This is a genomic window from Achromobacter sp. (assembly GCF_057314935.1).
In genome coordinates this window covers 35,176-82,073 of sequence record NZ_DBHKZA010000020.1, presented here as the reverse complement: position 1 = coordinate 82,073, position 46,898 = coordinate 35,176, and the positions used below count along the sequence as shown (strand labels likewise).

Sequence of the window (46,898 nt, the reverse complement as noted above, 5' to 3'; positions counted from 1 at the left end):
GCAATAAAGAAACCCCCTCGCGGCTGGCGCCGCGAGGGGGTTTTGCGTTGGGGCAGGGAATGGGAGCGGGTGTTTGCGTTAGTGATCTTCGGGGTTAATCAGCGCAGTCAGGACGTGATCGCACCAGGCCCCATTGATTTGCAGATACGACCGTGCCTCTCCTTCGCGCTGGAACCCCAGACTGGCCAGGACGCGGGCGCTGCGCGTGTTTTCCGGACGGTAATTCGCCATGATCCGGTGCAGCTTCATGTTCTGGAAGACGTGCGCGATTGCGGCAGTCAAACCTTCACGCATCAAGCCTTGGCCCTGCCATCGTTCGGCAATCGAATAGCCCAAATGGCACGCCTGGAATGCGCCGCGGACGATATTGTTGAAGTTGCAGACGCCAATCAGCTCATCGGCGTCCTCGCCGAACAGCAGCAGGTGCAGCGATTCGCCTTTGGCGTTCCGCTGAGCCATCCCTTGCAGCCGTTCGGCGACGGCATATTGTTCAAAGAAGGCAGCATGGCGTAGCGGTTCCCAGGGCTGCAGATAGTCATGGTTGTCCAGCAAATACGTACGCACGCTGGCGGCATGGGATACGGCTGCAGGGACAAGTCGTAGCCTTGGGGTGACGAGCGCTTGGGCGGGGAAAGCGAGTGGACGGGGGATCACGAGGCCTTGTTTGTCGAGGTAAGGGCAAGGGGGATCACGGTGCCCTTTCTGCCGGGGATGGGTTCCCGGTTGAAATGCATGGCGAAAAATGGGCTTGGGCGGGTCAATCCGGGCTGCGCAGGTATTGTTGGCGATCGATGCCGTGGCGTTGGAGCTTGTCGTAGAAGGTCTTGCGGGGAATGCCCAGCGACTCCAGCGTGGCTTTGATATCGCCGTGATGCGCGGAAAGCGCGTCGCGTATGAGCTGCGCTTCGAAGCGCTCGATCCGTTCCGGCAGGCTTTGTGCGGCGTCGTGCGCAGGCTGCGTTTCCAGCGAGGGGCTGTTCAACACGCCCAGGACCACGCGTTCGGCGAAGTGTGCGAGTTCCCGCACATTGCCCGGCCAGTCGTGCGTCATGACATATTGCTTGATCGCCGCGGGCATTTCCGGAATGTCGCGGTGGAAGCGGCGCGATGCGTGGCCGAGGTAGTGTGCGAAGAGCAGCGGGATGTCGTCCCGGCGTTCGCGCAGGGGCGGGATGCGGATGGTGACGACATTCAGCCGGTAGAACAGGTCTTCGCGGAATTTGGCGCGGATGGCGGGGCTGCCCAAGTCTTCCTTGGTGGCGGCAACGACGCGCAGATCCAGATTGCGGACGTCATTGCTGCCGAGCGGGGTGATCTGGCGCGATTCCAGTACGCGCAGCAGCTTGACCTGCACGGCCAAGGGCATGCTTTCGATTTCGTCCAGGAATAGGGTGCCGCCGCTGGCGTGTTCGATACGGCCGATGCGCTTTTTCTGGGCGCCGGTGAAGGCGCCGGGCTCATGTCCGAACAGTTCGCTTTCGATGACGCTTTCGGGCAAGGCGCCGCAATTGATCGCGACCAACGCGTGATGGCGGCGGCGGCTGAGCCGGTGGAGCGCAGTGGCCACCACTTCCTTGCCGGTGCCCGTTTCGCCTTCGACCAGCACGTCGACATCGGCGTCGGCGATATGGCGCAGTGTCTGCTTGATGCGTTGCATGGCAGGCGTGGTGCCGATGAAAGGCACTTCGTCGGCTTCGACCGCAAACGCGGCTTCTCGCAGACGCCGGTTCTCCAGGATCAGGCGCCGTTTTTCAGCGGCGTGCGTGATCGCGGTAAGAAGCCGGTCGGGGGGATACGGCTTGGCCAGGAAGTCGTAGGCCCCGTCGCGCATGCATTGCACGGCGGTGGCGATATCGCCGTGGCCCGTGATGAGGATGACGGGGAGTTCGGGATCGATATCGCGCAGGCGGTGGAACAATTGCAGGCCATCGATATCGGGCATGCGGATGTCGGTTACGACGACCCCGTCGAATTCGCGGTGCAGATGGGGCAGCGCGGCGCGAGCCGAGACGTGCGCTTCCACCGTCATGCCGTGCAGTTTCAGGGTTTGGACATTTGCCCGCCGCAGGTCCTCGTCGTCGTCGATGAAGACGACGTGAGGCTGGGTGGGTTTGCCGAGTGGCTCCCCTGTCGAGGGGGAGGGGGAAGCAAGCGGAGCAGGGGCGCGGGTCATGGCGTAAAGGCCGGAAGGGACGTTCCGGGGGCTGCCTTATGCAGCGTCAGGGTGAACATGGCCCCCTGTTGGGGGCCGTGCGGGGTGGGGAAGCCCGGGTCGCTGGGGTGCGCCGCGCGCAATTCGCCGCCGAATTCGGTGACGATGTCGCGGCAAATCACCAGTCCCAGGCCAAGGCCTTCCGGTTTGCTTGTGTGAAACGGCGTGAACAGGCGTGCTCGGGCGGCCGGCGTCAGGCCGGGGCCGTTGTCACTGACATGGACCTGCACAGTTGCGCCCAGGTCTTCAAGCGCGACGATGACACGGCCGTCCGGCCGGCCTTCAAGCGCTTCGAGCGCGTTTTGCAGCAGGTTGACCAGCACCTGTTCCAACCGTACGCGGTTGGCACGGACTAGGCAGTCTTGTCCATCCAGCGGGCGCTGCAAGGTGACGCCTTGGCGGCGGGCGCGAGGGCCGACCAGCAGCAGGGCGCCATCCAGCGCTTCCTTCAGGCTGGTGGGGCCCACCGAGGCGCCGGCCTTGCGGGAGAACGCGCGCAGTTCACCGGTGATGTGGCCGATGCGTTCGGTCAGCGAGGCGATGGTGCCCAGGTTTTCCTGTGCGGAACCGGCATCCGCGCGCCGGAGGAATTCGGACGCGTTGTCCGCGTAGGCGCGGATGGCTGCGACCGGTTGATTGATCTCGTGCGCGACGCCGGCGGCGACCTGGCCCAGCAAGGCAAGTTTGTTGGCTTGCACGAGTTCATCCTGCATGGTGTGCAGCCGGGCCTCGGTGCGCTGGCGCTCGTCCATCTCGTCCGTCAGTTGTTCATTGACCGCCAACAGCTGGGCGGTACGTTCGTCCACCAACGAGGCCAGCTGCGCCTGGATGGCGGCTTGCTGTTCCGTGCGTTCACGCTGGCGATGGCGCCGGACCAGCACGATGCCGAGGGCGGCAGCCAGCAAGCTCAAGGCCAGCAGGACGCCCAATTGCGCGTTGGCGCTAGCCTGGTTCATTGCCGTTTGCACGGGGGACAAGAGGTGCAAGGTCCAGCCCGGCGATTCCACGATGGGCAGCGTCGTGTGCAACAAGGGCGCGCCCTTGGGCAATGGCGGCAAGGCGTCATCGGCGCGCACCAACTGGCCGGTGCTGACTGGCGCAAGCGGTGGGGACAGCGGTAGGGGGCGGAACTGCGCGTCGCCAAACTGCAGGCTGGTGCGCAAGCTTTGCGCCATGTCAGGCGCAAGCGGAGCCAGGACATCGAAGCGCCAGCCGGGGATGCTGCCCAGCAGCACCACGCCGTGTTCGTCGGTGACGAAGATGGGCGCGCTGGACTGGCGCCAGTCGGATTCCAGGTCGCGGAAATCCACCTTCAGCACGATGACGCCCAGCAGCGCGCCGTTGCTGTCGTCGATGCGCCGGGACAGATACAAGCCGGCTTCGTGGCTGACGGTGCCCAACGCGAAGTGTTCCGCGAAGCCGCGAGTGACGGATCCTTGGAAGTAAGGCCGGAACTGGTAATCCACGCCGACGAAGGTCGCCGGTTCGCGCCAGTTGCTGGCGGCGATGGCCAATCCCTTCTTGTCGAGCAGGTAGATGGCCGACGCGCCCACGCCATGGCTCAGCGTATCGAGTTTTTCGTCCAGCGATTCGATCTGCGCGGCAGAGGCTCCCTGCAGGGCCGCCCGCACGTCCACGTCGCGCGTCAACACGAAGGGCAGCGCCCTGAACTTGTCCAGATTGTTGCGGAGCAAGGCAGCATTGAGCTGGCCGGCGGCGCGCGCTTGCACGGCGGCGGCCTTGACCGCGCCATCGCGCGCCCATTGCGTTGCGACATGCAGCACGCCGAAGACAAGGGCGATTGTGAACAGGGCCATGACCGTGCGCGCGAGCCACGACCCGTTCGCAGACGAGCGTCGCTGCTGCAGTGGCACGGCGGTGTGGTCCCAGCCCGGGCGGGCAGGCGGTGGGGAGGCGGGGCGGGTAGGCATGGTGTGTGCGGTTTTCCGCACATTCTATCCGGTTTTTGTGTGATTTTTCGCCGAATTTGTCTGCCTCTAGGCGATCGGGTAACTGGGAAGTGCCTAGATATCAAGGGCTTGCCCTCAAAGACTTACCCTTTCCCACCCTGGCACGGCTTTTGCGTATATCGAGTCAAGCCTGGGATGACTGCCCGGTGAAATGGGCTTGCGGAGATAACGCAAAGCCACAAAACAGATAACGCTCCGTCGCCCGCCGCGCTCAGCCGCCCGGGGCAAGGGGCATTGGTGGGGACAAACCCAATGATCGACGTGGATCACGACGCGCCTGCGCGCAAGCTCAAGTTCTATCAAATCCTCTATGTCCAGGTGATTTTCGCCATTGTGGTCGGCATTTTGCTGGGCGCGTTCAAGCCTGAACTCGGCCAGCAGATGCAGCCGCTGGGCGACGCCTTCATCAAGCTGGTGAAGATGATCATCGCCCCGGTGATCTTCCTGACTGTGGCGTCCGGCATCGCCGCCATGAGCGACCTGAAGAAGGTCGGCCGCGTGGCGGGCAAGGCCATGCTGTATTTCCTGATCTTCTCGACGCTGGCCCTGATCGTGGGCATGCTGGTCAGCCACCTGGTCCAGCCGGGCGCCGGGATGCATATCGACCCCAAGACGCTGGACGAGAAGGCGGTGGCGACGTACGTGGCCAAGGCGCACGATTCGACGATTACCGGCTTCCTGATGAACATCATCCCGACGACGATCTTCAGCCCGTTCGTGGGTGGGGACATTCTTCAGGTCCTGTTCGTGGCGGTGCTGTTCGGCATCGCGCTGGCGATGGTGGGCGAGCGCGGCAAGCCCATCCTGAACTTCATGACGGCCCTGGCCCAGCCGATCTTCAAGCTGGTCGCCATCCTGATGAAGGCGGCCCCGATCGGCGCATTTGGGGCGATGGCCTTCACCATCGGCAAGTACGGCATCAAGTCGGTCGTGAACCTGGCGATGCTGGTAGGCACGTTCTATGCCACTTCGGTGCTGTTCGTGGTGGTGGTGCTGGGCCTGGTCGCCCGGTACAACGGCTTCTCGATCCTGAAGCTGGTGCGCTACATCCGTGAAGAACTGCTGCTGGTGCTGGGCACGAGTTCGTCCGAGGCAGCGCTGCCCACCTTGATGCAGAAGATGGAGCGCGCCGGGTGTTCGAAGTCGGTGGTCGGCCTGGTAGTGCCCACGGGATACTCGTTCAACCTGGACGGCACCAATATCTACATGACGATGGCGGCGCTGTTCATCGCGCAGGCCTGCGATATCCCGTTGTCGCTGGGGGATCAGATCCTGCTGCTGGCGGTGGCGATGCTGAGCTCCAAGGGCGCCGCCGGGGTGACGGGCGCGGGTTTCATCACCTTGGCCGCGACGCTGTCCGTCGTGCCGTCCGTGCCGATCGCGGGGATGACGCTGATCCTGGGCGTGGACCGCTTCATGTCGGAATGCCGCGCGCTGACGAACCTGGTCGGTAACGCGACCGCCGCCGTGGTGGTCGCCCGCTGGGAAGGCGAACTGGATCAGGAACAGCTGCATGCGGCGCTTGACGGCCAGGCGCCGGCGCTGCCCGACGCCGGTCCGGCCGCCGAAGCCCCGACGCCGTTGAGCCATACGGCGTAACTCGCAGCCACTGCCCTGCAATGAAAAATCCCCCGGGCCGGAAGGCTGCGGGGGATTTTTGTTGGTCGTGCGGGAAGGGCTGCGTCAGGGAGTCTGGATGCCCGCAGCTCGCAATAGATTGGCCGTTTCGAACAGCGGCAAGCCCATTACGCCCGTGTAGCTGCCGGAGATGTGCGAGATGAACGTGCCGGCCAGCCCCTGGATGCCGTAGGCGCCGGCCTTGCCGAAGGGTTCACCGCTGTCGCAGTAGCGGCCGATTTCTTCTTCGTCGAGGTCGCGCATGCGGACCTGCGTGATCGAAACGGCTTCCAGCAGTTGATCGCCTGTCCAGACGGCGACGGCGGTATGCACTTCATGGGCCGCCCCGGACAGGGCGCGCAGGATGCGTAGGGCGTCGTCGCGGTCGGCCGGTTTGCCCAGCACGGCACCCTCCAGGATAACGGTGGTGTCGGCGGCCAGCAGCGGCAGGTGGGGCAGGGCTTGGCTGTTCATCCAGTCGCGTCCGCGCAACGCCTTGTCGCGCGCGGTGCGCCGGACATAATCGGCCGCGCTTTCGCCTGGATGCTGGGGTTCGTCTTCACCGGGCGGCGCCGGCACCCGCAGGACTTCATGGGCCACGCCGATCTGGGTCAGCAATTCGCGTCGCCGGGGACTGGCTGAAGCAAGATAGAGGCGGGCGGGGGAATCGGAGTCGGCTATCTGGCTCATGCGGGATCAGGATGGGCGCCGGCCCGGCCAGCGGTCAGGCGCGGTGGTAAGGATGGTTGGTCATGATGGCCCAGGCCCGGTAGAGCTGCTCGGCCAGCACCACGCGCACCATGGGGTGCGGCAGCGTCAGGGACGACAGGCGCAACTGGCCGCTGCAGGAGGCTTTCAGGTCGGGGTCGAGCCCATCCGGTCCACCGACGAGGAAGGCGACATCCTGTCCGCCCGCCCGCCATTGCTCCAGCTTTTGCGACAAGGCCATCGTGGTCAAGTCGCGTCCGCGTTCGTCCAGCGCCAGGCGCAATGCGCCGGCGGGCAGCGCGGCTTCGATGCGCTTGGCTTCCGCCGCCATCATCTGGGCCGGCGTCTTGCCGGTGGTACGCGGTTCGGGCTTGATCTCGCGCAGTTCAAGCGCGCAGTCGGCCGGCAGGCGTTTCGCGTAGTCGGCCCAGGCGGTTTCTACCCAGTCCGGCATCCGCGTGCCCACGGCCGCAACGATCAGTTTCACGGCAGGAACTCAGCTTTCGGCGTCGTCGTAGCCGCTGTCGGTGGGGATCGGCGCCGCCCGGGTGGATTCGGGCAGGAGCTTCACGCGCACCGGCTTGCCGCCCCAGATCTCTTCCAGGTTGTAGTACTGGCGGATCGCGGGCTGCATGATGTGCACGACGACGTCGCCCAAGTCGACGACGACCCATTCACCGGTGTCTTCGCCTTCGATGGTGATGCCGGACAAGTCCAGCGCACGGCCGCTGTCGGCCACGCTGGAGGCGAGGGCACGGGTCTGGCGGTTGGAGGTGGCGCTTGCAATCACGACGCGATCGAACAGGCTCGTCAGATGCGTGGTGTTGTAGACCTTGATGTCTTGCGCCTTGACGTCTTCGAGGGCATCGATGACGGCGCGTTGGAGTTTCGTTATATCCATAGCTGCAAATATAACCCGCGGACGGACGGCGGATGCCGGCTCCGTGGCGCTTTGGGCGCCCGGCGGGTGTGGGTTTATCGGTAAAGCTTGTGCGCCGCAATATACGCGGCGACAGCGGGGGGCAGCAGGCCGTCGGTGGACTCGCCGGCAGCCAGGCGCCGGCGGATCTCGGAGGCGGACACCGCCATGGGGGCAAAGGGCAGTTCTTCCAGGCTGTGCCCCTGCTCGCCCAGCCAGGCGGCCAGTTCGGCTGGGGGCGTCAATGGGGTGCCGGGACGGGTGGCCACCGCCAGGTCAACCAGGCTGGCGATGTCGCGCCAGTTGCGCCAGGTGCAGAAATTGGCCAACTGGTCGGCGCCCAGCAACCAGACATAGCGCGCGTCCTGGGGCAGGGCGCGCAAGGTGTCGATGGTGTAGGTGGCGCCGCCGCGTTCGATTTCAATGGGATTGACGGCAAGGCCATCATGGCCGGCGATCGCCAGCTCAAGCATGTCGCAGCGCTGTTCGCCAGTGGCGTGCAAGGCTGCGCGTTGCCAGGGATTGGCGGCCGGGATCAGTTCGACGGCCGCCAGGCCGAGGGTTTGCAGGGCGTTTTGCGCCAATGCGAGATGTGCGACGTGGACGGGGTCGAAGCTGCCGCCCAGGAGACCGACGCGTTTCAAACCCAGTCCCGCGGCGTCAGGTAGGCGGCGAGCTCGGCCTCGGGAGTGCCGGCTTCCGGCTGCCAATCGTAACGCCACTGCGCAAGTGGCGGCATGGACAGCAGGATCGATTCCGTGCGGCCGCCCGATTGCAGCCCGAACAGCGTGCCACGGTCGAATACCAGGTTGAATTCGACATAGCGGCCACGGCGATAGGCCTGGAAGTCGCGCTCGCGCTCGGCATAGGCAAGTTCGCGCCGGCGTTCCACGATAGGCAGATAGCTGGGCAGGAAGGCGTCGCCGACCGACCGCGTCAAGGCGAACGAGGCGTCGAACCCCGGCGCATTCAGGTCGTCGAAGAAAATGCCGCCGATGCCGCGGGTTTCATTGCGGTGCTTGAGGAAGAAGTATTCGTCGCACCAGCGCTTATAGCGCGGGTAGTATTCGGCGCCATGCGCGGCCAGCGCATCCCGGCAAACCGTGTGGAAGTGCCGGGCGTCTTCTTCGAAGGGGTAGTAAGGGGTCAGGTCGATGCCGCCGCCGAACCAGAATACGTCGGATTCCGCGTGGCCAGGGCGCGCCGCTGCCATGAACATCCGCACGTTCATGTGCGTGGTGGGCACATAAGGATTGCGCGGGTGCAGCACCATCGACACGCCCATGGCTTCCCAGCTGCGGCCGGCAAGCTCGGGACGATGGGCGCTGGCCGACGGGGGCAGCTTCGTGCCCTTGACGTGGCTGAACAGCACGCCCGCCCGTTCGAACAGCTTGCCGCCTTCAAGCAGGCGCGACAGGCCGCCGCCGCCTTCTGGCCGGACCCATTCATCGGCGCGGAAGGCACCGCCTTCCGCTGCTTCCAGGGCGCCGACGATGCGGGCCTGCAAGCCGGTGAAGTAGTCGCGGACCGAGGCGACAGGCAAGGCGTTCATCTATCGCTTTCCGTTCAGGCGTGGGACTTGGGCTTTTGCTGCGACGGCTTGAGCGCGCGCCAGCCGATGTCGCTGCGGTACTGGCGGCCATCGAAATGGATGCCGTCGATGGCTTCGTACACGCGGTCGCGCGCCATCTTGACCGAGTCGCCCAGGGCCGTGACGCACAGCACGCGGCCGCCGGTGGTCTTGGTGTCGTCGCCGTCGAGCTCCGTGGCGGCATGGAAGACCATGCAGTCTTCGGCGTCGGCAGGCAGGCCGCGGATGACGTCGCCGGTGCGCGGGGTGTTGGGGTAGTTGTGCGAAGCCAGCACCACGCCAAGCGCCGTGCGGCGGTCCCAGACGATGTCGGCCTGGTTCAGCGTGCCCTCCACGGCGTGCTCAAGGGCATCCAGCAGGTCGCTCTTGACGCGCATCATGATGGGCTGCGTTTCCGGGTCGCCCATGCGGCAGTTGAATTCCAGGGTCTTGATGGCGCGGTCGGGATCATCGCCGGGGGCGATCATCAGGCCGGCGTACAGGAAGCCCGTGTAGGGAATGCCGTCGCGCGTCATGCCCTGCACGGTCGGCAGGATGATTTCGCGCATGATGCGGTGATGGAGTTCCGGCGTGACAACGGGAGCGGGCGAATACGCGCCCATGCCGCCCGTGTTGGGGCCTTGATCGCCATCCTGCAGGCGCTTGTGGTCCTGGCTGGTGGCCAGCGCCAGCACGTTGCGGCCGTCGCACATGACGATGAAGCTGGCTTCCTCGCCCACCAGGCATTCTTCGATGACGACGCGCGCGCCGGCGGCGCCCATGGAGCCGTCGCCCAGCATGGCGTCGACGGCGGCGTGGGCCTCTTCCAGCGTGGCGGCGACCACGACGCCCTTGCCGGCGGCCAGGCCGTCGGCCTTGATCACGATCGGGGCGCCTTCCTTATCAATATAGGCGTGGGCCAGGGCCGGATCGGTGAAGGTCTCGTAGCGGGCGGTCGGGATGTTGTGCCGGACCATGAAGGCCTTGGCGTAGTCCTTCGAGCTTTCCAGCTGCGCAGCGGCTTTGGTGGGGCCGAAGATTTTCAGGCCACGGGCGCGGAACACGTCCACGACGCCAGCGGCCAGCGGCGCCTCGGGGCCGACGACCGTCAGGGCGATCCCCTCGCGCTGGACGAAATCAGCCAATTCCTCGGCATTGGTGAGCGCGATGTTTTCCATCTGCTCGGCCCGTTGCGTGCCGCCGTTGCCCGGAGCGACGTACACCTTGTGTACGCGCGGGGAGCGGGCCAGCCGCCAGGCGAGGGCATGTTCGCGGCCGCCCGAGCCAATTACCAGGAGTTTCATGTTGCGTGAGTCTGAAGGTTGCCACTGGCGCGCGGGCGGCAACGGCCACCCGTGCGTCAACAGGGTGGGATTTACTGCGCTTCGTCGAAAATGACGGTCGTATAGACTTCCTGCACGTCGTCCAGGCCTTCCAGGGCGTCGAGCAGTTTCTGCATCTTGATGGCGTCTTCGCCAGCCAGTTCGGTCTCGTTCAGGGCCTTCATGACGATGCCGTCGACTTCGGCCTTCAAGCCCGCGTCATCAAAAGCGCGGCGCACGGCGGCGTAATCAGCCGGCGCGCAAACGACTTCGATCACGCCTTCCTCGTCGGTCAGGACGTCTTCGGCGCCTGCTTCCAGCGCGGCTTCCATGACCTTGTCTTCGGGCGTGCCGGGGGCGAACACGAATTGGCCGCAGTGCTTGAACATGAAGGCCACCGAGCCTTCCTGGCCCAGGTTGCCGCCGTTCTTGGCGAAGGCGTGGCGGACTTCCGCCACGGTACGGGTGCGGTTGTCGGTCATGCAATCGACGATGACGGCCGCGCCGCCGATGCCGTAGCCTTCGTAGCGGACTTCCTCATAGGCGTCGCCGTCGGCGCCGCCGGCGCCACGCTGGATGGCGCGCTGGATGTTGTCCTTGGGCATGTTGGCGTCGGTCGCCTTGTCCCAGGCCATGCGCAAGCGCGGGTTGCTGTCCGGGTCGGGGCCGCCGGCGCGCGCCGCCACGGTGATTTCACGAATGATCTTGGTCCACAGCTTTCCGCGCTTGGCGTCTTGACGCCCTTTACGGTGCTGAATATTGGCCCATTTGCTGTGTCCGGCCATGGCTTCCCAGGAGAAATTGTCTGCAAAAAAGGCATTTTACCGTGCCGGCGGCCCGCGCGCCCGGCAGGCAGGCGCCTGTGTCCTTATTGCCACGCGCACAAGCCGGGCGGCAGGCTCTACACTTGGGCATCCCCTCTGATTCCCTGGTCCGGAGCGCTGCACATGCCCAACCCCATCGTCATTGCTAAAAATGCACAGGCCGAGTTGGCGCTGCTGCCCGCCCTGGCCAACCGGCATGGATGCATCACCGGCGCCACCGGCACCGGCAAGACCGTCACCCTCCAGGTGCTGGCCGAGTCCTTTTCCCGCATCGGCACGCCGGTCTTCATGGCCGACGTCAAGGGCGACCTGACCGGCATTTCCCAGGCGGGCGCGGCCAGCCCCAAACTGTCCGAGCGCTTGAAGAGCCTGGGCCTGGCCGAACCGGTCTGGGGCGCCAGCCCGGTGACGCTGTGGGACGTGTTCGGCGAGCAAGGGCTGCCGGTGCGGGCCACCATTACCGATATGGGTCCGCTGCTGCTGTCGCGCATCCTGGAACTGAACGACACGCAGGAAGGGGTGCTGACCCTGGTGTTCAAGGTGGCCGATGACGAAGGTCAGTTGCTGCTGGACTTGAAAGACCTGCGGGCCATGCTCCAGAACGTGGCCGACCGCTCGGCCGAGCTCAAGACCCGCTACGGCAATGTGTCGTCGGCCAGTGTCGGGGCCATCCAGCGCGGCCTGTTGGCGCTGGAGTCCCAGGGCGCCGAGAAATTCTTTGGCGAACCCATGCTGGACGTGGCCGATCTGATGCGTACGGACGCCCAGGGCCATGGCATGGTCAACGTGCTGGCGGCCGACAAACTGATGCAGGCGCCGCGCCTGTACGCCATTTTCCTGCTGTGGCTGCTGGCCGACCTGTACGAAAAGCTGCCCGAAGTGGGGGACATGGACCAGCCCAAGCTGGTGTTCTTCTTCGACGAGGCGCATCTGCTGTTCAACGACGCGCCGCCGGCGCTGCTGAACAAGATCGAACAGGTCGTGCGCCTGGTCCGGTCCAAGGGCGTGGGCGTTTATTTCGTGACACAAAACCCGCTGGACATCCCCGATACCGTCCTTGGCCAGTTGGGCAACCGTGTCCAGCATGCCTTGCGGGCGTTCACCCCGCGCGACCAGAAAGCCGTCAAGACGGCTGCGCAGACGATGCGCCCCAATCCGGGGCTGGATATCGAAGCGGCCATTACCGAATTGGGCGTGGGCGAGGCCCTGGTGTCCCTGCTGGACGCCAAGGGGCGGCCCATGCCGACCGAGCGCGCTTTCATCGTGCCGCCGGCCAGCCGGATCGGTCCGGCGACGGATGCCGAGCGTCAGGCGCTGCGCCAGGGCAGCCCGATGGCGGCCAAGTACGAAAAGGCCGTCGACCGCGAATCCGCCTATGAAGTCCTGGCGGGCCGCGCTGCGGCGCCGGCCGATCAGGTGCAGACCAAGGGGGCGCCGGCCAAGCCGGCTGCGGGCGCCGAGCCCCCGGCCGAGGCGTCGGGGGGCGGCCTGATGGACAGCCTGAACGACGTGCTGTTCGGATCAACCGGTCCGCGGGGCGGCAAACGCGACGGCGTTGTTCAAACCATGGCAAAAAGCACGGTCCGTTCGATTGCCCGGGAGCTGACGCGGGGCATATTGGGGTCTTTGCTGGGCTCCAAGAGCCGGCGCTGAAACCGCCTCGCGGTTAGTCGAAAATGGCGACACCACCGTTTTGTAACGGGGGGTGTTGCGGCGCGCCCGTTTATGCCTATGATTCTGGGCGGTCTATCAAAGGAAAAACAAGGAAACGTGGTGGCTAAGAAACACAAGATTGCGGTAATTCCAGGAGACGGGATTGGCAAGGAGGTCGTGCCTGAAGGCTTGAAAGTGCTGGATGCCGTCGCGGCGCGCTTCGGCATTGATTTCCAGTGGGATCATTTCGACTGGAGCTGCGACTACTACGCCACGCACGGCAAGATGATGCCGGACGACTGGAAGGCGCAGATCGGCCAGCACGAAGCGATATTCTTCGGTTCTATCGGTTGGCCCGCCACGGTGCCGGATCACGAGGCCCTCTGGGGCTCGCTGTTCAAATTCCGTCGCGAATTTGATCAATACATCAATTTGCGGCCAGTCCGCCTGATGCCTGGCGTGCCGTCCCCGTTGGCGGACCGCAAGCCGGGCGACATCGATTTCTTCATCGTCCGCGAGAACACCGAAGGCGAATACTCCAACAGCGGCGGCCGCCTGTTCGAGGGAACCGAACGGGAAGTCGTCATCCAGGAAAGCGTGTTCACGCGCGTCGGCGCCGACCGCGTGCTGAAATTCGCCTTCGAACTGGCCCAGAAGCGCGGCAAGCACCTGACTGCCGCGACCAAGTCCAACGGCATTTCGATTTCGATGCCGTGGTGGGATGAGCGAGTGGCCGACATGGCCGGGAACTATCCGGACGTGCGTTGGGACAAATATCACATCGACATCCTGTGTGCGCATTTCGTGCAACATCCTGATTGGTTCGACGTGGTGGTGGCTTCCAACCTGTTCGGCGACATCCTCTCCGACCTGGGGCCGGCGTGCACCGGGACGATCGGCATCGCCCCGTCGGCGAACCTGAATCCGGAGCGCAAGTTCCCGTCGCTTTTCGAGCCGGTGCACGGTTCGGCGCCCGACATCTACGGCAAGGGCATCGCCAACCCGATCGGGCAGATCTGGAGCGGCGCCTTGATGCTTGATTTCCTGGGGTACCCGGAGGCGTCGGCCGCGGTGGTGAAAGCGATCGAATCCGTGTTGGCTGACGGCCCGCGCACCCGGGACATGAAGGGCAACGCTTCGACCGTCGAAGTCGGCAACGCGATCGCGTCGCTGATTTCCGCCGGTTAGGCGGCAGCCGGTACGGCCAGCCAGGCGAGTCGATGGAAAACTCAATCACCCCCTTGCCCGCCGCCCCGCCTGTGGGCGGAGGGCGGGCCGACCGCTTTGTGCGCAAGCTGTTCCGCCTGCTGCGTTCGCGCACGCAAAGGCATAACCAGCATCTGTGGCCGTTCGTGCGCATCTGGCGGGATCGGGCAGGGGTGATTTGCGGTTTCCGCGCCTTTGGCCGGTCGCTTCCCGTCACGCCCCTGGCGCAAGGCTACGACCGCGCCGATGAAACGGTGCATTTGATCCTGAGCGGCCCGTCGGTTGCTCAGATTCCCTACGACCAGTTGGACATCCGTGTCGCGATGGGCGTGAACGGCGCGATCGCGCTTGCACGCAAGTTCGACCTGCCGTTCAAGTATTACTGCATCATTGACCAGAACTTCGTGCGGGACCGCATTGATCTGGTGCGCGAAATCGTCGGACGCGACCTGACGCTGTACGTGTTCCCCGAGGTGCTGCGCTACATCATGCAAGGCATCCCGCAGGACGAGATCCGCTGCCGGATCTGCATCATTGAACTGATCTCCGAAAGGGCCTACCAGCGCAGCGCCGCGCCCGCCATGCTGAAGCGGATTGCCGCGGCAACGCCGGATGTGCAATTGCTGGATGCCAAGCAAGGCATGGGTTACAGCTTCGATGCCTCGCTGGGCGTGTTCGACGCCGACACGGTGGCCTATGCCGCCTTGCAGGTGCTGGTGTCTGGAGGCGCCCGCCAGGTGTATGTGCACGGCCTGGACCTGACCGTGCAGCACGGCCTGCGTTTCTACGACGAGGGCGCGCAGCCCCAGTCCAGCCGCCTGGCACGCAAGTTCGCGAACCTGATCGAGCCGTCGTTCCGGTTTGCGGCGGCCCAGTGGCGCGCCCGTGGCGTGTCGGTGTTCAACCTGTCGCCGGTCAGCGCCTTGTCGGCCGACATCATCGAACGCAAGGATTGGCAGGTTCTGTTGAAAGAGGAATCGGCCATGCAAAAGGGCGCCTGAGAAGGCGCCCTTTTTTTCGGCCATGCGGTCAGTGCGCGCCGGCCGCCGCTTCGGCCGCGCCGCCGCCTCCGGCCTTGGTGGACCGGGGGCGGGCAAACCAGACCAGTCCGGTCAGCATCAGGAAGATGATCGCCGAGGCGTAGAACACGTCCACCGCGGACATGGTGAACGCCTGTGCGTTGATCAGCCCGTCCACCATGGTCAGGGCCTGCTGGTGCGACATGCCCAACCCGTTCTGCAAGGCATTGAGCGTCTGGTCGAACGCCTGCTGTCCAGGCTTGGCGATTTCGGTCAGCTGCGAGTGATGCATGGTGGCGCGGTTTTCCCACAGCGTCGTGGCGATTGAGGTGCCGAACGCGCCGGCCGTCAGGCGCAGGAAGTTCGACAGGCCCGAGGCCGCGGGGATGCGCCACGGTTCGATGCTGGACAGCGTGATCGAGGTCAGCGGCACGAAGAACGCCGCCATCGCCGCGCCCTGGATGATCGTCGGGATCATCAGCGTGCGCACGTCGGTCTGGGTGTTGAAGCCCGAACGCATGAAGCAGACCAGCGCGAAGATCAGGAAGGCCACCGTCACGATCTGGCGGGGATCGCGCGTTGCGAGCATCTTGCCCACCAGCGGCGTCAGCAGGATGGCCAGCAGGCCCACCGGCGCCGTCACCAGACCGGCGTAGGTCGCCGTGTACCCCATATTGCTTTGCAGCCACAGGGGCAGCAGCACGACGTTGCCGAAGAAGACGCCGTACGCCACCGCCAGCGTCAGCGCGCCGACCGTGAAGTTGCGGATCTTGAACAGGCGCAGGTCGACGACGGGGTGCGCGTCAGTCAGTTCCCAGATCAGGAAGAAGACGAAGGCCACGAAGGCGATCGCGGCCAGCGCAATGATGGTCGGGCTGGCGAACCAGTCCAGTTCCTTGCCTTTGTCCAGCATGATCTGCAAGGCGCCGACCCAGACGACCAGCAGCACCAGGCCCAGCTTGTCGATGGGCAGCTTGCGGGTCAGGGACTCGCGGTTGCCGTAGATGCGCCAGCTGATCCAGGCCGCGAGCAGGCCGACCGGCACATTGATGTAGAAGATCCAGGGCCACGTGTAGTTGTCCGAGATCCACCCGCCCAGCAATGGCCCGGCAACGGGCGCGACCAGCGTGGTCATGGACCACACCGCCAGCGCCATGCCCGCCTTGGACTTGGGGAAGCTGGCCAGCATCAGTGTCTGCGACAGCGGAATCATGGGGCCGGCGACCGCGCCTTGCAGCACGCGGAAGGCGATCAGCGCTTCAAGCGAGGGCGAAAAGCCGCACAGCCATGAAGCCAGCACGAACAGCAGCGTCGAAATCAGGAACAGGCGTACCTGGCCGAAGCGCTGCGTCAGCCAACCGGTCAGGGGCACCGTGATGGCGTTGGCGACGGCGAACGAGGTGATGACCCAGGTGCCCTGGCTGGAACTCACGCCCAGGTCGCCCGAGATGGTGGGGATGGACACGTTCGCGATCGAGGTGTCCAGCACGTTCATGAACACCGCGGTGGACAAGGCGATCGACCCGATGATGCGGGTCGCGCCTTCCAGCGGCGGGTAGGTGCCTGCCGGCAGGACCGGCGGCACGTCGGGCGCGCCAGCGCCCGCGGGCTGGGCGGTCGTGCTCATGATGCCAGGTTGTCCTGGATGATTTTGGTGATCATGGTGTCGACTTCATCGTGCGCGGGTTCGAAGGCGCGGGTGGACCAGGCCGGTTCCTTGCGGGAGGCTTGGGTCAGCGGCTCGCCTTCCTGCTTGCCCACGTCGACTTCCACGTCCATGGAAAGGCCGACGCGCAGCGGATGCGCCTTCAGGTCTTCGGGGTCCAGCGTGATGCGCACGGGCACGCGCTGCACCACCTTGATCCAGTTGCCGGTGGCGTTCTGCGCGGGCAGCAGGGCGAAGGCGCTGCCGGTACCGGCATCCAGGCCCGAGATCTTGCCGTGGTACGTCACCGCGCTGCCGTACAGGTCGGCCACCATCTTGACCGGCTGGCCGATGCGCATCTTGCGCAGCTGGCCTTCCTTGAAGTTGGCTTCCACCCAGACCTGATCCAGCGGAACCACCGTCATCAGCGCATTGCCGGGGGCGACGCGCTGGCCGACTTGCGCGCTGCGGCGGGCGATGACGCCGCTGACAGGCGCCGGCAGCACCGTGCGGGACTGCGCCAGCCAGGCATTGCGCAGACCGGCCGCGGCCTGAAGCACGTCGGGATGGTTGGCAACCGTCGTGCCCTGCGTCAAGGCCTGGTTGGTGGCCAGCTTGGCGCGCGATGCGGCCAGCGAGGCGCGGGCTTGCGCCAGGCCGGACTGGGCGGACTTCAGGGCGGCCTCGGCGTGCAGGATTTCTTCACCGCTGACGCCGCCGGACTTGGCCAGTTGCTGGCGGCGAGTGACGTCGCTTTGCGCGCGGGTCAGTTCGGCCTGGGCGCGCATGATGTCGGCGTTGCGCAGATCGACGTCGGCAGCCAGCGCGTCGTTCTGCACGTAGTAGGTGCGGACCTGGCGCACCATCTGCGCCAGTTTGGCCTGCGCCTGCTGCAGGGCCACGTCGGTGTCGGCGGGATCCAGGCGCACCAGCGGCTGGCCGGCAACGACGGTTTCGGTGTCGTCGGCTTCGATGGCGATGACCGTGCCGGGCACTTGCGGCGTGATCTGCACCAGGTTGCCGTGCACGTAGGCGTCGTCGGTGCTTTCGAAGTGGGCGCCGAACAGGGCCCACCAGATGCCGTAGGCGATGGCGACAAGAATGAAGGCGCCGGTGGCCAGCAGCAGCAGGCGTTTACGGGCGGGGTTGGTCGTGGGGGTGGCAGCGTTCATGACGTCTGAATCCGGGGATCGTTCAATGAATGGGGTTCGTGGCGGGCGTGGAGGGCGCCTGGGCGGCAGGCGTGGCGCCTGGCTCGGTCCCAGGGACATAGCCGCCGCCCAGCGCGTTGGCCAGATTGGCATCCAGCTGATAAGCGCGGATGCGCAGGTCGGTGTCCAGGCGGGCCTGGGTCAGCACGCCGGTCTGCGCGATGAGCACGGTGATGTAGTTGCCCAGGCCGGCCTTGTAGCGGTTCACCGCCAGTTCATAGGCGGCTTCGATCGCTTCGCGGGCCTGGCGTTGCTGCGCCCGTTCCTGATCCAGCAGGCGCAAACCGTCCAGCGCATCGGCCACTTGGTGCACGGCGTCCAGCACGGACTGGTTGTAGTCCGAGACGGCCAGATCGGCGTCGGCGCGGCGGCCCGCCAGGTTGGCGTTCAATTCGCCGCCGTGGAAGATGGGCAGCGTGATGGCCGGACCGAAGCCGGCGGTGCGCGCGGCGGCGCCCAGCAGGTTGCCGGTGCCCAGGGCCTGGAAGCCGGCGAAGGCAGTCAGGTTGACGTTGGGGTAGAACTCGGCCTTTGCGGTATCGATGGCGCTGCGGGCGGCCTCGGCACGCCAGCGTGAGGCGACGACGTCGGGGCGGTGGCCCAGCAGGTCCAGCGGGATTTGGGCCGGCACCACCCCTGCGGGGGCGGTCAGGTCCACGGCGACGAGCGATTGGCCGCGCTGCGGGCCCGCGCCGGTCAGTGCGGCGACCTGGTTGCGCAACTGCGCCAGCGTCGTCTCGGTCTGCGTCAACTCCACGCGGCCGGCGGCCAGCGACGATTCCGCCTGTTTCACTTCCACCTGGGTGTCCAGGCCGGCGGTGTAGCGACCTTGCGTCAGGGACAGCACGTCGGCGCGTTGCGCGATCACACGCTTGAGCACGTCGCGCTGGGCAAAGGCGTTCTGCAGGTTCAGATAGGCGCGGACCGTGGCGCTGGCCAGCATATTGCGGGCGGCTTGCGCATCGGCGACGGCCGCTTCGCGCTCGGACACGGCCGACTTCAGCCGCGACCGGTTCTTGCCCCAGAAGTCCAGCTCATAGCTGAAGTCCAGCGCCAGCCGGTTGTCGCTGACGACGGAGCCGCCCAGCGGGGCCGGGTAGATGTAGTCCGACGAGAGGTGCTCACGCGTCAGCGAGTAATCGGCATCCACGCGCGGCATCAGCGGCGCGCGGGCCGTACTGACGGCGGCATTGGCTTTGGCCAGGCGAGCTTGCGCGGCGCTCATCGACGGGCTGTTGGCCAGCGCTTCGTCCATGAGGGCATTGAGTTGGGCGTCGCCGTACCGCTGCCACCATTGCGTATTCGGCCAGGCCGTCTCCTGGCCGGTCAGCCCCAGTTTGGCCGCATCCAGCGCCGCAACGGGCTCAGACCCGGGTTCCATCAGTGCGCAACCGCTCAGGGCCAGCACCAATACGGTAGAAAGAAGGCGTTTCATCCTGACTGTTTGCTGAAAGTAATTGATTAATCTGTATTTGCCTAGGCAAATATTATGCCAAATAAAACCCCAAGGTGAATGGGGCGGGGCGCGCAGGGAGAGAGCGCCGTCAGCGTTCAGGCGCGGTGCTGGAAGCGGAGCCGTTGGCGATCATGCGCCGCATGAAGTGCATCAGCTGGGTGACTTCGTCAGCCGAAAAACCACGCAGGTGATGGTTCAGCGAACGCGCGATATTCGGGGGGATTTCGCGGGCCTTGGCTTCGCCCAGTTCCGTGAGTTCGATCTTCACGACGCGGCGGTCTGTCTGGCTGCGCGTGCGGCGCAGCAGGCCTTTGGCCTCGAGGCGGTCCAGCGCGCGGGTCATGGCGCCCGTGTCCATGTCATTTAACCGCGCCAGTTCGGCGGGGGTATCGGCACGCCCCAGGAACACCATGGCCAGGGGGCGCCATTGCATGGCGGTCAGGCCGAGCGGGGACATTTCCTGGTCCAGCATCCGGTTCAGGGAATGATAGGCAAGCTTGATCAAGTAGCCGGCGTTGTCTTCGGCCATGCAGCGGGTGTCGCCGCGGTAGTGGACAGGAGTATCGGACGACGGCGGGGAAATTTCGGCATTCATGCGCCGAATTTTACTGCCTAGTCAGTTATTGTCAAGGCTGCGTTTTTGGAGCCGGACCGGCTTCCACGGCCGCGCTCTTGCGCAGGCCCGACCAGACGATGGCGGCCACGATGAGGGCAGCGCCCGCCATCATGCGCGGCGTGGGCTCCTGGCTGAAAAGCGCCCAGGCGAAGGCAATGGCGTAGACGGGTTCCAGGGCGATCACCAGCCCGGCGGTACGGGCGTTCAGGCGGGTCAGGCTGGAGACGAACAGGTAGTGCGACAGGCCCGTGCAGAAGATGCCCAGCAAGGCCAGCCAGAACCAGTCCACGGCGGGCAGGGCGGGCAACTGGCCCACTGCGAACGGCACCATGACCAGCGCCACCACCACGTTCTGCCAGCAGGCCACCTGCATCGGGTCCATGCCGGAGGCCGAGCGCCGGTTGCTCAGGGCCAGCAGGGCGAAAGTCAGGCCGGACAGCAGCCCCCATGCCAGGCCGATCGTGCCCTGGTCCGCGAAGTCGAAAGACGGCGTGACCAGGACCAGGCCGGCGGTGACCAGTCCCAGCAGCATCCACTCGGCCGCCCGGATGCGTTCCCGGAAGATCAGGCCTTCGAACAACGTGATAAAGGCGGGGAAGCTGGCGAAGCCCAGCGTGGCGATGGCGATGCCGCCGACCTTGACCGAAATGAAGAAGGTGACCCAGTGCGTGGCCAGCAGCGCCCCGGCGATCACCAGCACGAACAGCTGCGCGGGCGTCAGGACGCCCAGCAGGGGCTTGCGCCGCATGCGGGCGAATATGCCCAGCGAAATCACCGCGAAGATCGCCCGCCCCAGCGTGATGACGGCGGCGCTGGCCTGGATCAACTCCCCGAAGACGCCGGTCAGGCCGAATAGCACGGCGGCAAAATGGATTTGGGTCAGAGCGCGTTGTCGGGTCATGCGTAGGGGGATTTGATGCCAAAAAGCATAGAGGGACGTGCAAATCGCTTTGCACTGAATCTAAAATCATCGCATGAATCGTCTTGCCAAGTTTTTGCCGCCTTCCTGCCTGTCCGGCCGCGCGGCCGGAATCCTCATGGCGACGCTTGGCGCGGTGCTGTTTTCGGCCAAGGCGATCGTCGTCAAGTTCACCTACCGCTACGGCATCGACGCGGTGACGCTCATCGCCTTCCGCATGTTGTTCGCCATGCCGTTCTTCGCGGCGGTGGCCTGGCATCAATCGCGCCGCGCCGCCCGCGGCGAAATCGTGGTCATGACGGCCAAGGAACGCGCGCAGGTCATTGTGCTGGGCCTGCTGGGCTACTACCTGTCCAGCTTCCTGGATTTCCTGGGCCTGCGCTACATCACCGCCAGCCTCGAGCGCCTGATCCTCTTCCTGTCGCCGTCGCTGGTCGTGCTGCTGTCGGCGTTCTGGTTCAAGCGTCCGGTCGAGCGCCGGCAATGGCTGGCCATGGTGCTGTCCTACGCGGGCGTGGTGCTGGTGTTCGCCCACGACCTGTCCTTTGGCGGCGGGGGCGAGGTGCTGTTAGGGTCTTTGTTCGTTTTTGGCTCGGCGGCAAGCTATTCTGTCTACCTGATTTGTTCTGGCGAACTGATCAAGCGGGTCGGCCCGACGCGCCTGGTGGCTTATGCCATGCTGGTGTCGTGCGTGGCCTGCATCATCCAGTTTTTCGTGATTCATCCGCCGTCGATGCTGATTCAACCGGCCGGGGTCTACGGATATTCCGTGATCCATGCCACGCTGAACACGGTGGTGCCGGTCTTCATGCTGATGTGGGCGGTGTCGCTGATTGGCGCGCCCACGGCGTCGCTGCTGGGCATGGTGGGGCCGGTGTCGGTGCTGTTCCTGGCGTCGTGGTTCCTGAATGAGCCCATCACGGTATGGCAGATGGCAGGGACCGCGTTGGTGCTGGCCGGTGTGTTCGCCCTGATGGGCGTTGGCGCCGGCAAGCAGGCGTCCGCCACGCCGCGCGAGGCCCGCCCGCCGCGCTGAAGTCCGGTTTTCTCGGTTACACCCCATTTTTTTCCCATCAAAGGAGGCCAGCATGGCCAGCAATCTCGTCAAGGCAATTCGTATCGAGCAGCACGGTGGTCCCGAAGTCCTGAAGCTGGTCGAGGTGGAAGTCCTGCCGCCCGCCGCCAATGAAGTCACGATCGAGCAGCACGCCGCCGGCCTGAATTTCATCGATATCTATTTCCGCACGGGCTTGTATCCCCATCCGCTGCCGCACGGGCTGGGCTTCGAAGCCGCCGGCGTGGTCACCGCCGTGGGCGCAGACGTCAAGCACCTGAAGAAGGGCGACCGCGTCGCCTACGGCCAAAGCCCCATCGGCGCCTACGCCAAGGCGCGCAACGTGCCCGCCAACCAGGTCGTCAAGGTGCCCAAGGGCATCGGTTTCGATGAAGCCGCCGCGCTGATGCTCAAGGGCCTGACGGTGCAGTACCTGTTCCGTCAGACCTATCGCCTGCAAGGCGGCGAAACCATCCTGTTCCATGCGGCCGCTGGCGGTGTGGGCCTGATCGCTTGCCAATGGGCCAAGGCCCTGGGCGTAAAGCTGATCGGCACGGTCTCCAGCCCGGAAAAGGCGGAACTGGCCCGCGCCAACGGCGCCTGGGAAACCATCGACTACTCGCGCGAAAACGTCGCGGAACGCGTGCTGGAACTGACCGGCGGCAAGAAGGTGCCGGTGGTGTATGACGGCGTGGGCAAGGACACCTGGGAAACCTCGCTGGACTGCATCGAGCCGCGCGGCCTGATGGTCAGCTTCGGCAATGCGTCGGGTCCTGTCGCCGGCGTCAACCTGGCCGTGCTGAACCAGAAGGGCAGCCTGTACGTCACGCGCCCGTCGCTGGGCGTGCATGTGAACACGCTGGAAAAGCTGCAAGCCGCATCCGAAGAAGTGTTCGACCTGGTGCTGAAGAAGAAGATCAAGGTCCGCATCGACCAACGCTACAGCCTGGAACAAGTGGGCGAAGCGCAGACCGCGCTGGCCTCGCGCAAGACCACGGGCGCCACGGTGCTGATGCTGGACTGATCGGCGCTATCCGCCGCGCGGGCTCCCTGGCGAGCCCGCAACCGACCGGGCAGGCCGCCACCTATGCGGCCTGCCCGGTTTTTTTATCGCCGGGCCGCCCCAGGGAAAAGCGCCTCCTCGGGCGGCGGCAAGACCATGCGGTTTGCGCGGCGCGGGGGTCTTCTCCGTGCGCCGTCCGCGTGCGCAGAATGACAAATCCCCATGCACGGCCCGACAAGCCAGCCTGCAATGCCGTTGCTATTCTGGCTCCCACACTTTTCGTTGGAGCTTCAGATGTCTTTCCCAAGCGATTCGACCGCCGGCCCCGCAGGGGGCGACCGCCCGGAATTGGGCGCGATCAGGGAATTCATGCTGATCGACGGCAAGCCGGTGCATGAGGGGCAGGGCAATCCGATCCCCGTCTACGACCCCGCCACGGGCCAGGTCATCGCGCATCAACCGGACGCCGGCCCCGCGCAGGTGGACCTCGCGGTACAGGCCGCGCGCCGCGCATTTGCCTCCGGGCCCTGGCACGACATGCTGCCCGCAGGCCGTGAACGTCTGCTGCTGAAGCTGGCGGACTTGCTGGAGCAGCACGGCACTGAACTGGCGCGGCTGGAAACGTTGAACAACGGCAAGCTCCTGGGCATTGCCCAAGGGCTGGAAGTGGGCGCGGGCGCCCAGTGGTTGCGCTACATGGCCGGATGGGCCACCAAGATCACGGGCGACACCCTGTCCTTGTCGATTCCCTTTCCGCCGGGCGTCCAGTACAGCGCCTACACGCTGGCGCAGCCCGTGGGCGTGGTGGGCGCGATCATCCCGTGGAACTTCCCGTTGCTGATGGCGGTGTGGAAAATCGCGCCGGCATTGGCCGCGGGCTGCACCATCGTGCTCAAACCCGCCGAGGAAACGCCGTTGACCGCCTTGCGCCTGGCCGAACTGGCACTGGAAGCGGGCTTTCCGCCCGGCGTCGTCAACGTGATCACGGGGCGCGGCGAAACCGCCGGCGCGGCGCTGGTGGCGCATCCCGGCATCGACAAGATCGCTTTTACCGGCTCTACCGAGGTCGGCAAGCTGATCGGGCGGGCGGCGATGGACGGCATGAAGCGCGTGTCGCTGGAACTGGGCGGCAAGTCACCCGTGATCGTGCTGGACGATTGCGACGTCGATCACGCGGTCCAAGGCGCCGCCGCGGCCATCTTCTTCAACCAAGGCCAGGTCTGCACGGCGGGGTCGCGCCTGTATGTGCAGCAGGGCCTGTACGCCAAGGTCGTGCAGGGGCTGGCGGATGTGGCCGCCAGCCTGACGCTGGGCTCCGGCTTTGACGCGGGTACGCAGATCGGTCCGCTGATCTCGGCCCGGCATCAGCAGCGCGTCATGGATTACATCGGTATCGGCCGGGCGGAAGGCGGCCGCGTGCTGGCGGGCGGCGCCGCGGGCGACGGCGCGGGCTATTTCGTGCGGCCCACCGTCTTCACGGACGTCCGGCAAGACGCCCGCATCGCACAGGAAGAGATCTTCGGTCCCGTCGTCGTGGCGCAGCCGTTCGACACGCTGGACGACGCGGTGCGGCTGGCCAACGACAGCGCCTTCGGCCTGGGAGCCAGCCTCTGGAGCAATGACCTGTCGCGCGTGCAGCGCCTGATTCCGCGCATCGACGCGGGCACGGTCTGGGTCAACACCCACAACATGCTGGATCCCAACATGCCGTTTGGCGGATTCAAGCAATCCGGCATCGGCCGCGAACACGGCCGTGCCGTGATCGAGATGTACCTGGAGAAGAAGTCCGTCTGCATCGCGTACTAGAACGTAGCGGCGCGTCGGCCAAGCCGGGAGATACCGGCGGCGTCGCGTTCGCAAGACCAAGGGGAAGTGCATGGCAAGCAAGACACATGGCCGCGCCCGGGCGGGCGCCGCGCTGGTGCTGGCATGGGCGGGCGCGACGCAGCCGGCGTGGGCGGGCGACCCCAGCGCACGCGACTGGATACCGGCGCCCGTAGGCACCAATATCGTGGCGGGATACCTGGCGGGCCTGCGCTCGTCGGGACTGTACTCGGAAGGCAAGCGGGTGGACGGCGCGTCGCTCGACGTGAACGCGCTGATCTATCGTCAGATGCACTACCGCGACTTCTACGGCAAGACCGTGCAGCTGGAATTCATCGTGCCCATGTACCGCACGTCGCTGGACTTGCCCGGCGCGCCGGGCGACCACCAGACCGGCATCGGCGACGTGACGCTGGGCTCGGCGATCTGGCTGTACAACAATGAGCAGACCAAGACCTGGTTCGCCTGGGAGCCCTTCGTCGTGGCGCCGGTCGGCCGCTACGACGGCTCGCGCCCGGACGTGTCGCCGGGCAAGAACCGGTGGTCCACCATCCAGGACTTCTCTTTTGTCAAAGGCGTGGGCGAATCCACGTTCCTGGAGGCCATCGCCGAAGTGGAGATCTACGGCCGCAACACCGACTGGTACGGCCAGACGTTGAAGAAAGACCCGTCGTTCCGCTTCTTCGCGCTGGCCTCGACCAACCTGACCCCAGACACCTACACGGGCATCCGCTACCGCTATGAAACCGGCGGGCGCGAGGCGTCCTCGGGCGAGACCGTCGCCACCCGGGCGCGCAATCACCAGTTGGCCGTTGAACTGACGCACCAGATCAACGACGCCAACCAGATTCAGATGCAGTACATCCACGACCTGAAGGTCGAGAACGGGCCGCGGATGCGGGGCGTGCAGTTGCGCTACGTCTACGCGTTCTAGGAAACCGGATCATGAGAGGAGAACATCGATGATTGCGCTTCGACCCACATCACGCGCATCGCGGGCCGGACGGTGGGCGCTGTGCGCCGCCCTGGCAAGCGCCACGGGCCTGGCCTGGGCGGACCTGCCCGTGGAAGAACTCAAGGGCGGCACCCGCTTGCCCCCGGCCACGCCGCACCGGCTGTACGTGATGGATGCGGCCTTCAACCACCTGGTCGACAGCCGGGTCAACATCTACGACGGCGATTCCGGGAAATTCCTGGGGCTGGTGCCCACATCGTTCAACGGCCACATGACGGTGTCGGCGGACGGCCGCGACATTTATGTCATGACGACCTATTACGAACGGCTCAACCGGGGCAAGCGCACCGACGTGATCGAAGCCTGGGACGCCGAGACGTTGACGCCCAAGTACGAAGTGCCCATTCCGCAGAAGCGCGCGCAGGCGCTGAACTACCGCAATTACCTGCGCCAGAGCACCGACGGCGAGCTGCTATTCGTGCAGAACGCCACGCCCGCGACGTCGGTGACGGTGGTGGACTTGAAGACCCGCCAGTTCGCCGACGAGGTCACGGCCGCGGCGGGATGCTGGAGCATCATCCCGCTGCCCTCGCGCCCGCGCAGCTTCGCCACCATCTGCGGTGACGGCGGGCTGCTGACCATCGACCTGGACGCCGCCGGCAAGCCCGCCGGCCAGCAGCGCAGCAAGCCGATGTTCGAGCTTGAGAAAGACCCCATCTTCACGCATACCGAGAATGTGGGCGATACCTTCTACTTCGTGTCCTACAACGGCAACGTCTACAGCGCCGACTTCAGCGGCAAGGAAGTCAGCTTCGGCGCCCCGTGGTCGCTGCTGGACGCCGCCGGCAAGGACCGTGGCTGGCGACCCGGCGGCTACAACCTGCTGGCCATCAACCGGGCGTCCAAGCGGCTGTACGTGGGCATGCATCCGAACGGCGCGGAAGGCACGCACAAGACGCCCGCCGCGGAAATCTGGGTGTACGACCTGGCCACGCACAAGCGCCTGGCGCGCGTGCCCGGCAAGAACGCCTTGTCGATGTCGGTTTCGCAAGACGACAAGCCGCGCCTTTTCACTATCGACGGCGGCAACGTCAACATCTATGACGCGACGCCCGCGGCCCCCGTGTTCAAGGCCACCATCCAGGCGGCGGGCGAGACCGCGTTGCAAGTCGAACCGCAACCCACGGGAGGCCTGAAATGAACGACCCGGTCCTGCTCTATGGCGCCAGCGCCGCGTTGGCCTGCGTGCTGCTGCTGGGAGCGCTTGAAAAGCTGAAAGATCTGGCGGCGTTCTCCCGCGCCGTCGCCGCCTACGACATCCTGCCTTCCGGCTTGAGCGGCGCGTTCGCGCGCGTCTATGCGTTGGCGGAGGCCGCCGCGGGCGCCATGTTGCTGATGCCCTCGCTCCAGGCGACGGGCGCGGCGTTGGCGTTGTTCGTGCTGGCGGTGGCGACGCTGGGGCTGGCCTACAACCTGGCGCGCGGGCATCGCGACATCGATTGCGGCTGCGGCGGCCCCGCCACCCGGGGGCGCGATGGCGTGCCGGGCGGGGGGCTGTCGTGGTGGCTGGTGCTGCGCAATGCGGTGCTGGCGCTATGGACGGCGCCGGTGCTGATCGCGGCGGCCGGACAATCGCGCAGCCTGCAATGGGCGGACGCCGCTGCGGTTTTCGGCCTGGCGATGACCGCCGTGGGCCTGTATTTCACAGCCAATCACCTCTTGGCCTCGCATCTCAAGCTGCGGAATCTTTGAAGGAGTTTCATATGGATGCCTTGATCATTTCCAATTTCCTGCTGTGGGGCGTGGTGCTGTGCCTGGTGCTGGTCATCCTGGCCCTGTCGCGTCAAATCGGCGTGCTGTACGAGCGTGTGGCGCCGATGGGGGCGCTGACGATGGACAAGGGGCCCGCCGTGGGCGAGGCCGCGCCGCGCTTTGCGCTGCCCGACCTGCTTGGGCGCCGCATCACCATCGGCGAACGCGGGCAGCACAGCCAATTGCTGTTCTTCCTGTCGCCCACATGCCCCGTGTGCAAGAAGCTGCTGCCCATCCTGAAATCGGTCGCCAGTACGGAAAGCGCCTGGCTGCGCATTGTCTTGGCGAGCGACGGGGAAATGCCCGAGCACCTGGCGTTCTACAAGCAGGCCGGGCTGGAACGGTTCCCGTATCTGCTGTCGACCGAGTTGGGCATGAAGTTCCAGATCAGCAAATTGCCATACGCCGTGTTGATGGACGAGTCGGGCGTCTTGCGCGCCAAGGGCCTGATCAATTCCCGTGAACAGTTGGAAAGCCTGTTCACGGCCAAGGAACTGGGCGTGGCCTCGGTGCAGGATTTCCTGGCCGCGGGCAGCCTGGAAGAGACCCGAATTTCCCGCAAGGAGAGCGGCAATGCATTGGCTGGATAAACTTGGCGAGCGCGCGACGCGCTCCGTCGCGCACACCACGTCGCGCCGCAGCGTGCTGAACCGTATCGGCAAGCTGCTGGTGGGGACCGCCTTCCTGATGCCGGTGCTGCCGGTGGCGCGTTCGGCCCCCGCAGCGGGCAAGAAGCCGCAGATGGACGACACGGCCTGCGATTACTGGCGCTATTGCGCGGTGGACGGCTTCCTGTGTTCGTGCTGCGGCGGCAGCATGACGTCATGCCCGCCCGGCACGTCGCCATCCGCCGTGTCTTGGGTAGGCACGTGCCACAATCCGCTGGATGGCAAGGACTACCTCATCAGCTACAACGACTGCTGCGGCAAGACGGCCTGCGGCAAATGCATGTGCGCGGCGGCCGAACGCGAACGCCCGGGCTACCAGATGTTCCTGCACAACGACGTGAACTGGTGCATGTCCAACGAGTCGTCGATCTTCCACTGCACGACGTCGGTGATCGTGGGGCTGGCCAAGCCGCAACCCAAGGCGGCACCCAAGCCATGAGGCCTTGGAGGCGGCCGCGGGCAGGATGGGGCGGGGGATTTTTCCTCGCCATCCTGCTGTGCGCGATGCAGGGCGCGGCAGCGCAGGAAGGCGCTGCCGCCGACGCCGAGCGCCTGCGGCAAGCGGTGCGTGCCGACTATGTGCTGCAATGCGCCGGCTGCCACCGCGTGGATGGCCGGGGCAGCAGCCCGCACGGCATACCGGATTTCCGCCAATCGGTCGGCGTCTTCACGCATCTGCCGGCGGGGCGGGAATACCTGATCCGCGTGCCGGGCGCCGCGCATTCGCAACTGAGCAACGCCGAGCTTGCGGCGGTGCTGAACTGGGTGCTGGTCGAATTCAGCAGTGCCGAGTTGCCGGCGGACTTCAAACCCTATACCGAAGCAGAGGTCGCGGCGGCGCGGCCGAATCGCTATGACGATGTGGTGCCGGTGCGCCACGGATTGGCCGAACAGCTTTCGTCGATGGGATTCGCGTTGTCCGAATACTCGTATGGCAGTGACAGGAAACCCTAGCCGGGCAGGCAGTTAGGGGTTGTCACCGATACTCGCACCCGACGCGCAGTGCTAGAAAGAGGCAGCATTTCCATTCAACGCTGTAGCTGTGCCGCCGGGCGAGCTGTCCATGGCACAAAAGGCACGCCGTTTCGAGACGCCGGAGTCGCCATGTCATCATCCCTTTTGCACAGCGCGCCCAGGCACTTCCTGGATTGCGCCAGCTGGCAGGAAAGTATCAGCAGCACGTTCGTGCCACTGGAAGTATCCGCTGTGTTCCCCACGCGTTTTCGCAACAGCGTGGCGGTGGGCTGCCTGGGCTGGATGCAGGTCAGCGAATTGCACAGCAGCGCGCAGCGCGTACGCCGCAGCAAATTGCTGGCGGCCCGTTCCGAGGAAGCGGGCTACAAGGTCACGCTGCAATTGGCGGGCCGCAGCGAAATCCGCCAATCCAATCGCACCGCCTTGCTGATGCCGGGCGAGTGGAGCATTTACGACACGACCCGGCCGTACGAGGTCGATGTGGATGACGGCGCGCATTTCCTGGTGATGCAGGTGCCGGGCAAGCAGACCGAAGCCTGGCAGCCCTATATGCAGAACGCCGTGGCCCGCAATTTCAGCGGCCAGCATGGCTGCGGTCGCATGGCCATGGACCTGTTGCGCGTCGCGTTGGGCGAACACGCCCACCTGTCCGAAAGCGCGGCGCGCGATGCGGCCAATGCGGTGTTGCAGATGATGGGGCTGGATATCAGCGAGCGGGCCGGCGGGCAGGCCGAGCAAGACCAGGCTGGCCTGAAGCAGGCGCAGTTGCGCCGAGTCCAGCAGCACATTCTTGAAAACCTGCACGATCCGGCCTTGTCGCCGGCATCCGCGGCCGCGGCGTTCCGCATGTCGCGGCGCTATCTGTACAACCTGTTTGCGCTGGCGGCCACCACGCCTGCCGATTTCATCCTCAGCGCCAGGCTGGAACGCAGCCGGGATGCGCTGTGCGACGCGACGCAGTCCGTGCGCCAGATTGGCGATATCGCCTACCGGTTCGGGTTTTCAGATGCGGCGCGATTCAGCCACGCGTTTCGCAAGCGCTATGGCGCGTCGCCGTCGGAGTACCGCCGACAGGCGCGCTAGCGCCCACGCTGGCGGATCAGCGCTGTTCTGGAATCAGAGCAGCTCTTCGTTGATCAGGTCTTCCTTGCCGTAGAACTTCACGCCGATGTGGATGCGGTCGCGGCCTTGCGAACGGCGGTGGCGGTTGGTGTCGCGCAGGGAATAGACGCAGCCGCAGTATTCCTGCTGATAGAAGTTTTCGCGCTTGCTGATTTCGATCATGCGAGCGGACCCGCCGCCTTTGCGCCAGTTGTAGGTCCAGTAGACCAGGTCGTCGTAGCGGGCTGCGGCGCGCTCGCCGCAGCCGTTGATCTGGTTCATGTCCTTCCAGCGCGAAATGCCAAGCGAACTGGTGATGGTGTCGAACCCGTGTTCGTGCGCGTACAGCGCAGTGCGCTCAAAGCGCATGTCGAAGCAGGCGGTGCACCGTTCGCCGCGTTCGGGGGCGTTTTCCATACCCTTGACGCGGTCGAACCAGTTGTCCATGTCGTAGTCGGCATCGATGAATTCGATGCCGTGCTGTTCGGCGAAGCGGATGTTTTCCTGCTTGCGGATCTCGTACTCTTTGACCGGATGGATATTCGGGTTGTAGAAGTAGATCGCGTAGTCGATGCCGGAGGCCGTCATGGCTTCCATTACTTCGCCGGAACAGGGCGCGCAGCAGGAGTGCATCAGCACCTTGCTGCGGCCAGCGGGGAGGTCAAGCTTGGGGCGGACGAGTTCGGACATGGCTTGCAGGCAAAAAAGGCGGAAAACCCCTTATTTTACCGCGAGTTGCCGTCAGCCGGGGCAGGCCTGGGGCCCCGACGGGTCCTAGCCCAGCACGGCGTCCCAGAGCTCGCGCACCGCAGCGCGTTCCTCCACCAGTTGTTCCGGCCCGACGCGCGCTTTTTCAACCCCCTGCATGCGCAGCTGATGCTGCACGCGGCGCAGTGTGCGGTAGGCGTCGGCGGCGCGCGTGGCCAGTTCGGGCGCGATCAGGCCAGCCTCGCTGGCCAGGCGCAGCAAGGTGATGTTGCCCAGGTTGCGCACCAGCACCGGGTGCGTCCCCGCGTAGCACAGCACCAGGTATTGCGTGACGAACTCCACGTCGACCATGCCGCCCCGGTCATGCTTCAAGTCGAACTTCTGGCTGGTGTTCGGGTGGCCGGCGTTGATCTTCTCGCGCATGGCCAGCACTTCTTCGCGCAGCGCCGCCTGGTCGCGGGGCCGCACCAGGATGGCTTCGCGGATCGTTTCGAACCGGGCGCCCACGTCGGCGTCGCCCGCTGCGTGGCGGGCGCGGGTCAACGCCTGATGCTCCCAGGCCCAGGCGTGCTTGTTCTGGTATTGCTCAAAGGCTTCCACCGAGACGGCCAGCAGCCCGGCATCGCCGTCCGGCCGCAGGCGCAAGTCCACCTCGTAGAGTCGGCCGGACGAGGTCATGGTCGACAACCAGGACGTCATGCGCCGGCCGAGCTTGGCGTAGACCTCGGCCGCGTCATCGCGCGGATCGTCAAACAGGAAGACCAGATCCAGGTCCGAGGCATAGCCCAGTTCCTTGCCGCCCAGCTTGCCGTAGGCGATGACGGCGAAATGGGGTTGGGCGCCCGGCACCTTGTTCACCAGCGGCCAGGCGCGGCGGATGGTCTCGGCCAGCAGCAGGTCGGCAAGCGCCGACAACTGGTCCGCCAGCTTTTCCACCGTGAGTTCGCCCTCCAGATCCTGCGCCAGCAATTGGAAGCTGGCCTGGCGCTGCACGTCGCGCATCAGATTCATCTGGCGCTCGATGTCCGGATCGCCGTCGGGCAGCCTGCACGCATCCAGGTCGGCGGTCAGTTGCCGGGCGATCTGCGTGAAGTCCAAGGGTTCGAACAGCGTGCGCCAATCAATCAGGCTGTCCAGCAGCAAAGGATGCTGGGTCAGGTATTGCGCGGCCCAGGGGCTGGCGGCGACCATGCGCGCCACGCGCGCCAGCGTGTCCGGGTATTCGGCCAAGAGCGCCAGGTAGGCGCTGCGCTGGGCGATCTTTTCGATCAGGTCGAACAGGCGGACGGCCGCGTCCAACGGCGCCGGGGTCTGGAGCGCGGCGCGCAGGGCGGCCGGCAGCAAGGCTTCCATGCGGCGGCGGCTGCTGTCGGGCAGGCTGCGCACGCGGTGGCTGCCCAGCAGGGTTTCGGTTCGGCGCAGCAGGTCTTGCGCTTCGTCGCCGAAGGCCTGCCGGATCTGTTCGGCAAGCTCGCATTCGTTGTCGGGCGTGTCAGGAGCGTCATCGGCCGGCGTGCTGGTATCTTCAGCGTCGCCCATGCCCACCATGCGGAACACGTTGCGGAAGGTCTGCGAGACGAACTTGCGGTGCGCGGCAAGCGTGCTTTCGAAGTCTTCCGGGCTCATGCCCAGGGCGGCCGCCAGCGCGGCGCGCTGGGCCGGGTCGCCCGGCAGCAGATGGGTCTGTTCGTCTTCGCGGTACTGCAAGGCGTGTTCGGTGCGGCGCAGGTAGCGGTAAGCTTCCTCCAGCCGCCGGGCGTCGTCTTCCGGCACCAGGCCTGCCAGCTGCTCGGCGTGCAGCGCGTCAAGCAGGCCGCGCTTTTGCAGCGCAGGCATGCGGCCGCCTCGGATCAACTGGGCCAATTGGACGACGAACTCGATTTCGCGGATGCCGCCATCGCCCAGCTTGATGTTATTGGCGCTGTCGATGCCGTTGCGCGCCATGGCGCGCCGTTGCCAGTCCTGGCGGATGCGTTCGCGCAGGGCGCGCAACGCGGCCAGCGCGTCAAAATCGAAATACTTGCGATAGACGAACGGCACGCGCAGGCTTTCCAGCTGTCGGGCCTGCGGAGCGCTGTCGCTGCCTTCGAAGGCCTGGGCGGGCATCAGGCGGGCCTTCAGCCAGGCATAGCGTTCCCATTCGCGGCCCTGGCCGATCAGATAGTGCTCCAGCGCGTCCAGGCTCCAGGCCAGCGGGCCGGCGTCGCCGTCGGGGCGCAGCCGCAAGTCGGTGCGGAATACCTGGCCGTTGGCGTCCACTTCGGAAATCACCGGCATCATGCGCCGCGTCAGGCGGCCGTAGAACTCGTGGTGGCTGATGCGGCGCGGGCCGTCCGTTTCGCCTTCTTCGCCGTACAACATGATCAGGTCGATGTCGGACGACACGTTCAGTTCGCAGCCGCCCAGCTTGCCCATGCCGACGATCAGCATTTCCTGCGGCTTGCCGGTAGCCGGATCGCGTGGCACGCCGTGCACGGCCGCCAGGTCGGCGGCCACGCTGCGGTAGGCCGCCGCTACTGCGATGTCGGCCAGCGCGGTCATCGCGCCGACCACTTCCTCCAGGTCTGCCTGGCCTGCCAGGTCGCGCACGATCAACGCGCTGAACACCCGCTCGCGCAGCTTGCGCAGCACCATGCGGCAGGTGTCCACCGGCAGCGTCGCGGGCGCGTCGTGCCCGGCCAATTCAGACTGCCATTGCGCCAGGCGGGCCGGGGTGACCGGCGCTTGCACGGCGTCGGCCAGCCAGGCGGCCAGATCAGGATGGGCATCCAGGCGGCGGCGCAGGTGACCGGACCAGGCAAGGGCGGGAGCAAGCATAGGAGACGATGACATGGCGTAAGGGCGGCAGACGAATGGGCGCGTTTCAGGTATAAGTGGGGACGATACCGCAAGACATCTTCTCCTGCCCACCACACACGATCCGTGTCTGTTTCAAATACCGTCCCCACGCCGCACGCGCGTCGCGTGCTCTGCTGCCTGTTTTGGGTCGCGCTGACTATTTATGGCGTGGTGGCCATCGGTTTCCTGGGCGTACGGTACTGGGTTTTGCCGCGTGTGGATCAGTGGCGGCCGCAGATAGAGGCTTACGCCAGCCAGGCGCTGGGCGCCCGCGTCTCCATTGGCGGCATCCAGGCCAATTGGCAGGGGCTGAATCCCAAACTCGATCTTACTGCCGTACAGGTTTACGACGACGAGGCGGCGCCGGTCTTGACCCTGCCTTCCGTGTCGGCCGTGTTGGCGTGGCGCAGCATCCTGGCGCTGTCGCCCACGCTGGTGCGCCTGCGTGTGGAAAAACCCGAACTGACGCTGCGCCGCGATGCCGCCAATCATCTGTGGGTGGCCGGGCAGGACATTGACCTGAACGCCAGCGACCATCAGTCCGACCTGAATCATCCCGCCCTGCGCTGGCTGGTGGCCCAACGTGAACTGCTGATACGCGACGCGACCATCGTCTGGCAAGACGATTTGCGTCAAGCGCCGGCGCTGACCTTGAGCGCCGTGGATTTCTTGATGCGCAACGGCAGCCTGTCGCACCGCTTCGTGCTGCAGGCCTCCGCCGGCGACGCCTTGGCCCGCAAGGTGGAACTGCGCGGGGAGTTCAACCGCAGCCTGTTCGCGGCCAATGCCGCCAATCCCGCGAACTGGAGCGGGCAGCTCTACGCCGAAGCCGATGACGTGGAGCCGCTGGCCTGGGCGCCATGGGTGAAGCCGCCCCAGGTCGCCGGCCGGATTGCGGGCCGGGCATGGTTGCAATTGGACCGGGGAAAATTTACTGAATTGACCTCGGACATCGCCGTCAGGGGCGTGAATTGGTCCGCAGGCAAGGACGGCCCCGCGGTACGCGGCGGTTCGGGCCAGTTCCGCCTGCAAGGCCTGCCTGGCGACTTCGTGCAGATCGACGGCATGCCGCTTGCGCGCAGCCCGGGTGCTGCAGACGCCTCGATCAAGGGCGCGGTGCAGCAACTGGGGGTGACGCTGCCGGGCGTGTTCGAGGAACCCACGCTGGCGGCGCGCGAACTGGCGCTGGATGCGCAGATCAAGGGGCCGGACGCCCAGAACTGGTTCGTGGACGTGACGCAGCTGCACGTGGTCAACGATGACCTGGACGTGCGCTTGCAGGGCCAATGGCGGCGCGAGGGCAAGACGGCGGCGGGCAGCGCGGACATGCGCGGCACGATGGTGCGCGGTTCGATGCCGTCCATACACCGCTACCTGCCCCTGGAGGTCAACGCGGACGCGCGGGAATGGCTGGCCACCGGTTTGCCGGCGGGTGAGATGCGTTCGGCCGCCATCACGCTGAAAGGGGACTTGGACGATTTTCCGTTCAATTCGCCCGGCGTCGCGGGCGAATTCGTGATCGCCGGCGCCTATGCCGGCGCCAAGGTCGACTACGCGCCGGCCCGGCAGCACCGCAAGGGCTGGCCCATGCTGGAAAACCTGTCCGGCAGCTTCCGCATCGACAAGGTGAGCCTGACCCTGGACAGCCCGGGGGGCGCCGTCGCGCGCACCGGGGCGGGCCAGGCGGTCAATCTGGGCGCCGTGACGGCGACGATTCCCGATATGGACCACAACGCCGAACTGATGCTCGACGGCGAGACCTCGGGTCCCGTTCCGGCCTATCTGGCGATGGCCGCGAATTCGCCGTTGGGCGAACTGTTGGACGGCGCCTTGGACGAGGCCCGCGGCACCGGCGATTGGCGCCTGCCGCTCAAGCTGAAGGTGCCGCTGCTCAATACGGACGACACCCAAGTTCAGGGACGCATCGTGTTCTCGGAAAACACCTTCACCTTCATGCCCGAAATGCCCTTGCTGAGCCAGATGCACGGCGATCTGGAGTTTTCGGAGAAGGGCGTCCAGGCCAAGGATATCCGCGCGCAATTCCTGGGCGGGCCCGTCAAGATTTCCGGCACGCTGGCGCAAGGGTCGGATGCCCTGCATTTTGACGGCACCCTGGCGGGCTCGGGCTTGCCGCAACTGATCAACGCGCCGTCCATGGCGCGCTTCAGCGGCAAGGCCGCCTACAAGGGGCGCGTGGGATACCAGAAGGGCGGTTCGGTCGAGATATCGATGGAGTCCGACCTGGCCGGCATGGCGATCGATATGCCGGCGCCGGTCGGCAAGGCCGCCTCGTCGTCCCAATTGCTGAAGCTGCAATGGGGGGCGGCGCAAGACCGCGGCACCAAGGGCAGGCGGTGGTTGACGGCAAGCCTGGGTGAAAACGTCAATGCGCTGTTCGAGCGCGATCCAGGCGATGCGGCGCCGTCTTACTTTGCGCGCGGGGCGCTGGGCATCGGCCGGCCGGCCAGCTTGCCCGAGCGCGGGATGAGCCTGAACGCCAGCCTGCCGGAACTGGACATGGACGGGTGGGAAACCGTGCTGGACGGCTTCGATACGCCCGCCGGCAAGGGCGGGGCCAAGAAAGCCGCGGCCAAACCGGTGTTCCCGGAACCCGAGCGCGTCAGCCTGGCAACCGGCCTGCTGCGCGCCAGCGGCTACACGCTGAACGACCTGACGCTATACGCGACCCGGCCGGGGCCGGCGCAGTGGCGGGTGGACATCCAGTCGCGGCAGGCCACGGGGTCGCTGGAGTGGCGGGAAGCGTCGGGGGCGATCGCCGGCCAGATCACCGCCCGCCTGAAGCATTTGTCGTTCGGCGGCGCCGACGACACCAACGAGGCGGACAAAGCCCTGGCGTCCGGCAATGACCTGTCGGATATCCCGGCGATCGACCTGCAAGCCAAGGAATTCTTCCTGTACGGCAAGAACGTGGGCGAGCTCCAAGTGGTGGGCACCAACCTGGAGCGTGGCCACCAATGGCGGCTGGACAAATTGTCGATCACCAACGACGCGGCCAATCTGAATGCCACGGGCAACTGGCGGCTGGAAGGGCCGGATCGGGGGCTGACGGTGGACGCGACGGCCAAGTTCGCCGACTTGGGCAAGTTCTTGACGCGGATCGGCTTCGAGAACATGGTGTCCGGCGGCGAAGGCTCGGCGGTCGGCAAGGCGACGTGGCGCAACCTGCCCTGGACCCACAATATCGCCGACGTGTCGGGTGAAGTCGACATCAGCCTGGACAAGGGCCGCTTCATGCACGTGAACTCCCGCACGGCGCGCCTGCTGGAGCTGCTGTCGCTGCAATCGCTGCAGCGGCTGGCCCGGCTGGACGTGAATCCGACCAATTTGCTGCGCGACGGATTTCCGTTCGACACCATTCGGGGGCGCGTGAAGATGGCGGACGGGGCAATGTCCACCGAAGGCTACAAGATCAACGGCCCCGTGGCCGCGATCGTCCTGGCGGGCGGCGTCAATATCATCCGCGAGCGCTGGGACCTGAAGGCGGTGGTGATTCCGAACCTGGACGCCAGCGGCGCGGCCATGGTGACGGCGCTTGCCGTGAATCCCCTGATCGGCCTGGGCGCGTTCGTCACGCAATGGCTGCTCAAGCAGCCGCTGGCGCGGGCGATGACCATGGAGTATTCGGTGACGGGCAATTGGGACGATCCCCGGATCGAGCCGATCGACGGGTCGGGCAAGGAGCCGGACAAGCAGACGCCGCGGCCCGCCGATGCGGCGCCCCGTGGCCGCATTCCCCAATACATCGAGCACTGAGCCTGCCGTTCGCCAATAAAAAAAACCGCCGGATGGCGGTTTTTTCATGGCGGGCAAGACCTGTCTTACTTCTTCTTCATCATGTCGAAGAATTCGGCATTGGTCTTGGTGGCGCGCATCTTGTCCAGGATGAATTCCATGGATTGCACTTCGTCCATGTCGTGGATGAACTTGCGCAGGACCCAGACCTTTTGCAGCAGGTCCGGAGCGATCAGCAGTTCTTCGCGGCGGGTACCCGACTTGTTCAGGTTGATCGACGGGTAGACGCGCTTTTCAGCCAGGCGACGCTCAAGGTGGACTTCGGAGTTACCCGTTCCCTTGAATTCTTCGTAAATCACTTCGTCCATGCGGCTGCCGGTTTCGATCAGCGCCGTACCCAGGATGGTCAGCGAACCGCCTTCTTCCAGGTTGCGGGCTGCGCCGAAGAAGCGCTTGGGGCGTTGCAGGGCGTTGGCGTCCACACCGCCGGTCAGCACCTTGCCGGAAGCCGGCACCACGGTGTTGTAGGCGCGGGCCAGACGGGTGATCGAGTCCAGCAGGATCACGACGTCCTTCTTCATTTCGACCAGGCGCTTGGCCTTTTCGATGACCATTTCGGCCACTTGCACGTGACGGGTAGCGGGTTCGTCGAAGGTCGACGCCACCACTTCGCCGCGCACCGTGCGTTGCATTTCCGTCACTTCTTCCGGGCGCTCGTCGACCAGCAGGACGATCATGACCGCGTCAGGGTAGTTGGTGGTGATGGCATGCGCAATGTGCTGCATCATCACCGTCTTGCCGGACTTGGGGCTGGCGACGATCAGGCCGCGCTGGCCCATGCCGATGGGGGCGAAGACGTCGAGGATACGGCCCGTCAGGTTTTCTTCGCTCTTGATGTCGCGTTCCAGACGCATCGTCCGGTTCGGATGCAGCGGCGTCAGGTTTTCGAACATGATGCGATGCTTGATCGCTTCCGGCGCCACGCCGTTGACCTTGTCCACCTTGACCAGCGCGAAGTAGCGCTCGCCGTCTTTCGGCGTGCGGACTTCACCTTCGATCGAGTCGCCGGTGTGCAGGTTGAAACGGCGGATCTGCGACGGCGAGATATAGATGTCGTCCGTGCTGGCCAGATACGAGGTCTCGGGCGAGCGCAGGAAACCGAAGCCGTCGGGCAGGACTTCAAGGACGCCGTCGCCAAAGATCTGCTCGCCTTGCTTGGCGCGCCGTTTCATGATGGCGAACATCAATTCCTGCTTGCGCAGGCGGTTGGCGTTCTCGATTTCCAGGCCAGCGGCCATTTCCAGCAGCTGCGAGACATGCAGCGCCTTCAGTTCGTTGAGGTGCATCGCGGTGATTGGTGGGGGAAAAGTAAAGGAGGGCTCTGGCGGCGCGCCACGGACGGGCTCGCGCGGTATTGAATGAGCGCCGCCTCCAGGGCGGCGCCTTCGTTCACAGCACGCAGTTTACAACGCGCCGTCCAGGAATGCGGTGAGTTGCGACTTCGACAGCGCGCCAACTTTGGTGGCGGCGGCTTGGCCGTCTTTAAAGAGCATAAGGGTGGGAATGCCGCGGATGCCATATTTGGTGGCGGTGCCCTGGTTTTCGTCCACGTTCAGCTTCGCGATCGTCAGGCGACCTGCGTACTCGGTGGCGACTTCTTCCAGGATCGGGGCAATCATCTTGCAGGGGCCACACCAGGCAGCCCAGTAGTCCACCAGCACCGGCTGGCCGGATTTCAACACATCGGCATCGAAGCTTGCGTCACTGACGTTCTTGATTTGGTCGCTCATGATGGTGATTCTCGGTTCGGCAGCAAAAGGCGCGAAAAAAGGGACGCGCCTTGCCGTTGTTCTTGTATGTGGAATGGATTAAAGCATACCACTGTCAATAACAACAGGCATACCACTGTTAATAACAACAGGGTTTGCTGGTTTTGTGTAGGATGTTGCGGCGCAGTCGTCGTGATCCGGGTGATTGAACCCTGACGCGCTGGCTGTGACTGTCATCATCCTACCGAATTCGGAGCTGGTCAGGTCGTGCGCATCCTACCGGGAGCCGCGCAGAATCTAGGCTTATCCGTAAAATGTCGGTTTTTTTCCACAGATGTTGGGGATAACTTGGCCACTCCACGTTACACCGAGGCGTCCATTCGCGTCCTGAAGGGGCTGGAGCCCGTGCGCCAGCGCCCGGGCATGTACACCCGCACCGAAAACCCGCTGCACGTCGTGCAAGAGGTCATTGATAACGCCGCAGACGAGGCCTTGGCCGGCTACGGCAAACAGATCCAGGTCACGCTCCACATTGATGGCAGCGTGTCCGTCGAGGACGACGGGCGGGGCATTCCCGTCGGTCTGCACCCTGAGGAAGGCGCTCCCGTCGTGGAGCTGGTCTTCACCCGCCTGCACGCGGGCGGCAAGTTCGACAAGGCGGGCGGCGGCGCCTACGCCTTTTCCGGCGGCCTGCACGGCGTGGGCGTGTCCGTCACAAACGCGCTGGCCACCCGGCTGGAAGTAGTGGTGTGGCGCGACGGCGCGGTCAACCGGCTGGTGTTCAAGGGCGGCGATGTCGCTGAACCGCTGGCGCCGTACGCCGAGGGCGGCCGCAAGAAGTCCGGCACCCGCGTGCGCGTGTGGCCGGACGCGAAATACTTCGACAGCCCCAACATCCCGTTGGGCGAACTGACGCACCTCTTGCGCAGCAAGGCCGTGTTGTTGCCCGGCGTGAAAGTCACGCTGGTCAACGAGAAATCCGGCGACACCAAGACCTGGCAATACCAGGACGGCTTGCGCGGCTACCTGGCCGAGGCGCTGACCGGCGCCGAGCTGATGGTGCCGTTCTTCGAAGGCCAGCAGTACGCCGGCGCCGACCACGAGAACTTCGCCGAAGGCGAGGGCGCGCAGTGGGTGGTGGCCTGGACGGAAGACAGCAACGCGGTGCGCGAGTCCTACGTCAACCTGATCCCGACGCCTGCCGGCGGCACCCACGAATCCGGCTTGCGCGAGGGCCTGTTCGGCGCGGTCAAGGGCTTTGCCGAACTGCACAGCCTGCTGCCCAAGGGCGTGAAGCTGCTGCCTGAAGACGTGTTCGCACGCGCCAGCTTCGTGCTGTCGGCCAAAGTGCTGGACCCGCAATTCCAGGGCCAGATCAAGGAACGCCTGAACAGCCGCGACGCGGTGCGCCTGGTGGGCGGCTTCTCCAAGAGCGCGCTGGACCTGTGGCTGCACAGCAACGTGGAATACGGCAAGAAGCTGGCCGAACTGGCGATTCGCCAGGCGCAGGCGCGCCAGCGTTCCGCCCAGAAGGTCGAAAAGCGCAAGAGCTCGGGCGTGGCGGTGCTGCCCGGCAAGCTGACCGACTGTGAATCCAGCGACGCGACGCGCACCGAAGTCTTCCTGGTCGAGGGCGACTCCGCAGGCGGTTCCGCCAAGATGGGCCGCGACAAGGAATTCCAGGCCATCCTGCCGCTGCGCGGCAAGGTGCTCAATTCCTGGGAAGTGGATCGCGACCGGCTGTTCGCCAACAACGAAATCCATGACATTTCCGTCGCGATCGGCGTGGATCCGCACGGCCCCGGCGATACGCCGGACCTGTCGGGCCTGCGCTACGGCCGCATCTGCATCCTGTCGGACGCCGACGTCGACGGCTCGCACATCCAGGTGCTGCTGCTGACCTTGTTCTACAAGCACTTTCCCAAGCTCGTCGAAGCAGGGAATGTCTATGTGGCCAAGCCGCCGCTGTTCCGCCTGGACGTGCCGGCGCAAGGCAAGCGCCCGGCCCGCAAGATCTATTGCCTGGACGAAGGCGAGCTTGAGGCCGCACAGGACAAGTTGCGCAAGGAAGGCGTGCGCGAAGGCGCCTGGGCGGTCAGCCGCTTCAAGGGCCTGGGTGAAATGAACCCGGAACAGCTGTGGGAAACCACGATGAATCCGGACACGCGCCGCTTGCTGCCCGTAGGCTATGGCGATCAGACGCCGGAAGACACCACCCGCATGTTCGACATGCTGATGGGCAAGGGCGAGTCCTCGCAACGCCGCGCCTGGATCGAAGAAAAGGGCAACCTGGCGGAGCTGGATATCTGATGACGTCCGCCACGCCCGGCCAAGCCCGGATGACCGTCGACATGACGGCCGACGACTACGCGGAGTTCGCGGCCTACGTGTACAAGCGCCCCGAACTGCGCCGCCGCCGCTACCGTTCCCACCTGCGCTTCGCCGTCCTGATGATCGTGGCCTTGCTGGCCTACCTGATCTGGCAGACCTGGGACGGCAAGGGGCCTGACTGGGGACGGATATTGCCCGTGTATTTCCAGGGACTGGCCGTGGGGCTGGGCATCCTGGCGCTGCTGGCGCTGGCCTACGAGTTCGCCTTGCCCCCACTGGTCAGGATGAACACGCGGCGCATGCTGAAAAAGCAGCCCGACGACCTGTTCCTGGGCCGGCATCAGCTGGACTTCGGACCCGACGGCATCTCGGACACGACCGCAACCGCCTCCGGGCGCATGGAGTGGTCCGACATCCGCCGGGTGGAAGAAACCCCGCAGCACCTGTACGTCATCCTGGGCACCTTGCAAGGCGTGATCATTCCCAAGCGCGGCCAGGACGCCGCTACGTTGGAGGCGGTGCGCGCCCAATTGCGCGCGCACGTCGACGATACGCAGCTGGCGCCGTCCGCTTGAGGCGCATTGACGCCGTTTCGATGAATTTGTCTACCTGAAACCATCATGACCGACAGCAATCAACCCGGCTTGTTCGACCCCACTCCGCCTGACGGCGATGGCGACGCCAACGCGGCCATCACGCTGGCGCGCTATGCCGAACAGGCCTATCTGGACTACGCGGTTTCCGTCGTGCGGGGCCGCGCCTTGCCTGACGTGGGCGACGGGCAGAAGCCCGTGCAGCGCCGCATCCTGTTCGCCATGCAGGCGATGGGTCTGGCCGCAGGCGCCAAGCCCGTGAAGTCCGCGCGCGTCGTGGGCGACGTGCTGGGTAAGTACCACCCGCATGGCGACCAGGCCGCCTACGACGCCATGGTGCGCATGGCGCAGGATTTTTCGCTGCGCTATCCGCTGATCGACGGCCAGGGCAACTTCGGTTCGCGCGACGGCGACAACGCCGCGGCGATGCGATACACCGAAGCCCGCCTGACGCCCATCGCCAAGCTGCTGCTGGACGAGCTGGACGAGGGCACGGTGGACTTTGTCCCCAACTACGACGGCAGCCAGCAAGAGCCGCAAATGCTGCCGGCGCGCCTGCCCGTGATGCTGCTGAACGGCGCCTCGGGCATCGCGGTCGGCATGGCCACTGAAATCCCGTCGCACAATCTGCGCGAAGTGGCCCAGGCCTGCGTGGCGCTGATCAAGCATCCGCAATTGCCGGACGAAGAGCTGCACGCCATGATCCCCGGCCCCGACTTCGCCGGTGGCGGCCAGATCATTACGCCCGCCGCCGATATCGCGCAGATCTACCGCGCGGGCCGCGGTTCGCTGAAGGTGCGCGCCCGCTGGCAGTTCGAGGAAATGGCGCGCGGCCAGTGGCAACTGGTGATCACCGAGCTGCCCCCGGGCACGTCGGGCCAGAAGGTCCTGGAAGAGATCGAGGAAATCACCAACCCGAAGGTCAAGTCCGGCAAGAAGAGCCTGACGCCCGAGCAGACGCAGGCCAAGGCGGTCATGCTGAATCTGCTGGACGCCGTGCGCGACGAATCCGGCAAGGACGCCGCGGTGCGACTCGTCTTCGAACCGAAGACTTCGCGGGTGGACCGCGACGAATTCGTCAACACGCTGCTGGCGCAGACCAGCATGGAAAGCAGCTCGTCGATCAACCTGGTCTGCATCGGCACCGACGGCCGGCCGCGGCAGAAGGGCCTGCGCGACATCCTGGTCGAGTGGGTGGCATTCCGCACCAACACCGTGGTGCGCCGCACGCGCTTCCGCCTGGACAAGGTCACCGACCGCATCCACGTGCTGGAAGGCCGCATGCTGGTCTACCTGAACGTGGACGAAGTCATCCAGACGATCCGCGAATCCGACGAGCCGCGCGCCGCGCTGATGGAACGCTTCAAGCTGTCCGAGCGCCAGGCCGAAGACATCCTGGAAATGCGCTTGCGCCAATTGGCCCGTCTTGAAGGCTTCAAGATCGAGCAGGAGTTGGCCGACAAGCGCAAGGATCAGATCTCGCTGCAAGAGCTGCTGGATAACCCGAACACGCTCAAGCGCCTGTTGATCAAGGAAATCGAGGCTGACGCCAAGCAGTACGGCGACGACCGCCGCACCCTGATCGAGACGGCCGAACGCGCCGTGCTGGAAACCAAGGTGCTGGACGAGCCGGTCACGGTCATCGTGTCGCAAAAGGGCTGGCTGCGCGCCCGTCAGGGCCATGGGCACGACGCCTCGCAGTTCGGTTTCAAGCAGGGCGACGACCTGTACGGCGCTTTTGAGTGCCGCACCACCGACACGTTGATCGCGATGGGCGACAACGGCCGGGTGTATTCGGTGCCGGTCGGGGGGCTGCCCTCGGCCCGGGGCGACGGCCAGCCGGTCACCACCATGATCGACCTGGAGTCCGGCACGCGCATCGTGCATACCATCGCCGCGGCGCCGGATACGCGTTGGCTGTTGGCCACCCGCGGCGGCTACGGCTTTGCCGCCAAGCTGTCCGACATGGTCAGCCGCCAGCGCGCCGGCAAGCAGTTCATCACCCTGGAAGAGGGCGACGAGATGCTGCGCCCGGTGCCGTTGTTCGACGGCGCCACGCAATTGGCCCTGCTGTCCGCCAAGGGCAAGTTCCTGGTCTTTGGCCTGGACGAATGCAAATCCCTGTCCGGCGGCGGCCGCGGCACCATCCTCATGGGCCTGGACGCCTCGGACAAGCTGGACCAGACGGTGCCGATCGGCGCCCGCGGCCTGCGCGCCACGGGCATCTACCGAAATAAGCTGACCGAAGACATCCTGGTCGGCGACGCGCTGGCGCCCTATGTGGGCAAGCGTGCGCGCAAGGGCCGGCAGCTGGACGTGCGTCCCAAGCAGCCGGTGCTGTCGCCCGTACTGGGTTGATGGCGGGCCGGCAGGGAGCGGATCCGCTCCCTGCCGCCTGGCGCCAAGAGGGGCGGGCCACATGGCCCGCCTTTTTTCTTGACCGGATCCAAGGGGTTGCTATTTAATAGATAGACCAGTCAGTCTATTAATAAGCAATGCGTAAAACAGATCCCATCAAGCAGCAGGAACGCCGCCGCCACATCCTGGAGGCCGCCGCGCATTGCTTTGCAGAACACGGTTTCCACGCGACTTCTACCGCGCAGATCTGCGAGCGGGCGGCGATGAGCCCCGGCAACCTGTTCCATTACTACGCCAGCAAGGCCGACATCATCGAGGCGCTCGTCGCCTCCGACACCGACGACATCCGGTCACGCATGCAGGTCGCCAGCGCGGCCCCCGATGCGCGCCGCGCCTTGCGCGAATGGGTCGACGGCCAGCTGGCCCTGTATCAGGATCCGGCGTTCGTGCGCCTGGGCATGGAGGTGCTGGCCGAGGCCGTGCGAAATCCGCGCGTGCACACCTTGGTGATGGCCAATGAAGGCGAGCGCAAGACAGGCCTGCTGACCCTGCTGGAGGCGGTCTGGATGGGGCAGGCTGCCCCGCAGCCGCTGGCGGCAATGGCAGACGTGTTGTTGCTGCTCCTGGATGGCGTCTTCAGCCGATCGGTGGTGGACCCCGCTTTCGGCGCCCGCGCCGCGGCCGACCTGCTGGCCGAGGCCGTGGAACGCAGCCTGCCGCCTGCCGCCGCCGAGGGCCACCGCGGACCGCGCCGCCCGCAGGCCGGAAGGGGGCAAGCATGAACAACGCCCGTCAGAACCCCGCCCGGCTGGCCCACGTGGACGCGCTGCGCGGCTTTGCGCTCTTCGGCATTTTGATCGTCAACATCGGCGTTTTCTCGTCGCCGTTCTACGGCGCCGGCATGGCCGATCCTGCCTATTCCCGCCCGTTGGATCTGGCGGTGCGCTGGCTGATCGCGTGGCTGTTCGAAACCAAGTTCTATCTGCTGTTCTCGTTTCTGTTCGGTTATAGCTTCACCTTGCAGATGTCGGCGGCTGAACGCAGCCAGGCGGCCTTTGCGCCGCGCTTCCTGCGGCGGCTGGCAGGGCTGGCGCTGCTGGGCCTGGCGCATGCCGTGCTGTTCTACCAGGGCGACATCCTGCTGACCTACGCGCTATTGGGCCTGGGGCTGCTGCTGTGCCGCAGGATGGACCCCAAGCGCGCATTGCGCGCCGCGTTGTGGCTGATCGTGCTGGCCGCGTCGGTCTGGGCGATTCTGGGGTTCCTGAGTTTCCTGGACCCGGTGCCCGCCGGCTACCAGGCGCTGTACAAGGCGGAGGCGCTGGCCTCCATCGAAGCCTACCGCGGCACCATCGGCACGACGATCTCTCAACACATCAAGGAACTGACCGAGAGCGTCTGGTTCATGGTCCTGTTCGTGCAGGGGCCGTTCGTCTTTGCAATGTTCCTGGTCGGCTATGCGCTGGGGCGGCGCAATGCGCTTGCGGATCCCTGGCAGCAGCCGCGCGCGCTGTGGCTGCTGTGCGCGTTGGGGCTGTTGCCGGGTTTGGCGGGTTCGGCGCTGTATGCCACGTCGTCGCTGCCGTTTGCCGGCGCGGCCTGGGAGCTTCCCGGCCTGGCGGCGGACCTGCTGACTGCGCCGTTGCTAAGCATGTCATACGCCGCCGCCTTCCTGCTGGCCTTGCGGACCCGGGTGTTCGGGTCCATGGGCGCTTGGCTGGCGCCTGCCGGCCGGATGGCGCTGACGAACTATCTGATGCAGTCCGTCGTTTGCGCGTTCCTGTTCACGGGCTGGGGCCTGCGCCTGTTCGCGTCGGTGTCGCCGCTGGTGGCAACCGGTATCGCGTTGGCCATCTTCGCCGCGCAATTGCCGTTGTCCGCGTGGTGGTTGCGGCACCACGCCTATGGCCCCGTTGAATGGTTCCTGCGCGCGCTCACCATCGGGGCGGTACCGCCCTGGCGGCGGGTGCGCGCAGGCTGATCAGGCCGTTCCTGCCCGCAGCCGGCCCACCGGGGAGCCGCCGTCCCGGCGGCCCTGCCGCATCCACATGCCCGCCAGCAACAGCACGGCGGGCAGGTAGACCCAGTGGTCCGACCAGCGTTGCGGGTTGGGCGCTTTGACTTCCAGCACGTCCCAGCCTTGCTCCCAGCCCGAGCGCTGGGCGCGGCTGCCGAAACGCACCCCGCCGATCTGGGTCTGATCGCCCAGGCTCATCAGCGTCAGCCCCGCATCGGCCAGGCGCTGGCGTCCCTGTGCGGGCAATGCAGCGCCCGCCGTCGTGACTTTCG

General features: G+C 65.6%; 40 protein-coding genes and 1 pseudogene. 21 read left to right on the top strand and 20 right to left on the bottom strand.

Annotated elements, in window-relative coordinates; translation table 11 throughout:
* Window positions 1-78 precede the first annotated feature (78 nt).
* On the bottom strand, window positions 79-552 hold the full coding sequence (locus tag ACO6D5_RS10120) for a GNAT family N-acetyltransferase (RefSeq protein ID WP_485825282.1): 474 nt from the start codon (window positions 550-552) through the stop codon (window positions 79-81).
* On the opposite strand from ACO6D5_RS10120, the pseudogene ACO6D5_RS10115 reads away from it, so the two are divergent.
* Window positions 519-614: pseudogene (locus ACO6D5_RS10115) on the top strand (hypothetical protein); the annotation flags it as partial. The gene ACO6D5_RS10120 and the pseudogene ACO6D5_RS10115 overlap by 34 nt on opposite strands.
* A 143-nt stretch (window positions 615-757) precedes the next feature.
* Here the strand turns inward: ACO6D5_RS10115 and ACO6D5_RS10110 are convergent.
* A complete protein-coding gene (locus ACO6D5_RS10110) occupies window positions 758-2,173 on the bottom strand; it encodes a sigma-54-dependent transcriptional regulator (protein WP_485825280.1) in 1,416 nt (471 codons plus the stop codon).
* Complete coding sequence (locus tag ACO6D5_RS10105) at window positions 2,170-4,029, bottom strand: sensor histidine kinase (RefSeq protein WP_485825279.1); 1,860 nt, start codon at window positions 4,027-4,029, stop codon at window positions 2,170-2,172. The genes ACO6D5_RS10110 and ACO6D5_RS10105 overlap by 4 nt, the downstream gene beginning before the upstream one ends.
* A 405-nt stretch (window positions 4,030-4,434) precedes the next feature.
* Here ACO6D5_RS10105 and ACO6D5_RS10100 point away from each other — a divergent pair, with 405 nt between their 5' ends.
* Window positions 4,435-5,781 (top strand): dicarboxylate/amino acid:cation symporter, encoded by a 1,347-nt coding sequence (locus tag ACO6D5_RS10100; RefSeq protein WP_485825278.1) that lies wholly within the window; start codon window positions 4,435-4,437, stop codon window positions 5,779-5,781.
* A gap of 84 nt (window positions 5,782-5,865) precedes the next feature.
* Here the strand turns inward: ACO6D5_RS10100 and ACO6D5_RS10095 are convergent, their stop codons facing one another.
* The 7 genes from ACO6D5_RS10095 to ACO6D5_RS10065 form a co-directional block, all read right to left on the bottom strand.
* Window positions 5,866-6,489, bottom strand: a complete 624-nt coding sequence (locus ACO6D5_RS10095; RefSeq protein ID WP_485825277.1) for a Maf family protein — start codon at window positions 6,487-6,489, stop codon at window positions 5,866-5,868.
* Between the two features lie 34 nt (window positions 6,490-6,523).
* The gene (gene rlmH, locus ACO6D5_RS10090; RefSeq protein WP_006227569.1) at window positions 6,524-6,994 is read right to left on the bottom strand and encodes a 23S rRNA (pseudouridine(1915)-N(3))-methyltransferase RlmH; all 471 of its coding nucleotides are present in this window, start codon (window positions 6,992-6,994) and stop codon (window positions 6,524-6,526) included.
* Window positions 6,995-7,003: 9 nt separating this feature from the next.
* A complete protein-coding gene (gene rsfS / locus ACO6D5_RS10085) occupies window positions 7,004-7,408 on the bottom strand; it encodes a ribosome silencing factor (RefSeq protein WP_006227568.1) in 405 nt (134 codons plus the stop codon).
* 74 nt (window positions 7,409-7,482) lie between these two features.
* Window positions 7,483-8,070 (bottom strand): nicotinate (nicotinamide) nucleotide adenylyltransferase, encoded by a 588-nt coding sequence (gene nadD / locus ACO6D5_RS10080; RefSeq protein WP_315528508.1) that lies wholly within the window; start codon window positions 8,068-8,070, stop codon window positions 7,483-7,485.
* Window positions 8,067-8,978 carry an oxygen-dependent coproporphyrinogen oxidase gene (gene hemF, locus ACO6D5_RS10075; protein ID WP_485825276.1) on the bottom strand — a complete coding sequence of 304 codons (912 nt, stop codon included), beginning with the start codon at window positions 8,976-8,978 and terminating at the stop codon, window positions 8,067-8,069. Before hemF ends, nadD begins: the two co-directional genes overlap by 4 nt.
* A 14-nt stretch (window positions 8,979-8,992) precedes the next feature.
* Entirely contained in the window at window positions 8,993-10,300 is a 1,308-nt protein-coding gene (gene purD, locus ACO6D5_RS10070) for a phosphoribosylamine--glycine ligase (protein ID WP_485825275.1), read from the bottom strand.
* Between the two features lie 71 nt (window positions 10,301-10,371).
* Window positions 10,372-11,103, bottom strand: coding sequence for a YebC/PmpR family DNA-binding transcriptional regulator (locus ACO6D5_RS10065; RefSeq protein WP_169270478.1), 732 nt, complete (start codon window positions 11,101-11,103; stop codon window positions 10,372-10,374).
* Between the two features lie 162 nt (window positions 11,104-11,265).
* On the opposite strand from ACO6D5_RS10065, the gene ACO6D5_RS10060 reads away from it, so the two are divergent.
* From ACO6D5_RS10060 to ACO6D5_RS10050, 3 genes are all read left to right on the top strand, one after another.
* Window positions 11,266-12,795, top strand: coding sequence for a helicase HerA-like domain-containing protein (locus tag ACO6D5_RS10060; RefSeq protein WP_315528501.1), 1,530 nt, complete (start codon window positions 11,266-11,268; stop codon window positions 12,793-12,795).
* Window positions 12,796-12,915: 120 nt separating this feature from the next.
* Entirely contained in the window at window positions 12,916-13,983 is a 1,068-nt protein-coding gene (locus tag ACO6D5_RS10055) for a tartrate dehydrogenase (protein WP_315528499.1), read from the top strand.
* A gap of 32 nt (window positions 13,984-14,015) precedes the next feature.
* A complete protein-coding gene (locus tag ACO6D5_RS10050; RefSeq protein WP_315528497.1) occupies window positions 14,016-15,002 on the top strand; it encodes a hypothetical protein in 987 nt (328 codons plus the stop codon).
* A 28-nt stretch (window positions 15,003-15,030) separates the two neighbouring features.
* Here the strand turns inward: ACO6D5_RS10050 and ACO6D5_RS10045 are convergent, their stop codons facing one another.
* From ACO6D5_RS10045 to ACO6D5_RS10025, 5 genes are all read right to left on the bottom strand, one after another.
* Window positions 15,031-16,647, bottom strand: coding sequence for a DHA2 family efflux MFS transporter permease subunit (locus tag ACO6D5_RS10045; protein ID WP_315528496.1), 1,617 nt, complete (start codon window positions 16,645-16,647; stop codon window positions 15,031-15,033).
* The gene (locus ACO6D5_RS10040; RefSeq protein ID WP_315528495.1) at window positions 16,644-17,837 is read right to left on the bottom strand and encodes an HlyD family secretion protein; all 1,194 of its coding nucleotides are present in this window, start codon (window positions 17,835-17,837) and stop codon (window positions 16,644-16,646) included. Before ACO6D5_RS10040 ends, ACO6D5_RS10045 begins: the two co-directional genes overlap by 4 nt.
* A gap of 22 nt (window positions 17,838-17,859) precedes the next feature.
* Window positions 17,860-19,311: an efflux transporter outer membrane subunit gene (locus ACO6D5_RS10035; RefSeq protein ID WP_315528493.1), complete on the bottom strand. Its 1,452-nt coding sequence runs from the start codon at window positions 19,309-19,311 to the stop codon at window positions 17,860-17,862.
* Between the two features lie 109 nt (window positions 19,312-19,420).
* Window positions 19,421-19,927, bottom strand: coding sequence for a MarR family winged helix-turn-helix transcriptional regulator (locus tag ACO6D5_RS10030; RefSeq protein ID WP_485825274.1), 507 nt, complete (start codon window positions 19,925-19,927; stop codon window positions 19,421-19,423).
* 31 nt (window positions 19,928-19,958) lie between these two features.
* Window positions 19,959-20,849: a DMT family transporter gene (locus ACO6D5_RS10025; protein WP_485825273.1), complete on the bottom strand. Its 891-nt coding sequence runs from the start codon at window positions 20,847-20,849 to the stop codon at window positions 19,959-19,961.
* A gap of 73 nt (window positions 20,850-20,922) precedes the next feature.
* Between ACO6D5_RS10025 and ACO6D5_RS10020 the strand changes: the two genes are divergently transcribed.
* The 10 genes from ACO6D5_RS10020 (at window position 20,923) to ACO6D5_RS09975 (ending at window position 30,241) form a co-directional block, all read left to right on the top strand.
* Window positions 20,923-21,903: a DMT family transporter gene (locus tag ACO6D5_RS10020; protein WP_315528489.1), complete on the top strand. Its 981-nt coding sequence runs from the start codon at window positions 20,923-20,925 to the stop codon at window positions 21,901-21,903.
* A 52-nt stretch (window positions 21,904-21,955) separates the two neighbouring features.
* Window positions 21,956-22,945 (top strand): quinone oxidoreductase family protein, encoded by a 990-nt coding sequence (locus ACO6D5_RS10015; protein ID WP_006227552.1) that lies wholly within the window; start codon window positions 21,956-21,958, stop codon window positions 22,943-22,945.
* A 273-nt stretch (window positions 22,946-23,218) separates the two neighbouring features.
* Complete coding sequence (gene styD / locus ACO6D5_RS10010) at window positions 23,219-24,730, top strand: phenylacetaldehyde dehydrogenase StyD (protein ID WP_485825272.1); 1,512 nt, start codon at window positions 23,219-23,221, stop codon at window positions 24,728-24,730.
* A 70-nt stretch (window positions 24,731-24,800) separates the two neighbouring features.
* Window positions 24,801-25,682, top strand: coding sequence for a transporter (locus ACO6D5_RS10005; protein WP_485825271.1), 882 nt, complete (start codon window positions 24,801-24,803; stop codon window positions 25,680-25,682).
* Window positions 25,683-25,710: 28 nt separating this feature from the next.
* Complete coding sequence (locus ACO6D5_RS10000) at window positions 25,711-26,904, top strand: amine dehydrogenase large subunit (protein ID WP_485825270.1); 1,194 nt, start codon at window positions 25,711-25,713, stop codon at window positions 26,902-26,904.
* Window positions 26,901-27,455, top strand: a complete 555-nt coding sequence (locus ACO6D5_RS09995; RefSeq protein WP_315528483.1) for a MauE/DoxX family redox-associated membrane protein — start codon at window positions 26,901-26,903, stop codon at window positions 27,453-27,455. The genes ACO6D5_RS10000 and ACO6D5_RS09995 overlap by 4 nt, the downstream gene beginning before the upstream one ends.
* 11 nt (window positions 27,456-27,466) lie before the next feature.
* Window positions 27,467-28,105: a methylamine dehydrogenase accessory protein MauD gene (mauD, locus tag ACO6D5_RS09990; protein WP_315528482.1), complete on the top strand. Its 639-nt coding sequence runs from the start codon at window positions 27,467-27,469 to the stop codon at window positions 28,103-28,105.
* Window positions 28,089-28,622, top strand: coding sequence for a methylamine dehydrogenase light chain (locus tag ACO6D5_RS09985; protein WP_315528480.1), 534 nt, complete (start codon window positions 28,089-28,091; stop codon window positions 28,620-28,622). The genes mauD and ACO6D5_RS09985 overlap by 17 nt, the downstream gene beginning before the upstream one ends.
* Window positions 28,619-29,137, top strand: coding sequence for a cytochrome C (locus tag ACO6D5_RS09980; protein ID WP_485825269.1), 519 nt, complete (start codon window positions 28,619-28,621; stop codon window positions 29,135-29,137). Before ACO6D5_RS09985 ends, ACO6D5_RS09980 begins: the two co-directional genes overlap by 4 nt.
* A gap of 150 nt (window positions 29,138-29,287) precedes the next feature.
* Window positions 29,288-30,241, top strand: coding sequence for an AraC-like ligand-binding domain-containing protein (locus tag ACO6D5_RS09975; RefSeq protein ID WP_315528478.1), 954 nt, complete (start codon window positions 29,288-29,290; stop codon window positions 30,239-30,241).
* A gap of 33 nt (window positions 30,242-30,274) precedes the next feature.
* Here the strand turns inward: ACO6D5_RS09975 and ACO6D5_RS09970 are convergent, their stop codons facing one another.
* Window positions 30,275-30,949: an epoxyqueuosine reductase QueH gene (locus ACO6D5_RS09970; protein WP_006227543.1), complete on the bottom strand. Its 675-nt coding sequence runs from the start codon at window positions 30,947-30,949 to the stop codon at window positions 30,275-30,277.
* Window positions 30,950-31,033: 84 nt separating this feature from the next.
* Window positions 31,034-33,799 carry a bifunctional [glutamate--ammonia ligase]-adenylyl-L-tyrosine phosphorylase/[glutamate--ammonia-ligase] adenylyltransferase gene (gene glnE / locus ACO6D5_RS09965; RefSeq protein WP_485825268.1) on the bottom strand — a complete coding sequence of 922 codons (2,766 nt, stop codon included), beginning with the start codon at window positions 33,797-33,799 and terminating at the stop codon, window positions 31,034-31,036.
* Between the two features lie 90 nt (window positions 33,800-33,889).
* Between glnE and ACO6D5_RS09960 the strand changes: the two genes are divergently transcribed.
* Complete coding sequence (locus ACO6D5_RS09960) at window positions 33,890-37,579, top strand: YhdP family protein (RefSeq protein ID WP_485825267.1); 3,690 nt, start codon at window positions 33,890-33,892, stop codon at window positions 37,577-37,579.
* 65 nt (window positions 37,580-37,644) lie between these two features.
* On the opposite strand, the gene rho is transcribed toward ACO6D5_RS09960, so the two are convergent.
* Window positions 37,645-38,904 (bottom strand): transcription termination factor Rho, encoded by a 1,260-nt coding sequence (rho, locus tag ACO6D5_RS09955; RefSeq protein ID WP_006218533.1) that lies wholly within the window; start codon window positions 38,902-38,904, stop codon window positions 37,645-37,647.
* 117 nt (window positions 38,905-39,021) lie between these two features.
* Complete coding sequence (trxA, locus tag ACO6D5_RS09950) at window positions 39,022-39,348, bottom strand: thioredoxin TrxA (RefSeq protein ID WP_006218534.1); 327 nt, start codon at window positions 39,346-39,348, stop codon at window positions 39,022-39,024.
* 327 nt (window positions 39,349-39,675) lie between these two features.
* Between trxA and ACO6D5_RS09945 the strand changes: the two genes are divergently transcribed.
* The 5 genes from ACO6D5_RS09945 to ACO6D5_RS09925 all read left to right on the top strand — a co-directional run bounded on the left by ACO6D5_RS09945 (window position 39,676) and on the right by ACO6D5_RS09925 (window position 46,590).
* Complete coding sequence (locus ACO6D5_RS09945) at window positions 39,676-41,637, top strand: DNA topoisomerase IV subunit B (RefSeq protein ID WP_035214144.1); 1,962 nt, start codon at window positions 39,676-39,678, stop codon at window positions 41,635-41,637.
* On the top strand, window positions 41,637-42,233 hold the full coding sequence (locus ACO6D5_RS09940) for a YcxB family protein (RefSeq protein ID WP_485825266.1): 597 nt from the start codon (window positions 41,637-41,639) through the stop codon (window positions 42,231-42,233). Before ACO6D5_RS09945 ends, ACO6D5_RS09940 begins: the two co-directional genes overlap by 1 nt.
* A gap of 45 nt (window positions 42,234-42,278) precedes the next feature.
* Complete coding sequence (parC, locus tag ACO6D5_RS09935; RefSeq protein WP_485825265.1) at window positions 42,279-44,609, top strand: DNA topoisomerase IV subunit A; 2,331 nt, start codon at window positions 42,279-42,281, stop codon at window positions 44,607-44,609.
* A gap of 137 nt (window positions 44,610-44,746) precedes the next feature.
* The gene (locus tag ACO6D5_RS09930) at window positions 44,747-45,391 is read left to right on the top strand and encodes a TetR/AcrR family transcriptional regulator (protein WP_485825264.1); all 645 of its coding nucleotides are present in this window, start codon (window positions 44,747-44,749) and stop codon (window positions 45,389-45,391) included.
* Window positions 45,388-46,590, top strand: a complete 1,203-nt coding sequence (locus tag ACO6D5_RS09925; protein ID WP_485825263.1) for a DUF418 domain-containing protein — start codon at window positions 45,388-45,390, stop codon at window positions 46,588-46,590. The genes ACO6D5_RS09930 and ACO6D5_RS09925 overlap by 4 nt, the downstream gene beginning before the upstream one ends.
* Here the strand turns inward: ACO6D5_RS09925 and ACO6D5_RS09920 are convergent.
* A partial coding sequence (locus ACO6D5_RS09920) for a DUF3394 domain-containing protein (protein WP_485825262.1) occupies window positions 46,591-46,898 on the bottom strand: 308 nt, incomplete at its 5' end.

Excerpts from the sequence above, each read along its gene's own strand:
- ACO6D5_RS10110 (WP_485825280.1), bottom strand. The coding sequence starts at position 2,173 with ATGACCCGCGCCCCTGCTCCGCTTGCTTCCCCCTCCCCCTCGACAGGG.
- ACO6D5_RS10105 (WP_485825279.1), bottom strand. The coding sequence starts at position 4,029 with ATGGCCCTGTTCACAATCGCCCTTGTCTTCGGCGTGCTGCATGTCGCA.
- ACO6D5_RS10100 (WP_485825278.1), top strand. The coding sequence starts at position 4,435 with ATGATCGACGTGGATCACGACGCGCCTGCGCGCAAGCTCAAGTTCTAT.
- ACO6D5_RS10095 (WP_485825277.1), bottom strand. The coding sequence starts at position 6,489 with ATGAGCCAGATAGCCGACTCCGATTCCCCCGCCCGCCTCTATCTTGCT.
- rsfS (WP_006227568.1), bottom strand. The coding sequence starts at position 7,408 with ATGGATATAACGAAACTCCAACGCGCCGTCATCGATGCCCTCGAAGAC.
- hemF (WP_485825276.1), bottom strand. The coding sequence starts at position 8,978 with ATGAACGCCTTGCCTGTCGCCTCGGTCCGCGACTACTTCACCGGCTTG.
- purD (WP_485825275.1), bottom strand. The coding sequence starts at position 10,300 with ATGAAACTCCTGGTAATTGGCTCGGGCGGCCGCGAACATGCCCTCGCC.
- ACO6D5_RS10065 (WP_169270478.1), bottom strand. The coding sequence starts at position 11,103 with ATGGCCGGACACAGCAAATGGGCCAATATTCAGCACCGTAAAGGGCGT.
- ACO6D5_RS10060 (WP_315528501.1), top strand. The coding sequence starts at position 11,266 with ATGCCCAACCCCATCGTCATTGCTAAAAATGCACAGGCCGAGTTGGCG.
- ACO6D5_RS10050 (WP_315528497.1), top strand. The coding sequence starts at position 14,016 with ATGGAAAACTCAATCACCCCCTTGCCCGCCGCCCCGCCTGTGGGCGGA.
- ACO6D5_RS10045 (WP_315528496.1), bottom strand. The coding sequence starts at position 16,647 with ATGAGCACGACCGCCCAGCCCGCGGGCGCTGGCGCGCCCGACGTGCCG.
- ACO6D5_RS10040 (WP_315528495.1), bottom strand. The coding sequence starts at position 17,837 with ATGAACGCTGCCACCCCCACGACCAACCCCGCCCGTAAACGCCTGCTG.
- ACO6D5_RS10035 (WP_315528493.1), bottom strand. The coding sequence starts at position 19,311 with ATGAAACGCCTTCTTTCTACCGTATTGGTGCTGGCCCTGAGCGGTTGC.
- ACO6D5_RS10030 (WP_485825274.1), bottom strand. The coding sequence starts at position 19,927 with ATGAATGCCGAAATTTCCCCGCCGTCGTCCGATACTCCTGTCCACTAC.
- ACO6D5_RS10025 (WP_485825273.1), bottom strand. The coding sequence starts at position 20,849 with ATGACCCGACAACGCGCTCTGACCCAAATCCATTTTGCCGCCGTGCTA.
- ACO6D5_RS10020 (WP_315528489.1), top strand. The coding sequence starts at position 20,923 with ATGAATCGTCTTGCCAAGTTTTTGCCGCCTTCCTGCCTGTCCGGCCGC.
- ACO6D5_RS10015 (WP_006227552.1), top strand. The coding sequence starts at position 21,956 with ATGGCCAGCAATCTCGTCAAGGCAATTCGTATCGAGCAGCACGGTGGT.
- styD (WP_485825272.1), top strand. The coding sequence starts at position 23,219 with ATGTCTTTCCCAAGCGATTCGACCGCCGGCCCCGCAGGGGGCGACCGC.
- ACO6D5_RS10005 (WP_485825271.1), top strand. The coding sequence starts at position 24,801 with ATGGCAAGCAAGACACATGGCCGCGCCCGGGCGGGCGCCGCGCTGGTG.
- ACO6D5_RS10000 (WP_485825270.1), top strand. The coding sequence starts at position 25,711 with ATGATTGCGCTTCGACCCACATCACGCGCATCGCGGGCCGGACGGTGG.
- ACO6D5_RS09995 (WP_315528483.1), top strand. The coding sequence starts at position 26,901 with ATGAACGACCCGGTCCTGCTCTATGGCGCCAGCGCCGCGTTGGCCTGC.
- mauD (WP_315528482.1), top strand. The coding sequence starts at position 27,467 with ATGGATGCCTTGATCATTTCCAATTTCCTGCTGTGGGGCGTGGTGCTG.
- ACO6D5_RS09985 (WP_315528480.1), top strand. The coding sequence starts at position 28,089 with ATGCATTGGCTGGATAAACTTGGCGAGCGCGCGACGCGCTCCGTCGCG.
- ACO6D5_RS09980 (WP_485825269.1), top strand. The coding sequence starts at position 28,619 with ATGAGGCCTTGGAGGCGGCCGCGGGCAGGATGGGGCGGGGGATTTTTC.
- ACO6D5_RS09975 (WP_315528478.1), top strand. The coding sequence starts at position 29,288 with ATGTCATCATCCCTTTTGCACAGCGCGCCCAGGCACTTCCTGGATTGC.
- ACO6D5_RS09970 (WP_006227543.1), bottom strand. The coding sequence starts at position 30,949 with ATGTCCGAACTCGTCCGCCCCAAGCTTGACCTCCCCGCTGGCCGCAGC.
- glnE (WP_485825268.1), bottom strand. The coding sequence starts at position 33,799 with ATGTCATCGTCTCCTATGCTTGCTCCCGCCCTTGCCTGGTCCGGTCAC.
- rho (WP_006218533.1), bottom strand. The coding sequence starts at position 38,904 with ATGCACCTCAACGAACTGAAGGCGCTGCATGTCTCGCAGCTGCTGGAA.
- trxA (WP_006218534.1), bottom strand. The coding sequence starts at position 39,348 with ATGAGCGACCAAATCAAGAACGTCAGTGACGCAAGCTTCGATGCCGAT.
- ACO6D5_RS09940 (WP_485825266.1), top strand. The coding sequence starts at position 41,637 with ATGACGTCCGCCACGCCCGGCCAAGCCCGGATGACCGTCGACATGACG.
- parC (WP_485825265.1), top strand. The coding sequence starts at position 42,279 with ATGACCGACAGCAATCAACCCGGCTTGTTCGACCCCACTCCGCCTGAC.
- ACO6D5_RS09930 (WP_485825264.1), top strand. The coding sequence starts at position 44,747 with ATGCGTAAAACAGATCCCATCAAGCAGCAGGAACGCCGCCGCCACATC.
- ACO6D5_RS09925 (WP_485825263.1), top strand. The coding sequence starts at position 45,388 with ATGAACAACGCCCGTCAGAACCCCGCCCGGCTGGCCCACGTGGACGCG.